43 protein-coding genes, 1 tRNA gene and 1 other RNA gene are annotated in these 49543 nt (G+C 29.8%); 6 read left to right on the top strand and 39 right to left on the bottom strand.

Annotated elements, in window-relative coordinates:
- The 15 genes from PNO30_RS01465 to PNO30_RS01395 form a co-directional block, all read right to left on the bottom strand.
- Nucleotides 1-5996: mucin-binding protein (locus PNO30_RS01465; RefSeq protein ID WP_271986890.1), on the bottom strand; the 5996-nt coding region annotated here is incomplete at its 3' end.
- A 475-nt stretch (nucleotides 5997-6471) separates the two neighbouring features.
- Nucleotides 6472-7554 carry a hypothetical protein gene (locus PNO30_RS01460; protein WP_271986889.1) on the bottom strand — a complete coding sequence of 361 codons (1083 nt, stop codon included), beginning with the start codon at nucleotides 7552-7554 and terminating at the stop codon, nucleotides 6472-6474.
- A gap of 11 nt (nucleotides 7555-7565) precedes the next feature.
- Nucleotides 7566-8732 (bottom strand): ATP-grasp domain-containing protein, encoded by a 1167-nt coding sequence (locus tag PNO30_RS01455; protein WP_271986888.1) that lies wholly within the window; start codon nucleotides 8730-8732, stop codon nucleotides 7566-7568.
- Between the two features lie 121 nt (nucleotides 8733-8853).
- Entirely contained in the window at nucleotides 8854-10164 is a 1311-nt protein-coding gene (locus tag PNO30_RS01450) for an isochorismatase family protein (protein ID WP_271986887.1), read from the bottom strand.
- A 225-nt stretch (nucleotides 10165-10389) separates the two neighbouring features.
- Nucleotides 10390-10620, bottom strand: a complete 231-nt coding sequence (locus PNO30_RS01445) for an acyl carrier protein (RefSeq protein ID WP_003144982.1) — start codon at nucleotides 10618-10620, stop codon at nucleotides 10390-10392.
- Nucleotides 10621-10625: 5 nt separating this feature from the next.
- Complete coding sequence (gene plsX / locus PNO30_RS01440; RefSeq protein WP_271986886.1) at nucleotides 10626-11612, bottom strand: phosphate acyltransferase PlsX; 987 nt, start codon at nucleotides 11610-11612, stop codon at nucleotides 10626-10628.
- Nucleotides 11605-12240, bottom strand: coding sequence for a class A sortase (locus PNO30_RS01435; RefSeq protein WP_271986885.1), 636 nt, complete (start codon nucleotides 12238-12240; stop codon nucleotides 11605-11607). Before PNO30_RS01435 ends, plsX begins: the two co-directional genes overlap by 8 nt.
- Before the next feature lie 9 nt (nucleotides 12241-12249).
- Nucleotides 12250-14259 carry an ATP-dependent DNA helicase RecG gene (recG, locus tag PNO30_RS01430; protein ID WP_271986884.1) on the bottom strand — a complete coding sequence of 670 codons (2010 nt, stop codon included), beginning with the start codon at nucleotides 14257-14259 and terminating at the stop codon, nucleotides 12250-12252.
- Nucleotides 14252-15124, bottom strand: a complete 873-nt coding sequence (gene sdaAA / locus PNO30_RS01425; protein ID WP_271986883.1) for an L-serine ammonia-lyase, iron-sulfur-dependent, subunit alpha — start codon at nucleotides 15122-15124, stop codon at nucleotides 14252-14254. Before sdaAA ends, recG begins: the two co-directional genes overlap by 8 nt.
- A gap of 11 nt (nucleotides 15125-15135) precedes the next feature.
- Entirely contained in the window at nucleotides 15136-15804 is a 669-nt protein-coding gene (gene sdaAB / locus PNO30_RS01420) for an L-serine ammonia-lyase, iron-sulfur-dependent subunit beta (protein ID WP_271986882.1), read from the bottom strand.
- 2 nt (nucleotides 15805-15806) lie between these two features.
- Entirely contained in the window at nucleotides 15807-17477 is a 1671-nt protein-coding gene (rnjA, locus tag PNO30_RS01415; RefSeq protein ID WP_172497835.1) for a ribonuclease J1, read from the bottom strand.
- Nucleotides 17470-17688, bottom strand: coding sequence for a DNA-dependent RNA polymerase subunit epsilon (locus PNO30_RS01410; RefSeq protein WP_003144942.1), 219 nt, complete (start codon nucleotides 17686-17688; stop codon nucleotides 17470-17472). The genes rnjA and PNO30_RS01410 overlap by 8 nt, the downstream gene beginning before the upstream one ends.
- Complete coding sequence (locus PNO30_RS01405; protein WP_271986881.1) at nucleotides 17688-19262, bottom strand: aminotransferase class V-fold PLP-dependent enzyme; 1575 nt, start codon at nucleotides 19260-19262, stop codon at nucleotides 17688-17690. The genes PNO30_RS01410 and PNO30_RS01405 overlap by 1 nt, the downstream gene beginning before the upstream one ends.
- Nucleotides 19263-19468: 206 nt before the next feature.
- Nucleotides 19469-20659 carry an NAD(P)/FAD-dependent oxidoreductase gene (locus PNO30_RS01400; protein ID WP_271986880.1) on the bottom strand — a complete coding sequence of 397 codons (1191 nt, stop codon included), beginning with the start codon at nucleotides 20657-20659 and terminating at the stop codon, nucleotides 19469-19471.
- A gap of 36 nt (nucleotides 20660-20695) precedes the next feature.
- The gene (locus tag PNO30_RS01395; RefSeq protein WP_271965750.1) at nucleotides 20696-21058 is read right to left on the bottom strand and encodes a HesB/IscA family protein; all 363 of its coding nucleotides are present in this window, start codon (nucleotides 21056-21058) and stop codon (nucleotides 20696-20698) included.
- A 492-nt stretch (nucleotides 21059-21550) separates the two neighbouring features.
- On the opposite strand from PNO30_RS01395, the gene PNO30_RS01390 reads away from it, so the two are divergent.
- Nucleotides 21551-21805, top strand: coding sequence for a NifU family protein (locus PNO30_RS01390; RefSeq protein WP_271986879.1), 255 nt, complete (start codon nucleotides 21551-21553; stop codon nucleotides 21803-21805).
- A 68-nt stretch (nucleotides 21806-21873) separates the two neighbouring features.
- Here PNO30_RS01390 and PNO30_RS01385 read toward each other — a convergent pair.
- From PNO30_RS01385 to ssrA, 17 genes are all read right to left on the bottom strand, one after another.
- Nucleotides 21874-21947, bottom strand: a tRNA-Arg gene (locus PNO30_RS01385).
- A 249-nt stretch (nucleotides 21948-22196) separates the two neighbouring features.
- Nucleotides 22197-22469, bottom strand: a complete 273-nt coding sequence (gene rpsO, locus PNO30_RS01380) for a 30S ribosomal protein S15 (protein WP_003146386.1) — start codon at nucleotides 22467-22469, stop codon at nucleotides 22197-22199.
- 155 nt (nucleotides 22470-22624) lie between these two features.
- A complete protein-coding gene (locus PNO30_RS01375; RefSeq protein WP_271986878.1) occupies nucleotides 22625-23542 on the bottom strand; it encodes a bifunctional riboflavin kinase/FAD synthetase in 918 nt (305 codons plus the stop codon).
- Nucleotides 23543-23552: 10 nt separating this feature from the next.
- Nucleotides 23553-24476 carry a tRNA pseudouridine(55) synthase TruB gene (gene truB / locus PNO30_RS01370; RefSeq protein ID WP_271965748.1) on the bottom strand — a complete coding sequence of 308 codons (924 nt, stop codon included), beginning with the start codon at nucleotides 24474-24476 and terminating at the stop codon, nucleotides 23553-23555.
- On the bottom strand, nucleotides 24476-24925 hold the full coding sequence (locus PNO30_RS01365; RefSeq protein WP_204644273.1) for a Fur family transcriptional regulator: 450 nt from the start codon (nucleotides 24923-24925) through the stop codon (nucleotides 24476-24478). Before PNO30_RS01365 ends, truB begins: the two co-directional genes overlap by 1 nt.
- 18 nt (nucleotides 24926-24943) lie before the next feature.
- Complete coding sequence (locus tag PNO30_RS01360) at nucleotides 24944-25819, bottom strand: deoxyribonuclease IV (RefSeq protein WP_271965747.1); 876 nt, start codon at nucleotides 25817-25819, stop codon at nucleotides 24944-24946.
- Nucleotides 25819-27150, bottom strand: a complete 1332-nt coding sequence (locus tag PNO30_RS01355) for a DEAD/DEAH box helicase (RefSeq protein WP_048803064.1) — start codon at nucleotides 27148-27150, stop codon at nucleotides 25819-25821. The genes PNO30_RS01360 and PNO30_RS01355 overlap by 1 nt, the downstream gene beginning before the upstream one ends.
- 260 nt (nucleotides 27151-27410) lie before the next feature.
- Nucleotides 27411-28049: a deoxyribose-phosphate aldolase gene (deoC, locus tag PNO30_RS01350; protein ID WP_271965091.1), complete on the bottom strand. Its 639-nt coding sequence runs from the start codon at nucleotides 28047-28049 to the stop codon at nucleotides 27411-27413.
- Between the two features lie 10 nt (nucleotides 28050-28059).
- Entirely contained in the window at nucleotides 28060-29364 is a 1305-nt protein-coding gene (locus PNO30_RS01345) for a thymidine phosphorylase (protein WP_271965089.1), read from the bottom strand.
- A 60-nt stretch (nucleotides 29365-29424) separates the two neighbouring features.
- Entirely contained in the window at nucleotides 29425-29973 is a 549-nt protein-coding gene (locus PNO30_RS01340) for a hypothetical protein (RefSeq protein ID WP_271986877.1), read from the bottom strand.
- Nucleotides 29974-29990: 17 nt separating this feature from the next.
- The gene (locus tag PNO30_RS01335) at nucleotides 29991-30323 is read right to left on the bottom strand and encodes a hypothetical protein (RefSeq protein WP_271965086.1); all 333 of its coding nucleotides are present in this window, start codon (nucleotides 30321-30323) and stop codon (nucleotides 29991-29993) included.
- The gene (locus PNO30_RS01330; RefSeq protein WP_271986876.1) at nucleotides 30320-30799 is read right to left on the bottom strand and encodes a crotonobetainyl-CoA--carnitine CoA-transferase; all 480 of its coding nucleotides are present in this window, start codon (nucleotides 30797-30799) and stop codon (nucleotides 30320-30322) included. The genes PNO30_RS01335 and PNO30_RS01330 overlap by 4 nt, the downstream gene beginning before the upstream one ends.
- Before the next feature lie 23 nt (nucleotides 30800-30822).
- Nucleotides 30823-31812, bottom strand: a complete 990-nt coding sequence (gene floA, locus PNO30_RS01325; RefSeq protein WP_271986875.1) for a flotillin-like protein FloA — start codon at nucleotides 31810-31812, stop codon at nucleotides 30823-30825.
- A 21-nt stretch (nucleotides 31813-31833) separates the two neighbouring features.
- Nucleotides 31834-32457: an NfeD family protein gene (locus PNO30_RS01320; RefSeq protein ID WP_271986874.1), complete on the bottom strand. Its 624-nt coding sequence runs from the start codon at nucleotides 32455-32457 to the stop codon at nucleotides 31834-31836.
- 6 nt (nucleotides 32458-32463) lie between these two features.
- A complete protein-coding gene (locus PNO30_RS01315) occupies nucleotides 32464-33183 on the bottom strand; it encodes an MBL fold metallo-hydrolase (protein ID WP_204644283.1) in 720 nt (239 codons plus the stop codon).
- Nucleotides 33184-33323: 140 nt separating this feature from the next.
- Nucleotides 33324-33569, bottom strand: coding sequence for a hypothetical protein (locus tag PNO30_RS01310; RefSeq protein WP_271965080.1), 246 nt, complete (start codon nucleotides 33567-33569; stop codon nucleotides 33324-33326).
- A 217-nt stretch (nucleotides 33570-33786) separates the two neighbouring features.
- Nucleotides 33787-34143, bottom strand: a transfer-messenger RNA (tmRNA) gene (gene ssrA / locus PNO30_RS01305).
- A 151-nt stretch (nucleotides 34144-34294) separates the two neighbouring features.
- On the opposite strand from ssrA, the gene PNO30_RS01300 reads away from it, so the two are divergent.
- Nucleotides 34295-35542 carry a replication-associated recombination protein A gene (locus PNO30_RS01300; protein ID WP_271986873.1) on the top strand — a complete coding sequence of 416 codons (1248 nt, stop codon included), beginning with the start codon at nucleotides 34295-34297 and terminating at the stop codon, nucleotides 35540-35542.
- A 44-nt stretch (nucleotides 35543-35586) separates the two neighbouring features.
- Here PNO30_RS01300 and murB read toward each other — a convergent pair whose 3' ends face one another.
- The 6 genes from murB to PNO30_RS01270 form a co-directional block, all read right to left on the bottom strand.
- Nucleotides 35587-36489 carry a UDP-N-acetylmuramate dehydrogenase gene (gene murB / locus PNO30_RS01295; RefSeq protein ID WP_271986872.1) on the bottom strand — a complete coding sequence of 301 codons (903 nt, stop codon included), beginning with the start codon at nucleotides 36487-36489 and terminating at the stop codon, nucleotides 35587-35589.
- Nucleotides 36482-37003: a GrpB family protein gene (locus tag PNO30_RS01290; RefSeq protein ID WP_271986871.1), complete on the bottom strand. Its 522-nt coding sequence runs from the start codon at nucleotides 37001-37003 to the stop codon at nucleotides 36482-36484. Before PNO30_RS01290 ends, murB begins: the two co-directional genes overlap by 8 nt.
- 134 nt (nucleotides 37004-37137) lie before the next feature.
- Nucleotides 37138-37701 (bottom strand): DNA-3-methyladenine glycosylase I, encoded by a 564-nt coding sequence (locus PNO30_RS01285; RefSeq protein ID WP_271986870.1) that lies wholly within the window; start codon nucleotides 37699-37701, stop codon nucleotides 37138-37140.
- The gene (gene mfd, locus PNO30_RS01280; protein WP_271986869.1) at nucleotides 37694-41245 is read right to left on the bottom strand and encodes a transcription-repair coupling factor; all 3552 of its coding nucleotides are present in this window, start codon (nucleotides 41243-41245) and stop codon (nucleotides 37694-37696) included. The genes PNO30_RS01285 and mfd overlap by 8 nt, the downstream gene beginning before the upstream one ends.
- Nucleotides 41246-41463: 218 nt before the next feature.
- Nucleotides 41464-42021 carry an aminoacyl-tRNA hydrolase gene (gene pth, locus PNO30_RS01275; protein ID WP_271986868.1) on the bottom strand — a complete coding sequence of 186 codons (558 nt, stop codon included), beginning with the start codon at nucleotides 42019-42021 and terminating at the stop codon, nucleotides 41464-41466.
- Between the two features lie 95 nt (nucleotides 42022-42116).
- On the bottom strand, nucleotides 42117-43067 hold the full coding sequence (locus PNO30_RS01270) for a ribose-phosphate diphosphokinase (RefSeq protein ID WP_003146418.1): 951 nt from the start codon (nucleotides 43065-43067) through the stop codon (nucleotides 42117-42119).
- A gap of 519 nt (nucleotides 43068-43586) precedes the next feature.
- On the opposite strand from PNO30_RS01270, the gene glyA reads away from it, so the two are divergent.
- The 4 genes from glyA (at nucleotide 43587) to PNO30_RS01250 (ending at nucleotide 48287) form a co-directional block, all read left to right on the top strand.
- A complete protein-coding gene (gene glyA, locus PNO30_RS01265; protein ID WP_271986867.1) occupies nucleotides 43587-44804 on the top strand; it encodes a serine hydroxymethyltransferase in 1218 nt (405 codons plus the stop codon).
- 188 nt (nucleotides 44805-44992) lie between these two features.
- On the top strand, nucleotides 44993-46351 hold the full coding sequence (gene guaD, locus PNO30_RS01260) for a guanine deaminase (RefSeq protein WP_271986866.1): 1359 nt from the start codon (nucleotides 44993-44995) through the stop codon (nucleotides 46349-46351).
- A gap of 36 nt (nucleotides 46352-46387) precedes the next feature.
- Complete coding sequence (locus PNO30_RS01255) at nucleotides 46388-47701, top strand: uracil-xanthine permease family protein (protein ID WP_271986865.1); 1314 nt, start codon at nucleotides 46388-46390, stop codon at nucleotides 47699-47701.
- A 115-nt stretch (nucleotides 47702-47816) separates the two neighbouring features.
- The gene (locus PNO30_RS01250; protein ID WP_048802077.1) at nucleotides 47817-48287 is read left to right on the top strand and encodes an S-ribosylhomocysteine lyase; all 471 of its coding nucleotides are present in this window, start codon (nucleotides 47817-47819) and stop codon (nucleotides 48285-48287) included.
- A 47-nt stretch (nucleotides 48288-48334) separates the two neighbouring features.
- Here PNO30_RS01250 and PNO30_RS01245 read toward each other — a convergent pair.
- Nucleotides 48335-49543: LPXTG cell wall anchor domain-containing protein (locus PNO30_RS01245; protein WP_271986864.1), on the bottom strand; the 1209-nt coding region annotated here is incomplete at its 5' end.

Genomic DNA, 49543 nt, shown 5'->3' with positions numbered 1-49543 from the left:
ATAGCAATTCCTTTTGTATAGTCTTCTGGTGTAAATGGTGTTGTTGTAACTGGTGTCTCTATTGGTTTCACCGGTGTTACATTTACTGGTACTTCTACTGTAACTACTTTTCCATTTGGTAATTCTACCGTTACTCTAACTGGATCTTTCTTACCTGGTGTTGTTAAATCTGGAATGTTTTCTACATTCGTAACTTTTCCACCTTTTGGTATTGTTATTCCTTTTGTATAATCTCCAGGTTCTAATGGTGTTGTTGTCACCGGTGTTTCTATTGGTTTAACAGGTGTTACATTTACTGGTACTTCTACTGTAACTACTTTTCCATTTGGTAAGGTAACTGTAACTTTAACAGGATTTTTCTCACCTGGTGTTGTTAAGTCTGGAATATTTTCTACATTCGTAACTTTCCCACCTTTTGGCACTTTAACATATTTAGCAATATCATCTTTAGTTATCGGTGTATTTGTTACTGGTGTTTCAATCGGTGTAGGTTTTGCTTCAACAACTTTAATTGTAGCAGGAACTTCTACCAATACTTTTCCATTTTTGTCTTTTACAACTACTGTTACTGGTTTATCTCCAATAGTTGTTGCATCAAATGGTTCGGTTTCGCCATCAGGAACTTTATATTCAAATGTAGAACCTTCTGGATAATCACCTGGAGTAATACTGTCTCTCGCTTGTGGTTTCTCAGTTGGATTTACCGGTACTAGTTGTTCTTTTCCTTCAACAACTTTTACTTTCGCTGGGACTTCTACTAGAGTATCGTCTCCATCTTTTGCTTCTACAATAACATCTTTTTCTCCAGGTGTTGTTGTATCTACCGGAGCTTTATATTTAAATGTTACTCCATCTGGATATTGTTCAGGATTAATACTCTTAGAAGCATCAGGTTGTTTATTATTTTTATCTACTGGTACATATTGAATTTTAGGCTCTACAACCATTATTTTGGCTGGTATTTTCGTAATAACCTTATCTCCAATTTTTGCTACTACTACGACATCTTTCTCTCCTGGTGTTGTTGTATCAACAGGAGTTTCATATGAGAATTCTGTATCTTTAGGGAATGCTTTAGGATCTATACTTCCCTCCACATTTGGTTGTTTTTTATCCTTATCAACAGGAACAAATTGTGGATAACTTTCTACAACACGTACTGTTGCAGGAACTTCTGCAATAGGATTCCCGGCTTTATCTTTTACAATTACATTTACTTTGTAATCTCCAGGTGTTGTTGTATCTATTGGTGTTTTTGGATCATATTCAAATGTTGATTCTTCTGGATATTCAGTTTTATCGATACTATTTTCTGGATTTGGTTGTTTATTGTTTTCATCAACCGGAACGATTTGAGGAACTCCCTCTACAACTGTCACAGGAACTTTAACAACGGTTGTTTTTTCTACTCCATCAACAGTATATTTAACTTTAACATTCACATCTGTATCATCTGATAAATCTGGATTTTCTACATTTTCATCAATACTTACATTCGTAACATTTGCTGGAAGTTTTCCTTTAAACTCACTGTCTTCGATTGATTCTTTTGCCTTAGCAAGAACTTTTTCTTTTGCTTTTTCTTTATCACTATCTTTAGCAACAATTATACCTTTCGGTGTTGGTTTTGGAAGAACTATTACTTTAACTTTTACTGGTTCTATTAAAGTTTCTCCATTTTGATCTGTGTAAGTCACTGGCACAGTGACTTCTTTCACACCTGGTTTAGCTGTAATATCTTTTGCTAAATCTTTAGGCTCACCTTTAGTTCCATTTTCACCAGGAGTAACAGCGTCAGTTATATCCTTAGCTGTAATTTCATCTCCTTCAAATACTACTTTAGATGTTGGAGTTGAACCAACTACATTAACAGGAACATCCACGTTAACAGAGACATCATCAATAACTTTTCCTGTAGCATTATCTCTATATTTAATTGTTACTGTTACTGGAGTTTGTTGACCGTTTTTATCAGTTTTTGGAGTGACGATAGCATCATCTGTTATGAATGGAGTTACACCTTTAGGAACATTTGTCAATCCATCTATTGCTTTTTTAACGCTTGCTCGGATCGCATCAATTAAAGTTTCATTTGGTGTTCCGTTTAAGACCGTAACCCCTTTTGGTGATGGTTTTGGTAGAACTTTCACAGTCACTTCAACCGATTCATCACGTTTAAATTGATTTGCTCCATAAGTTACTGTTACTGAAACTTTAATCTCTTGACCTGCTTTTCCTTCTGTCGAAATATTACTTACATCAGGATTAGTAACTTTACCGTCTTTACCAGGTGTTACAGCTTCTCCTATTTTTTCAGAAGATGGTTTATCACCTTCAACTACGTACACCGTTTTTGCAGTTGATACACGTGGTTTTACTTTAATCGTAAATTCTTGACTTATATTTCCATCCGTATCTTTTTTAGTATCAAATACTGGATCTTTATCAAACGGATTATCTACAATATCATACCCCATTGATTTCAGTACATCAATACGAGTTTGTACATCACTTTCAGGAATTATTTCACCTGTTTTACCAGTAAGCGTTAATGCATGCTCAGTTAATTCAGTTTCTGTTTGAGTTTTTGGGTCTACTGAAACAAATTTAACTTTTGCTTTTTGATCGTCTTTTTCATAAGTAATCTTGATATTTGCTTTTGGATCTGTAATTTTCGGTGGTTTATATCCTTGTTCTGGATTTGCAGGATTTACTGGTTCTAATGGTGTTCCATTTCCATCTTTCGGAGTATATCCATCTTTATGAGGAATAATTTGCGTAATTTCTCCTGTTTTCGTTGGATCGTTTGGATCATTAGGGAATGGAATTGGTTCTCCATCTTTACCACTTGTTGGATCAACTGGAATCCAGCTTCCAATCTTCGTATAAGTAACTTTTTCAGTTTCATCAGGAATCACTTTAGTATTTTTATCTGGAGTTGCTACTTCTTTAGCTGGAATTTCTTTTTTATCTGCAATATATCCAGGTAGAACACCTACCTCGACTTTATTCCATGATTTATTTGGACTTTCCCAATCAGTATAAGTTACTTCTTTAGTAACAAGATTAACGCTCGCTTTTCTTGTGAATGATACTTTCTGAATTGTATCGTCTTTCGCTTTTTCTTCAGCTTCTGTATCTGATTCTTTTTTCACATAAGAAATTACTCGTTTTGCTGATGTATTTAAATCGGATTCAGCCAGTCCCTCAGGCCATTTAAGCTCAGGAGTTTCTCCATTTGGATCTACTGGACTGTCTTTTTCATGAGGTGTTGATGAAGGTACTTCAACGATTCTAGGTTTTAGAACAATCTCAAAAGTTTGAGAAGGTTTAGAAACTCCTGCCACAGTATCCTCTTGATCATCAAAGTTAGGGTGAACTCCATTTATATTATATGAATCACTTTCTATTTCATATCCTTTTCCTTTAAGTTCTTTAATTTTATTAACAATCTCGTTACTATTCGGTAAAGATGTTCCAGGCTCTCCTGTTAATTCAACTGTAGTTGTACTTTTACCGTCAGTAGTTTTAACTACTACATTAGCTTTTTGATTTTTAGCTACATATTTGTATATAACTTCGATAGGATTTTCAGTTAGCGTTCCTGAAGAATTATTTGGTAAATCCGTTTTAACTAACTTATATACAACTCCATTTTCTGTAAATTCTTCATCTGGAGTTACTGAATAATTATTTCCAACAATATTTTCTAATTTTGCTGTTCCATCTTTTAAAACATTTTCTTTAATTACCGATGAAGTATCATTAGACTTAACATATTTTACAGTTACTTTACCATATTTGGCTTCATCATATGCTGCTACAATATTTGAAACAGCATCATATACTGTACCACTTGTCGATGTTCTATTGTAAGGACTATTTTTAGTCACATATTCTTTAAATATGTAATATTTGTTGTCTGCTCCTTTAATAATATATGGCGCAGTAGCTGTTGTTGTTTTTATGTTTCCATTTTGAGTTTCTACTTTCTTTGTAGTATTGTTAGTCTCTGTAGCTACATTTGCTTCTGTAAAATCTTTTTCTGGAGCACTAGTTGCAAATTTATCTACCTCTGCTGTTCCATCTTTAACGATAGATTTTGCTTTTAATATTGAATTATTATTCGCAGCATTAACATAACGCATCGCAACATTTCCAAGTTCTAAATAATCTGCTAACCATGTACCATTAGTATCGAATGTATTTTTTTTCGGATATATCCATTCAAATGTCATTGTTGGTGAAAACTGACCATTTAAGTTTCCTTCTTCACCATCTCTTGTAACAGTAATTTCTTCTTCTGTTGGACCAAATTTTTTAGTGTCACTGTGATAAAGTTTTAAAGTATCTTTCACTGGTTCACGTGATACACCTAACGCTGCCCAGTCCACTTTATATAATATTCCTTTACTAGCCTTACCTTTTACTATTTTAACCGTTACTTCATCTTCTGTTAAATTAGTCACTTGGAAGTAAACATCACCTCGAGGTTCTTTTAAAATAACTCCATTTTCATTAACTTTTGAGTTAGCAGTTGTAATGTTATTTTGGACATTTGCTTTAGCAGGATTAAAATTTCCAATTTTAGCAAATTTATTTAGATTCTTGTTTTTTAATTTAATTTTTATGGTTGTACCTGTATCATATTCATACTTGTTAGATGCGAGTCTGAACTCTTCATTGTGAGATAATAATTCTCCGTTTTCACTAATATCCATACTACCTGTAGTTGAAAGTACTGAAGGTGCATTACTTTCTTTATCAACTTCGATATTAGTTTTATTCATGATATATTTTTTCTCAACAACAGGTTGATCATTAACAAGAATCTTACTTGTCACTTCTTTGTCTTCACTGATTTGTGGATAACGTAAACTATAATTATTAATAGAACCTTTAAATGTTACATCAGTTAAACTCTCAATGGCTGAAGTGAATTCATAAATAAATTGTGTTTTAGTCCCTCTATTTTGAAAATGTCCTGCTTCTTTTTCTTCTAAAGATACAGAATCATCACGTTGTGCCCAAAAAGATGTTTTATTCTGTGTTCCATTTTTTCCATAACGCTGATTATATAACTCTTTTGTTTCCTTTAACTTTGCAAAAACTTTGCCGTCTTTACTTAATTCTTTAGGCAAGCTATCTCCATTTCCTAATTCTTCAAATGTAAGTGAAAATTTATCTCCTTGTTTATAAGCTCCATCCTTGAATTTTAAGTTATAAGTAATATTATTAACTCCACTAAAACTACCCATTCTAGGTTCTGTAGATATAGAACCACTTGCTGTAATTTTTCCTCCGTCAACTGCTACATCATTGTTAGTTTGAGTTTCGGGTGCTCTAAATCCACTTTCCCCTTTTCCTGGAATAACTTTTCCATTTCGAGGATCATTATTTTTATTTACTTTTTCCTCTTTTTTATCGGAAGTAGCTTTTTTCATACTTTCTAAAACGAAAGCTTTATTTTTTAGTTCTACCACTTTTCTATTTATCTCTTCTTGAGTAGTTGTTGAACTTTGTTCTAAAGATTTTGCTGAAGTTAATTCTAATTTTGCTTCTTCTATAGTAGATTTCGTTTTATCGCTAACATCGGCAGAATCTATAGCAGTCTGTAATCTATTAATAGAATTAACTAGTTCTGATTTATTAATTTGTTTATCAACCGTTGGTTGCATGGGTTGTGTTGTTTGATCTTTTTGTACTTGTTGTGTTGTTTTTTCAAGTGTTTCCTTTTTATCAGTACTATCTACTTTTGAATTAATCCCTACATTCTTCTCACTTGTGACGCTGTTAGTATTACCCTCTACCCTATTTACACTAACGTTAGAATTAGATTGTTGACTATCACTTGCAAATGCATTTGATCCTAAAAATGCGAATCCAGCCGCTATCAATACAGAAGCTGTACCAATCTTAAATTTTTTTATACCGTAGTAATTAATTTTTTCTTGTTTTTTTTGAATAATCATTTTCTTATTATTCTTACTGTACATTACTATTCCCTCCTAAATAAACAATAAAAAATATAATTCACCTTTAAAATAAATATAAAAATATTTTTAAAAACAATGATAATTATGTGATTATGAATATTAAACTATTACTTTATTTTATAATCACTTTAGTTAATTTTAACTATAAAATAAACTTGTGTCAATAGCTTTTTCTATATTTTAAGTAGGTTTAAGTTATAAAAATAACTGTTTTTTTCATAAGAAAATAGTTGTTTAATTTAACAAATAACATCTTTTTAAGAAAAATATCAATTTACATAATCTTAATATTTAAAACTGCCAATACTTTTTATTATAGCTTTTCTGATGTTTACATAATTTATTAATAAAATTATTATATATATAATTCAACTTTTTTCGAGAACGTTTACAGTTTTTCTTTTAACATACACCTTTTTTTCGTAAATTAAACAAAAAAATCAGTAGCATATTCATGCTACCGACAATTATATTATTAATTTAAAATTTTATTTTCTAAATAATCGCAGTATTTCATTTCTAGATTTTGAACATATAAATTAGGCGCTTTATTTTTTAATTTTCTAGCTTCTTCAATTAGGATCATAGCTTTTTCATCGTCTAATTTTACTCCCCATTCATATGTCGCGAGTATATTTTTTGTCTGTGGATTTTTTTGTTTAAACCTTGCTAATAAAGTTTTATCCTTCATAAGTTCTTCTAATAATTCATCTTCAGGATTAACCAAGCTTATTAATTTCACTAACAATGCCATAAGTTCAATTTTATAAACTGGTAATAAATCATCTCTTTCAATATATAGTTTTCTTGTTTCATTGTATAATGAATCAAATTCAAAGAAATATTCCAATCCTTCTAATTTAATAAATTCTAATGCATCAGTTAAATAATTAGTATTAGTTATTTCTAATGAATTTATCTTCTCTACTATTTCAGGTTTTTCTATTAATAAATTCTTACCAATACTTTGATAATATACGTATTCTAATTGTAAGTATAGAACAAATCTAGTAGTTTCATCTTTACTAGCATGATAAAAAGTCATTCCATCATTGAATCCCATCGGAATCAAGTTTAGAAAAGCTAATGCAAATCCTATTAAAGCAAATAATAATGTATAATAACTCGGTAGAATTAGCCAAAATACAATAGAAAACACTAGATTAAACGTTACTCCACCTAATAAATATAATTTATACTTAAATTTTCCTTCAATATATTCAGGGGCTCTCATTAGACACTGACCACCAGTTCCTGCCAGTCTTTCATATCTGATTTTAAATTTCCTATTCTCATCCTTTATAATTTTAAAATCAAATACTCTAAAGCTTATAAATTTATAGCCAGATAATAATCCAAATACTAAATGCCCTGCTTCATGGATTATAACATGTAGTATGAAAGCTATAACTCCCGTTATTAATAACAATATAATATTTGGTTTATCAACCCTCGAAAGTGAATCTCCTACAATCTTACCAACTGCATATCCTATTATTGCACCAACGATCATAATTCCTAATATTTGTAAAAGTCCGTTAATAATCTTACTCTTCATAAATTTTTCTCCTATTCATTTTTTTCATGAATATAAGTCATCATTTCGCTAATATTTTCAATATTTTCGTCTACTAAGATATACATCCACTCTCCCATAGCTGTTGCAAAAACCGCTGGTACTCTATCTATTAAGCGAATTTCTTTTGAGTATTTATTATAAATATCTTCATTAGAATATTTATAAGTATATTTATCACGTCTTGATAAAGCAATGCCATTATAGTTATTATTCACTTTTTTCGGTGAATTACCAACTACTACATCCGCATACATCTCAAATAAATCACATTCATAAGTATGATTATATAAATCAACTGTATATCCACCCGCTATTCGGTTATTATATTCTAAAGCGATATAATCGTTATTTGGCAATTTGAAGAACTCAATATGGAAAAATCTCTCTTTCATATCAAATTCCTTAACAATTTTCCTCCCATAATCTCTTAATTTAGGATCTATTTCTTTTGATATAATATTTCCATAATCAAGACTATCATTTAATAGATCTAATGTAGGTTTTGTGTAATAAAAACTAGTTTCAAAAACAACTTCTCCTCTTGAGTCAATTAGTCCGTCATACGTACAAAGAATTCCATTGTCTATATAACTTTCAATAAAGTATACAACCTCTTGAGTCCATTGTTTTTTAAAATTTTCTACATCTTTTTTTGATAAAAGTTTATATGTATTACTCGCTCCCACACCATTATCTGGTTTAGCTATTACTGGTAATTTTATCTCTTTAATTGCTTTTTCAAGTTCTTTAATATTCTTTACAGCACGTCCCTTAGCTACTGGAACATTAGCTTTAATAAATCTTTCTTTCATTTTCGATTTATATTTTGTAAAATCTAGTTTTTTCGGTTTCACACCAGTTATATTAAACTGTTCTCTAATTATTGAATCTAAAAATAACCAATGCTCATTATTAGACTCCACTCTATCTATAACTCCATGCTTATAGATTAAAAACGCTACACCTCTTAAAACTTCTTCATAATTTTCTAAATCATTTACTTTGTAATATTCAGTTAAAGCATCCTTTAAACCACTAGAAAGATTATCGTAACTTTCACTACCTATTCCTAATACTTTAACTCCTTTTTCTACTAACTTTCTTGCGAAATTTTCCTGAAAAGTTGGAAAATTTGGTGATACTAATAAATAATTCATAATAATCCCTTCTTTCCTAATTTTATCTACTAGTTTAACATAAAATCTACTTATTTTCTATTAAAAAACAAAAAAATACGAATTATTTTCATAATGTTTAGAAAATAATTCGTATTTGATTTTATTCTTTTACATTTACTGTTAAATTCTGTAGATATGTCTTAAATGTTGAATTTACTTCTTCACTCAATCCTTTTGTAGCATTTAAGTCAACCGTAATTTCAACTTTCTCATTATATGTTTGTGTCATAATAATATTACTTAGTACACAGATATTTGAAACTAAACCACAAAATTCTACTTCTTTATAGTCACTACGTGAGATATAATGTGCTAAATCAATACTACCAAAAGATGTTTTATTAAATACTCTTTTCGCATAACTTTCATAATTAGCAACATCTCCATATAAATTGTGACCTTCACTATCTATTATACAATGCTCAATCGGTAAATGTTTACCTTCACGAGTTGAAAGATAGTTTGTGTAATGTGTATCTTTTGTAAATATTACATCTTGACCAGCTTTCAAATATTCATCAATTTTATTTGCAATGACTTTATCAAGTTGATCAGCAGTTTCAAAACCTAATGCACCATCAACAAAATCTTTTTGATAATCAACAACTACAAGTAACTTCTCAGATGTATCATGTTTTAAAGTTACTCTTAGATATAGTAAAAATGCTACAAAGGCTAAAAATCCTAAGCAATAAAAGATTATAGCTGATTTAAATTTTGGATGAGCTCTTTCATCTAATACTACAAATTTCATTAATACAGCAGCCTCTACAATTAAAAGTACCACTATATATTTAATTCGTTTTTTAAAGAACACCGCAAAATCTTTTGCACCTAATTTTTTAAATATTAAGTAAATAAACAATGCAGCTATAGCTACAATAAACAACATTGTTCCATATTTATGTAATAATTTGAATGCATGTGGAGCACTAGGCCCTAATACATATCCTAGCGTAATAAACACTACTACCCAAAGGATACCTCCAACTGTTGAATATACATGGAATCTTTTAGCATTTATACGTGAAATACCAGAGAAATATCCAAGTATGTGTCTAACTCCTGGTAAAAAGTACGCAATTACTATTACTATGTTACCAAATCTATTAAAAAAATCAGCTGCTTTCGTCATTCTATATGGTGTAAGTCCAATATATGAACCATACTTATCAACTGCCCTAGTTCCTAACCTTCTCCCAACTTCATAAGAAAATTGCATACCTAAAACAGTTCCTAATGCACTTGCAACAATCATCCCTATATAACTTCCATGATTATTATATGCCATTATTCCAGCTACTACCATCATCGTTTCGCCTGGTAGAGGAAGAGCCGCAAACTCCAAGATAAGCGACACAAATAATATTATATATACATGTTCAGCCAATAGTTTAAATAACATTTCCATATATAAACTATTCTCCTTTTTATTTATTTTCTAATAAATTATATCATATTTTACTTTCACTTAAAAGCTAAAAAGGTAATTTCTATACGATATAAATAATATTGAAAATTATCTTATCATATAAAACTTACAACTAGTTTAAATATTTACTTTCGTACCTATAGTAAAACAATTTAATAAAAAACTAGAGTCATACTTAAAGTAAAACTCTAGCTCTTATTCATTTTATTTTCTTTCTTCAATTACTCTTACTAAATCTTTGATTTCTACAATGTTTTCTGCATCTTCATCTGAAAATTCAAAACCATATTTTTCTTCAATATCCATTACTACATCTGCAACATCAATTGAATCAGCATCTAGATCTTCGTTTAATCTTGATTCTAATGTAATTTTATCTGCATCAACTTTAATATATTTAGTAATAATTTCTTTTACTTCTTCGAAAATTGCCATTACTTTTATTCTCCTTTTTCCATCGTTTCTATCATTATATCATAAAGTTTTGTTTTGTGTATTTGTTTTGCTTGTTGAACTGCATAATATAGTGCATTTTCATCAGCAGAACCATGAACTTTTATACTTGGTTTCTTAATTCCTAGTAGGAATGCTCCACCATATTCACTATAATCAAATTTCTTTTTAAATTTCGTAATTCCACTTTTTACAAGTAATGCTGAAATTTTAGTTAAAATGCTTTCCATAAAGATTCCTTTAATCATAGAACCTAAAGTACTAGCAACACCTTCTATAGTTTTTAATAACACATTTCCAGCAAAACCATCTGCGATAACTATATCATATTTATGCTCAAGAATTTCTCTAGCTTCAATATTTCCTTTGAAGTTATTAATATCTTCTTTAAGTAACTTATGCGCTTCTTTATATACTTTGTTTCCTTTTGATTCTTCTACACCTACATTTAGTAATGCTACAGAGGGTGTTTCTATATTATAAATATATTTCATATATAATTGACCTAGTTTAGCATAATTTACTAAATCATCTGGTTTACCTTCTACATTAGCTCCTAAATCTGTAAGTAAAAACTTATGTTCGCTTTTTGTAGGTAATAGTGATGCTAATCCTGGTTTTGAAATTCCTTCGATGCGACCTAACATAAATAATGAACTTGCCATAAATGCACCTGTACTTCCTCCAGAAATCGCTACATCAATTATTCCTTCATTTAAATCAGATAACATTCTAATCATTGAGGCATCTTTTTTCTTTCTATGAACACGCGCCGCATCATCAGACATCAATACTTCTTCAGTACAAATATTCTTAACAATATTTTCTGTTTTAGTTATTTGTTTTAAGTTTTCTTCAAGTCCATAAACATAAAGTTCTACTTCTTCATCTTTATAACTATTTACAAAGTTAACAATTCTACTAGGTTCATCAACACCTAATATATCAATACCTATTTTCATAATATTATGCACTTTCTTCTCCTATTAATTTTGCTTCGACTACAAACCTACTTTCCCATACACCTGTTTGCGGATTGAAATTATCACATGTAAATAATTTTAATATCTTCGGTTCATTTTCATGTTGTTCTAAAATTTCAACTTGCGTTGGCACTACATCATAAAGTTTATTTACTTCATATGTGCGTAATTTATCTTTTGAAATAATTTGAATCTTAGCTCCAGTTTTGATTTTGTTTAAATTATTAAATCTTATACCCACACCTTGCACACTGTGACCTGCGATAACTACGTTTTGTGCATCTAAAGTTGATGGTTCTTGTGATGTTGCTACTCCATTAATTAAGTTGATTTCAGTGACATCTTGGAAAATTGGCTCTTCTATTTGTACACTATCAATTTTTAAAATTCCTAACATTGAATCAGTTAGTTTAATTTTTGATTCGTTATCTGTAAACATTTTTTGCCACCATGGTATGTCTACTTCACCTTTACCATTTTTATAAGCTGTTATTATCTTATCGTTAGCATTTCCTGTTAAATATTCTCTAATTTGATTTTTGAATATTAACACTACTGACGTACATAGCAATACTACAATAAGAATATTTAATATTGTATTTTTAAGTTTTTTATTCATTGAATCCTCCTAAATTATTGTCTCTTCTAATCCAACATACTGTAATAATCGTTCTTTATTATCGGTTACTTCAATAATTTTCACCGCTAATTTTTTAGCCAAATACATTAAATCTACGTCATTTATTAAATCTGCAACTTTAAAACTAGGAACACCACTTTGTTTCGTACCAAAGAAATCTCCTGGTCCTCGTTGTTTTAAGTCAAATTCTGCAATTTTAAATCCATCATTTTCTAAACACATTATATCAATTCGTTCACTCTTAGAGTCTGTCACTAAAATACAGTATGATTGATATTTACTTCTTCCTACTCGACCGCGAAGTTGGTGCAAAGTAGCAAGACCAAAGCGATGAGCATCTACTATTATCATAAATGTTGCATTAGGAACATTTACTCCAACTTCAATAACTGTTGTGGAGATTAATATATGTATTTCTTTATTTAAATATTTTTCAACAATTGCGTCTTTTTCCTTATTACTCATCTTACCATGAAGTATTGCAATTTTATAATCATCTGGTAGATAATTTTTAATATTTTCGTATGTTTCTTCAACATTTTGAAGATCCATTTTCTCAGATTCTTCAATTAATGGACAGACTACATAACCTTGTCTTCCATTATCAAGTTCCATTCGAATATTATCTAGCACCTTATAAAAACTCTTATTATTAGCTTTATAAGTCTGAACTTTTTTTCTACCTGCTGGTAACTCATCTATTGTTGAAACTTTAATATCAGTAATTAAAGTGATTGCTAAACTTCTTGGTATTGGTGTTGCTGTCATCATCAATGAATTAACAGCTTCACCTTTATTACTTAATAATTGACGTTGTCTTACTCCGAAACGATGTTGTTCGTCTGTAATTACATATTTTAAATTATTAAACTTTACATCTTCTTGAATTAAAGAATGAGTTCCAATTAATAATTCTATCTCACCTACTTCAAGTAGACTTAAAATAGTATTTCTTTCTTTCTTAGGTGTACTACTTGTTAAAAGCGCAACTGAAATATTTAAGTCTTTAAAAAACTCAAAGAATGTTTCAAAGTGTTGATTTGCTAGAATCTCTGTCGGTGCCATAATAGCTGTTTGATATCCTGCTTTTATTGTTGCATATAAAGTTGCCGCTGCAACTGCGGTTTTACCACTACCTACATCACCTTGTAACAATCTGTCCATTTTATAAGGTTCATTTAAATCCGTTACTATTTCATCAATAACTCTACTTTGTGCTCCTGTTAATGTAAAAGGTAAACTATCTTTAAATTCTTTAATATCTTTCTCATTCACACCTACAGAATATCTATTATCTTCAATTCTATTATTGATATTTTGAAGTTGCAATTTCAACTGATAATTAAACAACTCATGAAAAGCAAACATCTTTCTTGCCTTATCAAACTCTTCTGAATTTTTTGGGTAATGTAAAGTGTAAAGTATTCTTTCTAACTTCCAAATCCCTTTAAAATTTTCAGGAACCAAATCTAATATTACATTTTCACCATCTATCATTTTAAATGATTCTTCAACAAGTTTTATAAACTTTTTTTGTGTAATCCCTTGTTTCAGATGATAAAAAACTTCAATAGTATCACCTTTAGGTTTTTCTTCAGTTATATTGAAACTTACGCTAGAAGCAGTTATCGTATTATTAGTTGCATTATATGTACCTTTAACTACTACATCTCTACCTTCAACAAGATTTTTCTTCAAATAATGCTGATTAAAAAATACTATTTTAATACTTCCCGATGAAGTTGACAATGTAAAAAAAGATCTACTTCTTCTATTTCCATAAAACTGTGTACTTACTCTAGTTTCTACTTTTCCTGTAGTTATTACTTTCTCATTATCCTTTACAGAAGAAGAAAAATCAGTAGAACTAGATACTCTGTAAGGAATATTGTACAGAATATCACGAATTGTATATATTTCTAATTCATTTAAAGTCTGTAAATATTTCTTTCCAACACCTTTTATAGTTTCTACCGATTTTTCTAAAATATTAATCATTACCGAATAATAAACTCCTATATCTTTCTCCAGTTTTTGTGATTGCTAAACCACTCTTAGCAGTTTCTTTTAATGTAGTAGACATTTCAAGTCCTATCTTATACATTGCTTCTAACACTTCATCAGCTGGAATACGACTTTTTATTCCTGCTAGAGCTAAATCTGCTGCCATTAAAGCTGTAGAAGCTCCAGCCGCATTTCTTTTTACACAAGGTACCTCTACTAATCCTGCTACTGGATCACAAACAAGTCCTAACATATTTTTTAAAGCAATGGCAAATGCATGAGCACTCATCTCTGCATCTCCTCCCATGGCTTCTACTATAGCTGCCGCTGCCATTGCACTAGCCGAACCAATTTCAGCTTGACATCCACCTTCTGCTCCTGAACAAGAGGCATTATTAGCTACTACGAATCCAAAAGCTCCAGCTGTAAATAACATTCTTAACTGCGTTTCTTCATCAATATTGAATTTTTTCTTTAACGCATGAATACAACCTGGAAGTACTCCAGCCGATCCTGCTGTCGGAGTTGCACAAATTAATCCTAAAGATGCATTAACTTCGTTTGTTGCAATTGCTGCTGCAACTCCATTTAAAAAATCACTACCAGTAATTGATTTACCACTATTTATATACTCTTGTAATTTTTTAGCGTCTCCACCTGTTAGTCCTGTTTTTGAACTTACTCCAGCTAATCCTTCTTCAACAGCTTGCATCATAACAGCTAAATTTCTTTTCATCAATTTTTCTACTGCAGCACGAGTTACACCATTCACTTCAATTTCTTGTTCTATCATCAACTCAGAAACAGGTTTTTGTTCTAATTTTGATTTTTCTACGATTTCTTCTAAACTAGTAAACATTTCTGTACCCTCTACAATTTATCTGCAAATTTTACTTCATTAACAAATTCTAGCTCAGTTATTTTTTGAATGCTTTCTTCATTTAATTCCTCTAGAGACTCAACTACAAGTAAATTAGTTCCTTCTAAAATAGAACTAGAATATTTCTCACTTACTTTTTTATCACCAAATATTTCTTGAATTCTCAATGATAATTCTTTTTTATTTTTGTCATTAAACTTATAAAAAATGAAATAAGTTGGGAAGTCACCTGATAAATTCACATCGAATCCTAGCAGTTCAAATATAACCATCTTTCCTCCACCTATTGATTTCCCAATAAGATCGAGACTATGTCGACCAGCTTGAACTTCTATTTTTGCTGTATTTGGATGAATATGTTCAATTTCACTCTCTATGAATTCAAACTCCATTCCTGCTGCTTTTGCATCTTCCATACTAGTTCTTATACGCTTATCAGACGTATTATACCCTAATAATCCACCAATAAGAGCAATGTCTGTTCCGTGGCCTTTATAAGTTTCTTTGAACGAACCATATAATGTTATTTTTACATCTTCTGGTTGCATTCCAAAAATATATCTTGTAAATAGACCAATACGAACTGCTCCTGCCGTATGTGAACTTGACGGTCCTACCATTACCGGACCTATAATATCAAATACACTTCTGTATTTCATATTTACACCTCCAATATTGTTGGTAAAATAACAGGTTTCCTTCCTATTTCACTTTCTAAAAATTCCCCTAAAGATTCTAAAATTTGTTGTCTAACTTGATATACTCCGCACTCCTCATTAGATAGTACAGATAAAACAGCATCTTTAACAACTGCTTTAGATTGTCCGAATAATTCTGTTGATTCATTTACATTAACGAATCCACGACTTATTATATCAGGATTATTCATTAATTTTTTATTTTCAAAGTCAATTGCAATAGAAACTACGATAACACCTTCTTCTGAAAGTTCTTTTCTATCTTTAATTACAACACTTCCGATATCTCCAATTCCAAGTCCATCTACATAGACATCTGATGCATCAAACTTACCAGCAATTCTTGCACTATCGCTAGTTAATGCTAATACCTCACCATTTTCCATGATGAATGAGTTTTCTAGAGGAATATCACATTCTGCTGCTGTTTGAGCATGTATAACCTGCATTCTATACTCACCATGAATTGGCATAAAATATTTAGGTTTGATAAGTCTAAACATTAGTTTTTGTTCTTCTTTCGAACCGTGCCCAGATGTATGAACATTGTTAACACTAGAAGTGATAACATTTGCTCCAAGTTTTGATAATAAATCTATGTTTTTATTAATAGAAAGAGTATTCCCTGGAATTGCCGAACTAGCAAATATTACCGTATCCGTTGGCATTATTGTAATTTTCTTATGTGTTCCATTTGCTATTCTACTTAACGCTGCTAATTCTTCTCCTTGAGTACCAGTACATAAAATAAGTAATTTATTAGGATCTACTTGATTTAAGTACTTACTATTAACAAATGTTTCCTTAGGTGCTTTAATATACCCTAATTCTGTACCAATTTTAATAGCTTTTTCCATAGAGCGTCCGAATACAACAATCTTTCTTCCATGTTCGATACATGCTTCTACAACCTGTTTTACACGGTATACGTTTGATGCGAATGTTGCAAATATAACTCTATGTTTCTCTTTTCGAAGAATATTAGAAATAGTTTTACCTACTTCTTTTTCACTTTGAGTAAATTCTGTTCTTTCTGAGTTTGTTGAATCAGAAAGCAAACATAATACTCCTTTTTCTCCAATTGCTGCCATTTTGTGTAAATTTGATCCTTGCCCAACTGGAGTAAAGTCAAATTTAAAATCACCTGTATGAACAATATTCCCTTGTGGAGTATTTACAATGACTCCAAATGAATCTGGAATAGAGTGAGTTGTGTTATGGAATGATACTTTTAAATATTTAAAACTTAACACAGTATCTTCATCAATAACATTAAGCTCAGCTTTAGCCAGTAAGTTATGTTCTTCTAATTTTGATCTAATCAATCCAATTGCTAATGGTCCACCATATATTGGTAAATTAACTTTTCTTAGTAAGAATGGTAATCCACCAATGTGGTCTTCGTGACCATGAGTAATAATCAACGCTTTAATTTTATCAATATTTTTTTCAATATATGAGTAATCAGGTATTACATAGTCAATTCCCAGAATATTATCTCCAGGAAACTTAACTCCAGCGTCGATTATTATAATCTCGTCGCGGTATTGAATAGCGTAGGTGTTTTTACCAATTTCTCCTAAACCACCAATAGCAGCTACTCCTACTTCATTTTTTTTAATGATTTTATCCATTAACTTTCTCCACTTTAAAGTCTTCAGATTGTTTTTCAAACTCTAAATATGCTTCACTTAATTCTTGAACAAGTTCTACATTATAGTTTCTATCATCTAAATACTTTCTTACTGCTGGTACTCCATCAGCTTCTACATATAACACTTGTGTGTTTTCTCTTACTGGAATTTCCTTTGAATTTTCTTGGTAAAATACTTTAAATACTGCCATTAATAATCTCCTATCATTTCTTTTAATATATTTAATGTGTAATCTAATTCATTTTTTGTTGTGTTAATATTTATAAATGAAAACTGTATAATATTTCTCTCTTGAAGATATGAACTCTTATAATGAATGAAAATATTATTTATTGCAAGTGAGGCTCCAACGTTAAGTGAACTAATATTTTCAGGTAATTCTACAGTTACAATCACCGGTGAAACTTCTTTTTCTTTTATCTTCATTATTGGAAGACCTAATTCTTTAAGTCCTGCCTTCATATATGAATATTTTTCCTGAACCTTTTCATATCTTTCATCTGTTTTAAAGGCATCTAAAGCTGTATTTAGTGCTTCCATTAAAATAGATGGTTGAGTGAAAGGTATCGATGTCATTTTATTAGCATAATGTAAATCTAAGTATAACGGTGTGTTTTCTAGTGGAACTAATTCGCAATTAGTTCCTACAATTGCTAACCCAGCTACAGAACAAAAGGCTTTACCTGATGAACATGCTACATAATCAACATCTTTATAACTATATTTAATAGCACCTACTGCAGAAACTGCGTCAACTGCAAGTACTAAATTATTTTGTTTAACGATTTTTGTAATTTCTTCTAAATCATTCAATATTCCAACACTAGTTTCGTTATGAACTAAATAGACAAAATCATAATTTCCTGATTTTAATTTTCCAGCTACAACTTCTAAGTCAAAACTTTCTCCAAAACCTACAGAATAACAATCGATATTTAAGCCGTGACGTTTTGTTTCACGAACTAATCTATTTCCGAATTCACCATTTGCTAAAACAAGACCATTATTAAGACCTCTACCTTTCAATTGCGCCATTATAGCTTCATTAGCTAATGTAGCTGATCCATGTAATATAGTCGCTGTTTCTACATCTAAAATTCTCTCTATTTTTGAAAGTGTATTTTTAGTTAGACTTACAAACTCATTACTTCTATGTGAATACAATTGCTTAGATAATTTATCTATTACATCTTGAGATAAATCTACAGGTCCTGGTAAAAAGTTAATTCTTTGAGCTTTTGCCATTCTATCAAGAACCTTATTTTCACTCTTAAGTGAAAGATACATCGGCATATATTCAGCATCTTTAGTTCCTACGTTCTCATGGAATTTTGTAAAACCTAAATGCTTGTAAAGTTTCTCTTGTCTAGTTGTGCCTGAAATAAACACAATATCATAGGCATTCTGAATAATATAATTAAATGTTCTTTGCAATAATTCTGTAAAAACTTTAGTTTTTCTATATTTTTCTTTTATTGATAATAGTCTTATTTCTACAGGTTTTTTATAACTGCCTTTGTAATATTTATCTATATCATTAAGCTTTAAATCTAAAGAAAACGGGCGTTGATCTGATAATGCAATCATACCAACTACATCGTTTTTCTTTTTGGCTATTATATATATGTTTTTATCATGAAATTTATCTTTTAATTTTTTAGTTTCATTTTTTTCATGTTGAGGGATTTCTTCGACAAATGTTTCATAGTTCAACTTGAAAATTTGTTCATATTCTTCCGCTGTATTTGCTATTTTATATATCATAATTTTTCCCCATAACTTTATTTGGTTAAATTTTCTCTACACTATATCTTACCATAATTACAACTTTTTTTCAAATTAACATGGCTAAAAATACTATAATTTAAAAAATATTAATACTAAATTTACATTATTTTTTTTATTACATTCAAAAATAAAAAGACCCAAAATTAATTGGGCCTACATAAATAATTTTTATTAAAATCGTATTAAAAAATACGTTGGTTTTTAAGTGCAGTAACGAAGTCTGTTAATTCATAAATTGCTTTAGCTTCGATAATTTTTTTAAGTTTAGCTGCTTTGAATCCTTTAGCCTTTTTACCACCCATAACATCTGCGATACCATCTTTGTGACCTAATGAACATACAACACCACGGTTAATGTATTTAAAGTCTCCAACTTGTTTTCTACTAATTCTAGCTCCTACATATGCTCCCATTTGATTAGCGATTTGAGCTGTTGTTGGGTAAGGTCTTTCTTGACCAGTTTCAATAAATGCAGCACAGTCACCTACGATGTAAATCTCATCGTGTCCAGGAACTGTTAATTGTTGTGTAGTCACAAGACGACCACGTTTAGCAAGTTCTGGGAATGTTTCATCCATAAGTTTGTTACCACGAACTCCGGCTGTCCACACTAGTGTAGAAGCATATAAATCTTTTCTTTCTCCATCAACTTCGATAGTAAAGCTATCTTTAGTAGCACCTTTAATACCAGCACCTAAGATAATTTCGATTCCATTGTCTTCTAAGTATTTTCTTGCGTAGTCACTGTACTCTTTAGTAAACATTGGTAATAATGTTGGAGCAGCATCTAATCCGTAAATTTTAACTAATTTTTCATCAATTCCGTATTTAGAGCATAATTCTTTTTTACGGTGAACTAATTCCCCTAAGAATTCCATACCTGCTAATCCAGTTCCACCTACGATAACTGAAATATCTTTTACATCTTTTTCTTCGCTTGTAGCATATTTTCTGAAGTTGTCTTCTAATGTAGCAGCAATTTTTTCTGCAGCATTAACATTTGCGATTGGTAATGCATTTTCAGCCATACCTTCAATTCCAAATGTTTCAGGTTGGAATCCTAATCCAACAACTAGTACATCATAGTCAAGTTCATGTTTTTTAGTTAGCACTAATTTTTTCTCAACATCAATTTTAATTACTTCGTCTTGAACAAATTCTACACCTGGTGATACTAAATCTTTAATATCAATACAAATATCTTTTGCTGGGATGTTCCCTGCAGAAACTTCGTGTAAGTTTACTGTATCATAGTGATAAGAATTTTTGTTTACTAAAGTAACTTTTACCTCTCCAGCTTTAGCAGCTTTTTTTAATCCTTTTAAAGTCGTAAGTCCTGCATAACCAGCACCTAAAATAACTACGTTTTTCATAGTATCCATTTCTCCTTTTATATGTTATTTTGTATTTTAACAACAGCAGCAGCCGTTTCCACAGCAACCGCCATCTTCATCATCATAAATTTCAATCATATTTGGATTGTGTAGTGTAAACTCACTACCATATTCATCTTGAACGTAATCTATTTCAAGACCTTTCAAAAGAAGCTCATCTTCTTCATTAACAAGAACTTTAAGATCTCCAAAGTTAAGAACTTTATCACCGTCTTCTAATTCGTCCTTAATATCAATAGCGTAATGCATTTGTGTCCCTTCTAAAGCGATAGAAATTTTCAAGTAACTATCACGTTTATCAGCATCAAATAACATTTCTTGGAATTTACCAACCGCTACATCTGTTATCAAAATTAATTGATTATCTGTATTAGCCATAAAATGTTTCCCTCTTTATTTTTTATTTTCTATTTAATATTATAACCGTTTTTCTAATAAAATAACAGTATATTGCTTATATTTTATAAAATAATTTGTGAATATTTTATGAATTTTTTAAAAACGTTTAAATTTGCATGATATTGTTTTATTAGTATTGTTACTTATACTATTCTAAAGGCTTCTATTAATATTAATCTCTAATCTTTATAACATTAAGATGATTTACATCTGTAGACATTTTTAAAAAATTATTTTGATTTAACTTCATACTTAAATATTTATTTTTTCGTTTATTTTCTTTTTAATTTTAGTATATAGTCTATCTATAAAGGATTCTTCTACATCCTATTTAATAAAACTTTATCTTTATTTAATATTTATATGTAAACTGTTTTAAATTACTTGCAATATCAAATATTTATGTCTTCTTACTTTATTGACTTTTCTTTTACCGAACAGTATAATATTTTATAGAGAGGTGGATTCGTTTTGAATAAAGAGTATTATGAAACTGTTGATAAAATTAAATTTGAGTTAGAAAAAATACGCCCTAAACTTATTAAAGATGGTGGAAATATAGAATTTATTAATTTTAAAAATGGAATTTTAAAAATTAGATTTTTAGGTGAATGTGCACATTGCGAACTATCACACATTACATTAAAATATGCAATTGAAAAAACAATTGTTGAAAAAATACCAGAAGTTAATAAAGTAATAGAAGTGAAATTGAGCGTTGTTTAGACGTTCTTTTTTTATTTTCATTAACTATAAAAATAAAAAAAGAGTAGATTTTCATCTACTCTAAGTGACGTCCCAGAAGGGATTCGAACCCCTGACCGACGGCTTAGAAGGCCGTTGCTCTATCCTGCTGAGCTACTGAGACATATTTAATAATTACCTCTCTCTGAAGTACTTTAATAGTATATCAATTTTTCAATATTATGTCAATACTTTTTTCGATATAAATATAAATATTTTTTATAATTGTGATTTTCTAAGAATATTACGTGGTATAAGCATAATTAAAAATATATCAAAAATATAAGAAAAAATATCGCTACTCTTTCGTTACATTTATAGAAAAAGGAAAGCCGAAGTGTCTCAAACGGCTTTCCTATAAACTTTTTAAAAATTATCTTCTTAATCCTAGAGCTTTAATTAATTCACGGTATCTTTGGATATCTTTTTTAATTAAGTAGTCTAGTAAGTGACGACGACGGAAAACTTTTTTTAGTAATCCACGACGACCTGCGTGATCTTTTTTGTGAGTGTTTAAGTGCTCAGTTAAAGCATCTATTTCTGCAGTTAATACTGCGATTTGTACTTCTGGAGAACCAGTATCTGATTCATGAGTACGGAATTTAGCGATAATTTCTTGTTTTCTTTCTTGACTAATTGCTGCCATTGCAATTTCCTCCATATAATTATATTTTTGCGACCTTAATCCTAGTGTAGAACCTGGAGGGTTTCTATACCACGAATAAGGAACATAAGTAATTGTACACTATTTTTTGTAATAATTCAAGTGATAACATCTAAAATCAATATATAAATATGATTTTAATAATCTTTTTCTTCACAAGTTTTTTTGTCTAATTTTAGCTGTTCTCTCAAGTGATTAAAACTCTCAAATTTTTGTTCTTTTCTTAAAAATTCATAGAAGAAAATTTCTATTTTTTCATCATAAATATCTTTATCAAAATCTAAGATATGTGTTTCAATAAATTTCTTATTTTTTCCAGATGAAACTGTTGGATTATAACCTATATTAGTAATTGATTTATAAATCTCACCATGAACTTTTATTTTCGTAATATAAACCCCGTTAGTTTCTGGTAAAAGATACTTTTCTGATAATTGAAGGTTGGCAGTTGGAAAATTAATAGTTCTTCCTAGCTGTCTTCCCTTTACTACAAGACCAGAAATTGAATAATATCTTCCTGAATATTCTCTATACTTTTTGAACTCTCCATCTCGAACAAATTTCTTTAGTACTGTCGTAGATATTTTTTCTCCTTCAATCATTTGCTCTTCTTGAACATTAATATCTATTCCATTTTCACTTATTAAATCTGGTGTCCCCAATCCTTTATTTCCAAATCTGTAATCGAATCCGCAAAATACCTTATCTACATTTAACTCTTTTAAAATAAATTCTATAAAATCTTCTGCAGATAAATTTTGTAATTTTTCATTAAATTCTAAATAATAAACTTCATCAACACCTAAACTCTCTAATAACTCATTTTTTTTATTTATTGGTGTCAATAACTCCTCACTCGTTTTTCCAAAATATTCTTTTGGGCTCTTATCAAGCGTTATAACAATCGACTTATAATCTCCAATAGCTGCACCTACTGCTCCGCAGATAATCTTCTGATGAGCATTATGAATACCATCAAAAAAACCTAAAGCAGCTACTCTTCTCACATTATCTTTTTTTATTTCACTAATATCTGAAATATTAAATATTTCCATCTTCATCTACCTACTCTATTATTTTTGGAAATGTAGTTTTTACAGATAACAATTCATCATCTTTATCTTTCAAATGATATATTGCTATCGCTTCATTTTCATAAGTAAAAACTATTCCATCTGTAAAATCATGATCCGGAAATTGATTTCTTCTAAATCTCAAACCGTTCATTACTTGTTTTGCTCTAAATTTTGGTATTTCTACAAATTTGTATTCTTCTAGAGCATATTCTTTCCTTAGAAGTTTTTCTTCTAAGGTTTCATCTTTTAGATGTTGTTCTACCTCAGAGAGCGTTAAACAATTATCTAATGTTATTTCACCACTTCTAGTTCTAGTTAATTTACTCATGGTACTTGGTAAATTTAGTTTTTCACCTATACTAGTAGCAATTGTTCTGACATAGGTTCCTTTTCCACAATTTATATCTATAGAAAAATAAAACTTATCATCTTTATAATATTCACTATTTTCTATAAATGAAATGTTATAAATATTTACTTTCCTAGTTGGAATTTCTACATCAAATTGGCCACGTCTAGCATACTCATATAATTTTCTACCATTGACTTTAATAGCTGAATATATAGGTGGCTTTTGCTCTATTTCACCAATCATAGATTTAAGAATTTCTTTAATTTTATCTACGCTAATGTCAGTAACTTTACATTCTTCAACAACTTCTCCCGTAAGATCTTCAGTCGTAGTTTTAATTCCCAAACATACTTCTGCTCTATAACTTTTACCTAAATCCATTGCATAATCACTAACTTTAGTCGCTCCTCCTAATAAGAGAAGCAACACTCCATCTACCTCAGGATCTAATGTACCAGAATGACCTATTTTTTTCATTTGAAGAATTCTTCTAGCTCTGAATACAACATCATGACTAGTAATTCCACGTTCTTTATAAATTGGTAAAATACCTTCAAACATTATTTTTTATCCTCTTTTTTCAAACAATCTGGGCATAAACCATAAACCTCAAATTTATGACCATCTATTCGATAGCCTTTCAATTCTTCAATTTCTAAATCATCACATACGTGTACATGTATTATTTTTGCTTTTCCACATTTTAAGCATATATGATGGTGATGGTGATGATCTGTTTCCAAACACCCAATTTTAAAATATTTTTCCCCTTTAATTTCTGTAGTTTCCAAAATACCTATTTCTTCATAAGTACTTAGATTTCTATAAATAGTATCAAAACTTAGTCCAGGATACATTTTACCTACTGTTTCAGATACATATTTTGCATTAATATATCTATCTTCTTTTACTAAAAGTTCAACCATAGCTTTTCTTTTATCAGTATATTTATACCCTTTTTCCTTTAGAAGTTTCATTATTCTATCAACTTTTTCTTCTGATATTTTCATAAGTACCTCCTACATAGTCTATTTTTTAAAGTCCACAAACGTCTTGTTTCTTAACATTTCAATTTCATCTTTATAAGGTGCAATGTCTTTCTTTTCTCCATACCAAGGAGTCTCTAAAATTTTAGGAATATTTGCAAATTCATCTAAATGAACAATTCTATTTATCGTATCGAATCCAATTCCACCGTATCCGATATTTTCATGACGATCTTTATGTGCACCTAATGTATTTTTACTATCATTAATATGAAGCACTTGAATCCTATCTAATCCCACTATTTTATCAAATTCAGTAAGAACACCATCTAAATCATTAACAATATCGTATCCACCTTCAAATACATGACAAGTATCAAAAGTTACTGTTAATTTTTCGTTTAAAGTAACTCCATCAATAATTTGTGCAATTTCATCAAAAGTTCTTCCACATTCACTACCTTTACCAGCCATAACTTCCAAGGCAATATTAGGTTTCATATCTTTTGTTAGCACCTCGTTTAAACCTTTAACGATACTTGCTATCCCAACATCAGCACCTGCTTTGACGTGTGATCCTGGGTGAAGAACAATATTCTTAGCACCAATTTTTTCAGTTCTTTCAATTTCTAATCTTAAGAAATCAACTGCAAGCTGATAGATTTCTGGTTTTACTGTATTTGCTAAATTAATAATATAAGGTGCATGCACTACTATATCACTAATATTTTTTTCTTTCATTAATTTATGCGCTTCTTCGATTCTCAATTCTTCAATAGGTTTTCTTCTTGTATTTTGAGGAGCACCTGTATAAATCATAAATGTATCACTATTATAACTAGCCGCTTCTTTTACAGAGCCTAGCATCATTTCTTTTCCTGACATTGATACATGAGATCCAATTTTCAAGTTCTTCATTACTTACCTCTGTTTGCTTTGTTACTACGTTTAGCAAATTTTCTTCTTTCTTTTTGTTTAAGTTTATCCATTTTATATTTATATTTTTTCTTATAACCTGGTTTAACTTTTTTAGAAACTTTTACTTTTGATTTCAGTTTCTCAGTTAAGTTATGGTCAGCTACGACTTTCTTTCTACTTTGACGTTTGTTTCTGTCTTTAGCTTCAACAAACTCACCATTTCTAATATCTTGGTGATTAAATTCAATACCACGTTTTTCTAAATCTTGTAATTTTTCTTCATCTTTATTATTATAAATTGTAATACAGTCACCGCTTAATCCAGCACGCCCTGTACGCCCTGCTCTGTGGATAAAGAAGTCTAAGTCATTAGGAATATTGTAGTTAATTACATGACTTACTCCTTCAATATCAATCCCACGACTCATTAAATCACTAGCTACAACATAGGTGAAATCTAGATTATTAATTCTTCTTTGCATTTGCTTACGTTCACGTGGTGTTAAATCTCCGTGAAGTACTCCTACATTTAATCCTTTAGAAATTAAATAGCTACTTACTTCCTCTACCTCAGTTTTCTTATTAGCAAAGATAAGAGCTAAATAAGGATTAATAACTGTAGTGATTTCATGTAATTTTTCTAATCGAGATGAACTCTTTTCTGGTATTAAAATATATTCAATTTTACCGAATTTAGCGTTATCAACTTCGATATATTGAGCATTTTTTAAATATTTCTTCAAGAAGTGATTCATTTGAGTTGGAATAGTTGCTGAGAATACTAGAAATTGACAGTTTTCTGCTGCTCTTTTAGAAATTTTATCAACATCTTCCATGAATCCTAAATCGATCATCATATCACATTCATCGATTACAAGACTTTCTACTTCTTTAATTGCTAAAGCACTCGCTCTATCTAACTCTAATACACGTGTTGGTGTACCAATAATAATATGTGGCGCATTAGATACTCTCTCTATATCTCTATTTAAATCTTGACCACCAATACATAATGTTATTTTAATATCTTCTTCAGAAAAACTAGCAATATGTAATGCCATATCATATAGTTGTCTTGACAGTTCTCTAGTTGGAGCTAAAATAATACTTTGTGTTTTTTTCTTAGCTACATCTAATTTGCTAAAAATTGGTAGTAAGAAAGAATGACTTTTTCCACTTCCTGTTTGTGATTTAGCTACTATGTTTTTTCCTTTTAAAACTGGTGAAAATACTCTCTCTTGAATTTTTGTAGGATTATCAAACCCTAAATCTATTACTGCCTTATTTACAAATTCATTAAATTTATATTGTTCAAATGACTTTGGTAACATTTAAAATCTCCTTTATGATTTTTCTATCTAAATATATGGGAGTTTTCCCCATCTTCAATTTCACACATGAAATGATTGAAAATAACTTTTTATATTTCACGTTATAATAAACCACCCTTTATTATACTATAAATACATAGATTTAGCTATAAAAAACACCGTATTATTGCCTATTATTCGTTTTCTATATATATTTTCCTCCTGAAAATAAAAAAGTAATTCAGAAAATATTTTACAATCTTCTGAACTACTTAATAATATTATTTTACTATCTCAATTCCTGAGCTTGTTCCTAACCTTTCAGCTCCTAAATCAACATATTTTTGAGCAGTTTCTTTATCTCTAACTCCACCACTCGCCTTAACTTTAGCATTATCTCCGACTACAGATTTCATTAATTTTACATCTTCATAAGTTGCACCACCAGTTCCAAATCCTGTTGATGTTTTTACAAAATCAGCTTTGGCAACTAGTGACAATTCACAAGCTTTAACTTTTTCTTCATCAGTTAAATAACATGTTTCGATAATAACTTTCAAGACATTATTACCAATCGCTTCTTTAATTAGTCGAATTTCATTCTCTACGTAATCAAACTCACCATCTTTTAATTTTGCAACATTAATAACCATATCTATTTCACTTGCACCGTTTTCGATTGCTTCTTTTGCTTCAAAAACTTTTGATGTTGTTGTCATTGCTCCTAATGGAAATCCAACAACTGCCGCTACTTTAACATCAGTACCTTGTAAAAGATGTTTAGCATCCGCAACGTAACAACCATTAACACAAACACTATAAAATTCATGTTCAATAGCTTCTTCACATAACTTTTGGACATCGGCACTACTTGCCGTAGCTTTTAAAATTGTATGATCAATATATTTATTTAATCCCATTTTTTTACCTCTATTCTATTATTTCTAATATATTTTTAATATTTTCTATTTTTTCATTTCCGATAACATAAGCATCTAATAACATATTTTTACTAGATTCTACATTCTTATCATCATTGTAATAAATTTCAGCGATAAGATCACCTTTTTCTACCTTATCTCCTACTTTTTTCTTAAGCTCTATTCCTACAGCATGATCTACTTCATCTTCTTTTGTCGCACGACCTGCTCCTATTACCATAGCTGCTTTACCTACTTCTTCGGCTTTAATTTTAGTAACATATCCATCTTCATGCGCAAATACTTCTAATACTGATTTCGGTGTTGGTAATAACTCATAATTATTCACGACTTCACCGTCTCCACCACTAAGTTCTATAAACTGTTTTAATAAGTCTAACGCACTACCATTATTAATAACTTCATCTATTTTTTCACTAGCTTCTTCGAATGTCTTCACTTCGCCTTTATGTTTTAACGCTAAATAAACAATTTCATATACAACTTCCTTAAGATCACTTGACCAATTTCCTTTTAAAGCCTCTATACCTTCAATTATTTCATTAGCATTACCAATATTATAACCTAATGGTTCTTCCATGTTAGTTAGTACTGCTATCGTTTTTCTTCCAACACTATTACCGATTTCTACCATTCGACGTGACAGTTCCCTAGCATCTTCAATAGTTTTCATGAAGGCACCATCACCAACTTTAACATCAAGAATAATTAAATCTGATTGAATAGCTAATTTTTTACTCATAATACTACTAGCGATTAATGGAATACTATCAACTGTTGCAGTAACATCACGTAAGGCATATATTTTTTTATCTAATGGAACAATATTATCACTATACCCCATTAATCCAACTCCAGTTTTACTAGCAACTTCTACTAATTCCTCTTTTGTTGTACTAAATTTAAAGTTTCTAATAGACTCAAATTTATCTATTGTCCCTCCTGTATGACCTAGACCTTTACCTGAAAGTTTAGTTGTAGCCATTCCTACAGCTGATAGAATTGGTCCTAATACAACTGTTACTTTGTCTCCAACACCTCCAGTAGAGTGTTTATCAACTAAATAGTGGTCTAAATCATCAAAGAAAATAGTATCCCCCGAATCTCTCATTGTTAATGTAAAGTTTGTAAGCTCATCTTTAGTCATATTATTAAAATATACCGACATTAAAAATGAACTCATCTGATAATCCGGAACTTTACCCGAAAGATATCCGTCCAGTAAAAACTCTATTTCAGCTTTAGTTAGCTCATTATTTTTTTTCTTTTTATCTATGATATCAACAACTCTCATAGCTAATCTCCTTATTTATTGATTTAATTAAAATAAACTTTACAGTATTAGTTAATTCGTCTAGAAATCATTACAATAAAAATTTGTCATACCATACTTTTCATTTTCTATATATATGTTATTAGAGATTTCTAATATCTGCAAACTTTTCTTATCTTTCAATATTTTATATAATTCTTTTTGATCTTTTTTACTATATACTATTTTATCACGAATCAAATACATTTTGTAGCCTAATAATATTAATGTATAATTTTTGTACTTAAACAACATACAAAATAATAGATAAAAGATAAATACAAGTATAGCTATTTTAAAAATTAATTGTACTTTTTGATTTATAATTAAGAATGTAATAATTATCATCAAAACTAAATAATAGTAATCTATTCCTCTTTGTTTAAAGATTTCTTTCTTGCTGCAAACGAATATATTTGTAGGTTTACTACCATTTTGAATTATTAGAGAGAATATAGAAATTATTATTAATATTGTAGTTAATAAAAGATCGTCCAAATCTTGTTTTACAAAGGTATAAATAAGTAAAACAAAATAAAGAGGCATAAATGAATAGATACAATAACTAATATAGTTAAATGATTTTTTCATCTTATACCTCCTATTTATTATCTTTTACTCTTCGGTTTAGACAGAATCTCTGAAAAAATTATATCATTAACAACTTTTTCTTTATCAAAAGTTAAAGAATTTGAAAATATTTCTTTTTCTCTATCTACTATAACTCTTTGTTTTTTCTCAAAAGATTTACGAGTTAGAGTTTGCTGATTTATTACGGGATTTTCTTTTTGCTGTTGACTTTTAGACGTGGTATTTTTTACCTTTGTCTTCCTTTTCTTAGCTTTCTTACCAGGATTTTCTTTAGTTTTATTATTTTCTCTTACTTTATCAATAATAAATGAAACTAATAGAAAGATTAACGGGATATATAAACTACTCATCTTCCCCTCCTAGAATTCTTATTAAGATACTCGTTAGCAATCAATCCACGAACTATATTTTCTTGTGTAAACTCTAATTTTTTTGAATTATCTTGAACAACATTAGTATTATCGAAATTTCTTTGCATTGAAAATTTATTTTTACCTCTATTATAATTTTCATTATAATATTGTTGATATTTATTTATAGAGGGACTATCTACTTGTTGTTCATAAATATCTTCTTCATACACTTGCTGATCACTTAATGAACTTTGTCTATTTCTTAAAGCATTAGAGTCTTTATCAGCAGCTTCTTTAATTCTTTTCATCTCTTCGACAGCTTTTAAAGCCTGTGCTCGAGCATTGTCTAATTCCATTTGTTTTGAATTATCTAAATTTTTTCTGTATCTTTTACTGTCAGAAGCAAAAACAATTATGAAAATAGCAAAAATTATGATAAATGTTATTGGTGCTGCGAAAATTAAAAATGACATTTCACATCCTCCTTTTTATCTAATTATTTACCCGCTCCTGTTTCAGGTTGTGACATACGTTTAATTGAATCTCTCATACCTGTATCAGCTTCTAGATTTTTATAATTCATATAATCCATAATACCTAGATTACCTTGTTGGAAAGCTTTAGCCATAGCAAGTGGTAGTTCTGCTTCTGCTTCTACTACTTTTGCACGCATCTCTTGAATTCTAGCTTTCATTTCCTGTTCAGCTGCAACTGCCATCGCACGACGTTGTTCGGCTTTAGCTTGTGCAATGTTTTTGTCAGCAATAGCTTGCTCGGTTTGTAAGTTTGCTCCGATATTTTGACCGATATCAACATCCAAAATATCAATCGATAAGATTTCAAATGCAGTACCTGCATCTAAACCTTTGTCTAAGATTGTTTTAGAAATACGATCAGGATTTTCTAAAACTACAGTGTGTGACTCTGAAGAACCGATTGTTGAAACGATACCTTCACCTACACGGGCGATAACTGTTTCTTCTCCAGCTCCCCCTACTAAACGTTCAATGTTTGCACGAACAGTGATTCTAGCTTTCGCTTTAACTTCGATACCGTTAATTGCAACCCCAGCGATATATGGAGTTTCAATAACTTTCGGATTAACACTCATTTGAACTGCTTGAAGAACATCACGTCCTGCTAAGTCAATAGCTGCACAACGTTCAAAAGTTAAACTTACAATATTAGCTCTGTGAGCTGCAATTAGAGCATTAATTACTCTATCCACATTCCCCCCTGCTAAATAGTGACTTTCCAATTGATTAATAGTAACAGCTAACCCTGCTTTGTGAGCTTTAATCATTGGATTTATTACTCTACTTGGTATAACACGTCTTAATCTCATACCAACAAGTGTGAAGATACTTACCTTAACGCCTGCGGCAATCGCACTAATCCAAAGACCAAGTGGAAAGAAAGTAAAGAATATCGATAGTACAATAAGTACTACTATGACGATAATACCTGAGAAAATTAATTCTGGCATAATACTACCTCCTTAAAATATTTATATTTTTTTAACTACTATACGCATTCCTTCAACACGTATAATTTCAATTTCATTACCTTTTTCTATAAAGTCTCCATCAGTAACTACATCCAATTTTTCATCGCCAAATACAGCGACTCCTGCCGGACGTAAATCTGTATATGCTCGAAGTTTCTTACCTATAAGTTCTAATCTACTTTCACTTGCTACATAGCCATCTTCTGTTGAGATAGCATCAGTTAATACAAGTCTATCTAGAAAAACCAACTTTTTATGAAAAATACTCCTATTTACATAATACAGCATAACTGCAAGTATTAGAGAAACTATTAAGATAAATGCAATATAATATGTTGATTTATTTACATAAATTATTGCATATACTACGGTAATGATACCTACAGTGCCCACTATTCCTCCTGGGACAAACATTTCAAGTCCTATTAAACAAAGTCCACCAATGAATAGCAATAGAACAAAAATACTAAGTCCTGAAGAATAGGAATGTAAGGCAATGTATGTCGCTAAACTGACTATTGACAATATTCCAAATAGATTAAATTTTCTTGAGAATAATTGCTGACAGAAAGTTAATGACATAGTAATTAAAAGAATCCAATCGAGAGACATCATTAAATTCATATGTAATCACCTCATTTTTGTATATTCTTTTTCAAGATAATCTAACAATTCCTCTCTCGTAAATATATTACCATGACCAGGAACAGCATATTCAAAATCAAGAATTGTTATTCTATCTATATAATCACGGAGCTTCTGCTTATTATATGCCATCGGTTTAGTATAATAGTTTTTAGCATGACTATCTCCTAAAAACAATAGTTTTTCCTCTGGAATATAAATTAAAAATGCATCATTAGAATGTGAGTTATCATTATATATACAATTTATTTTAACTCCACCAAGATTCAAATTGAAATCAGCCATTTTTGGCATATCTGGTATTCTAATTTTTATTTCATTATTTTCATAAACTCTTTTTATTACATCCGCACTATATTTTATTTCAGTTCCATCTTTTACCCTTTGGTAAAGACTCTCATCATCCCACTTAAGTTGCGATAACTCAATTAAAGAGTCTCTAGCTCTATCTGTAGAGATTACTGGAATATCTAGATAGGCCGCTCCAAAGCTATGATCCCAGTGATGATGGGTCAATATTACATAACTTGGCATCGGCAGGTCATTTTCCTTTAATTCCTTTAGAAAATTCTCAACTTGTGTAGGTCCATTTCCAGAATCTAACATTACAGAAAAATATTCACCTTTTAAATAACCAAGTGTCGGTTCTAAATACATATATCGTTGTTTTGTATAATAAAATCTATCTGAAAATTTAATTAGCATCCTTTTTACTTCCTTTTGATTATAGTTACATTATAGCATACCTAATAACTATTTACAAACCAACATTACTAAATAAACAGCTGCAACTAAAACCTTTACAAATTCTAGTTGCAGCTGTTTTTTAAAAAAAAATTTTTTTACTAAAATAGAGCTAATCCAACGAGATACAAATAATAGAAAATAAACCCTATTCCTACTATTAATGCTATTATATACAATAACCAAGTTACCAAGTAAAATGTATATCCTAGTGCTTTAACGATATTAGTCAATCCTAACCATAAATGTCTACCTATCGCCAAAAGAATAGAAATTACTCCGCCTTCATAAACTTCATCTTGATTATCTAAATTAGTAAATTTAAACATTGTTAATAATTTCATCATAATCATCTCCCCCTTTGATAAATTATTTATTACTCTTCAATAATATTATAGCACATTTATCAAGCGGTTACAATTAGATTTTTGTAATAAAATTTGTCGAATTAACATATTATTAAGATATACAAAAAAGAGACTCATAAATCTTTATTTTAAAGATTTCAAGTCTCTTTGACACAGTTTCTAACTGCGTATTTTTTATTTGAGATTAATCTCAATATAATGGAGATGGCGGGATTTGAACCCGCGTCCAAAAATACCTCCCCTTAGCTTCTACATGTTTAGTTTACCTATTGAATTTAATTCTCCACTTAAGCCGATAAACAGGCAATGAAAAACGAGTTTGATTAATCTCTTATTTTTTTCTACAAACGGAAGAAAAAAATCGTAGACTGCTAAAAATGAACCGATTAGCTTTGTCACAGTCAAACAAAGTAATCAGCCTTTAGCTTATTAAGCTGCTAAAGCGTAATTTGTTTTTTCGCCAGTTATATTTAACTGATGTGTTGTTAAAGGAGACAACCCTCCTACATGCCACCAAGAAGACTAGCATCCCTGTCGAATCCTAAACATCCCCTTATTGTGATTATTATATTTTATCATAAAATCAAGATTATGTAAAATTTTATTATTTTTTATATACAACGACACTTCCAATTAACTTTCTAACAACAACTATATCAATTATGATATAATTAATATTAAGAAATAAAAACTAAGGAGGTACCATGGAAACACTTATCAATAAATTACGACCTAATAAAATCAGTGATATTATTGGTCAACATCATTTAATTGGAGATGGAAAAGTTCTCACTAAGATAGTAGAAAACAAAAAAATGTTCTCATTTATTTTATATGGTCCCCCTGGAACAGGAAAAACTTCAATCGCTAATGCTTTAGCTAATGAACTAGACTATAAATTTAAAATATTAAATGCTGTAAATTGTACTAAGAAGGATTTGACTACAGTAATAGAAGAATCTAAAAGGTTTAAAAAAGTAATATTACTACTTGATGAATTTCATAGATTAACTAAACCTATGCAAGATATTCTACTCCCTGAAATAGAATTCGATAATATATACGTTATTGGATGCACAACAAATAACCCGTATCATACTGTAAATCCTGCGATTAGATCACGTTTAATTATTTTTGAATTACAACAAGTTTCAAACGATGATATTTATGAATATCTTAAAAAAATATCAAATAATAAAGAAATATTTCCTAAAGAGTTGAATATAGAAGATGATGTATTTAAAACAATTGCTTTAAACTCTTCGGGTGATTTGAGATTCTCTTTAAACACTTTTGAAATTTTATATAATTTATCAAATGAAAGTGAAATCATCACAAAAGAGAAACTATTGAACTTATCTCTAGGAAAATTCAAAGCCTATGATAAAGATGGTGATGCTTTTTATGATATTATTAGTGCTTTTCAAAAGTCTATACGTGGAAGTGATGTTGATGCTTCACTATACTACTTAGCACTACTGATAGATAGTGGTGACTTAGACACTATATATAGAAGAATGAGTGTTATAGCTTACGAAGATATCGGTCTAGCAAATCCAAATATCGGGCCTTTTGTTCATGCTGCTATTGAAAGTGCGAAGATGCTTGGATTACCCGAAGCTAGAATACCATTAGCCAACGCTGTTATTCAACTAGCTCTTTCATTAAAATCTAATAGTGCTTATATGGCAATTGACAATGCACTACATGAAACAAAGACAAATCCAAAATTTATTATTCCTGATCACCTTAGAGATGCACATTATTATGGTGCTGATAAACTTAATCGTGGTGTTGGTTATCAATATCCACATAGCCACCCTACAGGCTATATTAAGCAACAATATCTCCCTGATAACTTAGTAGGAAGATCATTTTATACACCAAAAACTAATAATAAAAATGAACAAAATCTTGCACAATATAAAAAATTTATAGATAATGTGAAATAAAAAGAAAAGTAGTAACTCAAATAAATTCGAGTTACTACTTTTTCTTATTCACCTAATATTTTAACTTCACACTCAAGTTCAACACCTGAATCTTCTAAAACTTTTTTCTGAACTTCTTTTATTAAGTTTTTATAATCTTCACAAGTTGCTGAATCTATATTAACCATAAATCCGGCATGTTTTTTTGAAACTTGCGCTCCACCTACAGTTAATCCTTGTAATCCAGCATCTTGGATTAATTTTCCTGCGAAATATCCTTCTGGTCGTTTAAACACAGAACCGCATGAAGGGTATTCTAAAGGTTGTTTATCTGAGCGCAGTTTATTTAATTCTTCTACTTTAGAGATAATTTCTTCTTTATTTCCTTTTTTCATTTGGAAATAAACTCTAGAAATAATTTCTTTAGTTTCTTGAATTACAGAATGTCTATATGAAAATTCCATCTGTTCATTTGTGTATATTTTCTTTTCCCCAGCTTTAGTGAAAACTTCAACTTTTTGAACAACTTCCTTCATCTCACCGCCATATGCCCCAGCATTCATGAAGATTGCTCCACCAACACTTCCTGGAATACCACATGAAAATTCAAGATTAGTTAAGCTATTTTCAATACAAAAGTCTGTAAGTTCTTTTAACGTTAATCCCGCATAACAAGAAATAACATCACCATCTAATAATTCAATCTTGTTCATATCACTAGTTATAGCTACTATTCCTGCTATACCATTATCTGATATTAACACATTTGAACCATTTCCTAAAATAGTCAGTTCTATGTTATTTTCGTTGCTATATTTAATAACATTTTGTAAATCTTGTTCATTTGTTAATTTTACTAAAACTTCTGCGTTCCCACCTGTCTTTGTAAAACTATATTTTCTTAGAGGTTCATTATATAGTACTTCACTATTTTGAACAATCTCCTCAATATTTTTTATTTTAATCATTATTTTCAATCCTTTTTAACATATCATTTATAAATATTACTTTTTTCGCTGAATAATCTTTAAACGAAAGTTCTTTATTATTATTTTTAAATGAATTATATTCATTTTTTAAAACTTCATCATTAAAAATTTCTTTAATTTTTATAAAATCTTTATGTATTTCTGTATCACGTTGTACAACGTTTAATACAACATCATAGCTCATTGTTAGATAATCGATAATTCTAGCATATTTTATTACACCTTTTGTACCATTATGAGCTATTCTATGATAACTGATATTATTTAGTCTTTTTTCATCGAATGTTGTTATCTCATGTAAGTTTTCTACAACAACAAGTATATCAACAATCTTTTCTCCTAATACCTGTGTATTACTCGTAGCTCCAATATGTAAAAACTCACATTTAGGCATTTTAGGAATTTCTTGTATCTTTTTTATCTCATCTAAAAATGTTTCAACAAACATTTTATTATCTGCTATTTCTTCAATTTTAATAGTTCTCTTATCCATTTATAAAATCCAATCTTAAAATTAAACATACTTATATATTATAGACTGTATTTCTTATAAAGTAAAGTTATATCTAAATTTGAACAATTCCCTTATTTATATTACTTTCCATAATGCCAATTTAATAACATTTCTTAGCAACATTCTTTATAGCAAAAACATCCTTTTTCATGATCATTTATCATTCCAATAGCCTGCATATAACTATAAATTATCGTACTTCCTACAAAACTAAATCCTCTTTTTTTCAAATCTTTACTTATTCTAGTAGATAACTCCGATTCACTTGCTGCATCTTTGTAGCTTTCTAATTTATTGTTGATTTTTTTATAATCTGTAAATCCCCAGATATACTTATCAAAACTTCCAAATTCTTTTTGAACCTTAAGAAATACTATAGCATTTTTTCTAACAGAATATATTTTCAATTTATTTCTAATTATACTAGCGTCTTGTCTTAACGATTCTAAGTATTCGTCGGTATAATTAGCACAGATATTATAATCAAAATTATCAAAAGCACGTTTGAAATTTTCTCGTTTCTTAAGTATTATCGACCAACTTAAACCAGCTTGCATTCCTTCTAGTATTAGATATTCAAATAACATTTGATCATTATGAGTTTCTCTCCCCCATTCATTATCATGATATTCAATATCTAATGGTCCTATTGCCCAAGGGCATCTATTTTTATTCATCATTCTTCTCCAAATTATTATATACTAAGGCTAACATTTCTCTAATTCGTCTAATGTTATATCTTTCTTTTTTATCTATTTCAAGGAAGAATCCATCTTTTGCAATGATACGTGTGTCCTTATGCCGCGTTAAAGCTGTAAATAATTCTTTTCCTTTAAGACTGTTCATAATGTCTTTATCAAAAGTTACAACTACTTTATTGGCTAACTCTTTAATGCTAGTCACCATAGTATTTTTCGCCATAACTTTCAGATAACATATATCTATTAAGTTATTAACTTCTTCTCCAAAATCAGAGAATCTATCAATTAGATCCTCTACAATACTATCAATCTCTTCATCACTAACTACATTATTTAATCTCTTATAGAAATCTATTTTATCTGCATCACTAGTAATATACTCTTTTGGAATAAATGCATCAACGTTAAGTTTAATTTCTAGATCATCTGTCTTGACTTCAAAAATATCTTTCTTAATTTTCGGAGTAGCTTCTTTAATTATATTTTCATAGTAACTAACATCTTGTGTTCGATCTTGTTCTAATAACGGTTCTAAAATTCCTTTTTTCTCTTGAATTTCTTGTTCTAACATTTGAGAATACAATGTATAACCTACTGAATCAATGAAACCATGTTGTCTTCCGCCGAGTACATCTCCAGCCCCTCTAATAGATAAGTCCTGCATAGCGATTTTAAAACCACTACCTAAAGAAGTAAAGTTCTTGATCGCCGATAACCTTTTCTCTGAGTTCTCAGTTAATGACTTAAACGGTTCGTACATTAAGTATGCATAGGCTTCTCTACTACTACGACCTACTCGTCCACGAAGTTGATACAATTGACTTAATCCAAAGCGATCGGCATCTTCAACTATTAATGTATTTACATTAGAGATATCAATACCTGTCTCAATAATTGTCGTCGATATTAGCATATCATATTTTCTATCTATAACGTCAGACATAATATTTTCAAGTTCTCTTTGACTCATTCTACCATGTGCATACGCTATGTTTATATCAGGCAATAATCGTTTTAGCTCTAGATATTTTTCATCAATAGTTTCTACTCTATTATAAACATAAAACACCTGCCCTCCACGATTAATTTCATTCATAACCGCTTCTTTTATAACCATTTTATTTTGAGCTGTCACAAAAGTTTGGATTGGTTGACGTTCTCTTGGAGGTGTCTCAATCACCGATAAATCCCTAATACCTATTAAACTCATATGTAATGTTCTAGGAATTGGAGTTGCACTAAGGGTAAGAACATCTACTGTATTTTTAAGATGTTTTATTTTTTCTTTATGTTTAACTCCAAAACGTTGTTCTTCATCAATTATTAATAAACCTAAATCTTTGTATTTAAATTTGTCATTTAATAGCTTATGAGTTCCAACAATAATATCTATTTTACCTTCTTCAAGTTTTTTACAAATTTCAGTAATATCTTTTGCGGATTTAAATCTACTCACTACTTCTATATTTACTGGGAAATTCGCAAATCTACTCACAAAATTATCGTAGTGTTGTTCAGCAAGAAGAGTCGTTGGTACTAATACCGCCACTTGCTTATTATCAGTAACTGCTTTAAATGCAACCCTCATCGCTACCTCTGTTTTACCGAAACCAACATCTCCACATAGAAGTCTATCCATCGGACGTTGTTTTTCCATATCCCTTTTAATTTCTTCTGTAGCTTTCACCTGGTCATCCGTTGGTGTATATGAAAAATCAGCTTCAAATTCAGACTGCATACTTCCATCTAAGCTATACGCATACCCAGAACTTAATTCACGTTTAATATATAACTTGATAAGATCTTCAGATATATCCTCAATTTCTTTTCGGACTCTACTTTTAGTTTTCTGCCAATTTTTTGTTCCTAGTTTATTTAATGCTGGTTTTCTATTATCAGTAGACGCGGTATATTTTTGGATATAGTTCATATTATTTATGTCCACATAAATAATATCACCACCATCGTAGATAATTTTCAAGAAGTCTTTGTATACTCCACCAACTTCAACATTCTCTATCCCTTCGTATAACCCTATCCCATGACTAACATGAACGATATAATCACCAACATTTAGTTCTTGGTAATTTCTAATTTTTTCTGAGTTAGTATATTTAAATTTTACTCGACGTTTTTTTCTCTCTTCTTCAGTAAAAAGTTCGCGTGGGGTAAGTAAAAATATTTTATTCTTTCTATCCTCTAATCCTTTTAGATGATACTTATTCACATCGATAAAGATTTTCCCTTCTTTAACACCATAATAAATATCATCATAGAAATAATTATCGAATAGTACCTTTTCTACATAATCTTTTTGTTTTTGAGTGTTTAATGAAATAATTACCTTATAATTATCCGTTAATTTTTCACGTATTTCCTTAGCTAAATATTCTTCACTTGAATAATAAGCCAAATCAATTATATCTAAATTGTAGTTTTTTTCTATAATCTTATCATTGAGTTTTAAGGTAGATAAATAGAATTTTCTTACATCTAAGTTTTGAATTTTTTCAAAAGCTACATTATCTATTACATCTTGATATATATAATTTCTATTCATCTCTTGAAGACTTGTTAAAAAGTATTCTCTTAGTCCTTCTATTTTCTCTAAGATTTTATGATAATTGTCATAGAAAACTATAATATCATCTGTTAAATAGTCGGCAATACTATATGTATTTTCATAAACTAAATTTGAAAAACTTTCTAAATCACTAAAATCGCCAGTTGCTTTATAAATTTCAATTTTTTCTTGAAGATAGGTACTAATTTCTTGGTAATTTTCTTCTTCTCTTAATTTGTTATCATTTAACTTAGTAAGTATTCTCTCAACAACTACATCTTTTTCTTCAGATGTAAGGAAAAAATCACTTGTAGGATAAATAACAGCACTATCTATTTTTTCTAACGATCTTTGTGTAATTTCATCAAAAGTTCTCATACTATCAAGCTCATCATCAAAAAAATCTAACCTAATAGGTTTCTCACTTAAAGGGCTGAAGATATCAACTATACTCCCCCTTTTTGAAAACTCTCCTACCACATCGACAGTTTCAACACGACGATACCCCATATTAACTAGTTTTTTCTGTAATTCATCAAAACTAATAACAGTATCTTCATTAATCTCAAAGCTATTATTTTTAAAATCACTAGGATTTTTTACAGTTCTGTAAATTGATTCAATCGGTACAATTATAATACTTTGAATATTATGTACAAGATTTTCAAGAACTTTAATAGAATTTTGTACCAAGTCATTACTTTTAGAAGTATGGCGTTTTAATATATCAATTTCTGGATAAATATATGTTTCACCTTCGAAATCATTTAGAATAGCGAACAATTCTTCAGCTTCTGCTTTACTTTGTGATAACACTACAATTGTCTTGCCACTATTTTTATATTCGTTATATATTTCTAAAGCACGTGTTGTTAAATTTTGTCCATATACACCTATATTTTTATTCTTTTTTTCAAATTGTAAATTAACAATTTCCAAAAGACTATCTTTTATCATATACGCTCCTTTCTACAACAAATAGCAGCAAAAAGGGAGTGACTGAAAAATCACGATTTTAGAAAAATCGATTTTATCGAGACTCCACAAAGGTTATTAGATATCTAACATACTTTTATAAGGAATATTTAGATATCTATAGTCCACTTCACCTATAAATTACATATAAACTTTTAAAATTTAGGACTTCTGGGATGCACCTTTTGCTGCAATTGTTTTTAATTATATTTATTCATTAGATCTACGAAACTCATTTTTGAGAAATCTTCAATACAGTTTACACTCTTAGAATAGATTTTTTCAATTTCATTCATTTCGTCTTTTGAGAATCTTCCTAAGACATAATCAACTACTTTCATTGGCGGTATTGGTCTATCTATTCCAATTTTTAATCTATTGAATTTCTCTGTTCCTAAGTGGCTAATAATACTCTTAATTCCATTATGACCACCACTACTTCCCTTAGCTTTTAATTTAAAGTTTGCAGTTTTTGTATCTAAATCGTCATAAATTATTAATATATCTTCAATATCAATTTCAAAATAATCGTAAAACTTACCTACTGCTTCTCCTGAAAGATTCATATACGTTGTTGGCTTTACTAATAAATATTTAATTCCATTGTGATATGCTATAGCATATTCGGCGTTAAATTTCGTTTTATCAAAACTTACATTCCAAGATTTAGCTAGTTCATCAAGCACCATAAATCCAATATTATGTCTTGTATTTTCATACTGTTTACCTGGATTACCTAATCCAACTATTAATTTCATAAATTATCCTCACTTTTATTTTTTACTATCGAATATACGACTTAAAGAAGGCAACGGACACCGCTGCCTTCTTTAAAAATTAATTTAATTAATGATTATTCAAAAAGAACACTTACAGGTTCGTTATTGTGAATTTTGTAAATAGCTTTAGCAATTAAATCACCTACACATAACGGTACCATTTTATCTAATTTTTTCTCTTCTGGTATATCAATTGTGTTAGCATATACTAACTCTTTAATTGGAGAATTTTCAATTCTATCTAATGCTTGTCCACTTAATACAGCATGCGAGCAACTTGCATATACTTCTTTTGCTCCTCTATCTTTAAGTGCTTGAGCTCCTAAAGTAATTGTTCCCGCTGTATCGATAATATCATCAATAAGAATACATGTTTTTCCTTCAATGTTACCTACAATATTCATAACTTCAGCAACATTTGGTTTTGGTCTTCTCTTATCGATAATTGCGATTGGCGTATTTAATGCATCTGCTAATTTTCTAGCACGTGTTACACCACCGTGGTCTGGTGATACAACAACAACTTCTTCCATATCTGGAAGTTTTTCTTTGAAATATTTTGCAATAATTGGTACACACATAAGGTGATCAACCGGAATATCAAAGAATCCTTGAATTTGAAGTGCGTGAAGATCTAATGCAATTACACGATCTGCTCCTGCTACTTCTAATAAGTTAGCTACTAATTTAGCTGTGATTGGTTCACGACTTCTTGCTTTTCTGTCTTGACGTGCATATCCATAATAAGGGATTACAACGTTAATAGTGTCCACTGATGCACGTTTAAGCGCATCTATCATAATTAATAAAGTCATCAAATTGTCATTTACAGGACCACTAGTTGATTGAAGTACGAAAACTTCACTACCACGTACACTTTCCTCTATATTAATTGAAACCTCTCCGTCACTAAATTTCTTTACACTACATTTGCTTAATTCTACTCCTAGTGACTTCGCTACTTGTTTTGCTAATGGAATATTAGCATTTAATGAAAACAGCTTTAATGGTTTATCTACAAGCATATTAAATTTTTCTCCTTAAAATTTGGTTCGATAGTAATACAGATGTATTCCGTTAATTATTATAGCATAAATATTTGATAATTTCTACTGTTATCAAGTATAGACCAATTAAAATTCACTAATTTTTTTACTATTTATATTTATTCTTCTTTCTATAGAACTATATTATTATATATTTTATACATATCTCCTTTCAATCTTACAAATAATTCATAATCTGTACTAGTGATTTTAAATTTTTTACTTATTTTACATTTAATGTTCGTATTTTCATATCATTAATTAAATTTTTTAATAATTTTGACTATTTTTTTTATTTTTTAGTTTATTTATTTTTAATACTATGCTATTATTATAAGACAATGAATAACAACTAATTTATAAATATTTATTTTTTAAACTAGTACTATTTTTGTGAGTTAACATAGTTTCTAATATACATACATTTATTTATAAGTTTATATTTATAAAAATATAAATTCCAGTTATTCTAAAAAATATAAAAAAAGGAGATTCATTATGGATAAAATTTTTGAATTAATTGAAAAAGAACAACATAGACAAGATACTAATATTGAGCTTATTGCTAGTGAAAACTTTGTTTCTAAAGATATCCTAAAAGCTACAGGAAGTATTCTAACTAACAAATATGCTGAAGGATATCCTGGAAAAAGGTATTATGACGGATGTGAAGTTATTGATGAAATTGAAAGTCTTGCTATAGATAGATTAAAAGAACTTTACGATGCTAAATTCGTAAATGTTCAAGCACACTCAGGATCAAGTGCAAATATTGCTGTATACTTATCTCTTCTTACACCTGGGGATACTGTTTTAGGAATGAGCATGGATGCAGGTGGGCACTTAACTCACGGTAGTAAAGTTAACTTCTCTGGAAAATTATTCAATTCAGTTTCATACGGTGTAACAAAAGATACTCACCTTATTGATTATGACGAAGTACTACGTATCGCAAAAGAACATAAACCAAAAATGATTATTGCTGGTTCAAGTGCATATTCTCGTATTATTGACTTTGCAAAATTTAGAGAAATTGCTGATGAAGTTGGCGCTTATTTAATGGTAGATATGGCTCATATAGCTGGACTTGTAGCAGCAGGATTACACCCTAATCCAATACCATATGCTGATGTCGTTACATCTACTACACATAAAACATTAAGGGGACCTCGTGGAGGTATTATCCTTACTAATAACGAGAAAATTGCTGTTAAAATTAATAAGATGATTTTCCCTGGAGCTCAAGGTGGTCCACTAGAACACGTTGTTGCAGCAAAAGCAATTTGTTTTGCTGAAGCACTTAAACCAGAATTTAAAGTATACCAACAACAAGTTGTAAAAAACATGAAGGTTATGGTTGAAGCGTTTAAAGCTAACAATATTCCTGTAGTTTCTAACGGTAGTGATAATCACCTGTGTCTAATCGATACATATTCTACTTATAACGTAACGGGACATGATGCTAGTGATTTATTAAGTAGAGCTAAAATCACTTGTAATAAAAATGGTATTCCATTTGATACATTACCTCCAATGAAAACTAGTGGCCTTCGTTTAGGGGCTGCGGCAATGACTACTAAAGGATATGTAGAAGAAGATTTTGTTGAAATTACAAATATTATTTGTGATTTACTAAAAAATGGAGAAAGCTACTTAGAAAAAGCTCAAGAAAGAGTGGCTATACTAGTTTCTAAAGAAAGAAAAGAATTTAGATAACAATATGATATAATAAATTTTGAAACGACGAAGGAAACATTCTTCGTCGTTTTTTACGAACTTTCATTTTTATAGAAGTTATTTATTGTTCGTTATTTAGAAAATAAGTTTTAATAATTTAATTTTTTTATTGACATCGTTCGTTTTATATGTTATATTTATAAAAATTCTTTAGGAGAAACAAAAATATGAAAACCAAAAAATTTATTAAAGCATCTTTTTTTCATAGCCCAAAGTATGGAGAAATTGAATTTCTGGAACAAGCTGTACTTTTAGTTTCTGAAAATGGAATTATTTCTGAAATTATTAATAAAGAAGATGAAAATTATCAACAAATTTTAAATCAATACTCACATGAAAGTAACTTTTTTGATTTTAAAGATAAAGTTCTTTTACCTGGTTTTATCGATTTGCACATCCATGCTCCTCAATGGCCGCAAGCTGGCCTTGCACTGGATGATGAATTAAGCTATTGGTTAAATAATTTCACGTTTCCTTTAGAATCGAAATATAAAGATATCAATTATGCTAGAGAAGTGTATACCGATTTGGTCAAAACATTATTAGCGAATGGTACTACTTCTGCAATGTATTTTGGAACTATTCATAATGAAGCTACTTTGGAATTAGCAAAAATCTGTGCTAACTCTGGTCAAAGAGGCTTCGTAGGAAAAGTCGTTATGGATGATAAAAATATGAATCCTGACTTTTACCGTGATAATAGTACAAAAGAAGCGATTGAAAATACTGAAAAGTTTATTAATGATGTACATAATCTTTCAAAAGATGTTCCTCAAGGTGTATATCCAGTTATTACTCCTCGTTTTGTTCCAAGTTGTACAGATGCTGCTCTTTTAGAGTTAGGAAAATTAGCAAAGAAATATAACTGCTATATACAAAGTCATTGTAGTGAAAGTGATTGGGAGCATAATTATGTTTTTGAACGTTTTGGAAAAAGAGATACCGAAGTTTTAGATCAATTTGGTCTATTAACTGATAAATCAATAATGGCTCACGGTAACTTCGTGAATTCTGACGATGTAAAGATCTTTAATCATAGAAAATCTTCAGTTTGCCATTGTCCAATCTCAAATTCTTATTTCGCAAATGCAGTATTACCTGTTAATAAACTAAAAAAAGAAGGCTTAAACATCTGCTTAGGCACTGATATTTCTGGAGGATTCTCCCCTAGTCTTTATGACAACATAAAACATACAGTCATGGTTAGTAGGATGTTAAATGACGGGGTTGACAATAGCCTGGATGCTAATAATCGCGGTACTCAAGATTCGAAAGTGAGTGTATTTGAAGCATTCTACCTTGCTACTACAGGTGGTGGTGAAGCATTAAAATTACCACTTGGGCTTTTTAAAGAAGGTTATATTTGCGATTTCCAAGTAATTGATATCAATACACCTAACAATAAACTTCCTAATTATCTAGATAATGAAGAAAATAAACATCTTCTTCAAAAGATATTATATCTTTCTACTTCAGAAAATATCCGTGAAGTTTGGGTTCAAGGTAAACAAATTCTTAAAAAATAGTAAAATTAAATTTAACATAAGGAGAAAAAAGTTTTTATGTCAAAAAATAAAAATCATTTAACAATAGGAGTTGAAGAAAATATTCCATTTTCACAATCCCTAATTTTAGGTTTACAACACGTTTTAGCTATGGACGTTTATGTACCACCTTTTATATTAGCAACAGCAATTGCACTATCACCTGGTGATGCTACAGGATTAATTCAATCTACTTTCTTAGGAGCTGGTATTGCTTCATTAATTCAAGTTTTATTCTACTTAAAACTACCTGTATGTCAAGGTCCATCATTTATTCCCCTAGGTGCTATTATTGGTATCTATATGGGAACTAAAAACCTTGGTACTGTTCTAGGTGCTAGTATTGTAGGTGCTATTTTAGTTATCTTACTTGGATATTCTGGCATTTATAAATATATAGTAAAAAATTACATACCATCTATCGTTAGTGGAACAATAATTATGATCGTAGGATTAACTTTACTTCCTTCAGCATTTGTAAGTAATATCTACATTGAAGGTAACGGTCTTACTATGAAACATAATGTATTATTAGCTTTTATTACAGCAGCTTCATTAATACTATTTTCTACATTAGGAAATTATGTTAATAAATTCAAAAGAATTTTCCAAATTTCTTCAGTAATTATAGCCTTAGCTATCGGAACATTTTCTGCATATTTAATGGGAGGTTTTAATACTCAAGGAATTAAAGATGCTAGCTTTTTCTCAATGCCAAAACTATTATTTTTAGACTATAGCATACACTTTGAAATTTCAGCTATTATAACAATGATTATTATCTACATGGTACTTTTAGCTGAAACAACAGGAACTTGGTATGCTGTAAGTTCAGTTATTAATGAACCTTTAAGCGATACTCAAGTTAACAAAGGTGTAATCGGAGAAGGAATCGGATGTTTAGCAGCTGCTTTAGTTGGTGCAACTCCTGTTACTGGATACTCTACTAATGCTGGTATTATTTCTATCACTGGTGTAGCTAGTAGAAAAGTATTCGTTATGGCTTCATTCTGGTTTATCGGATTATCATTCTTAGGTAAACTTTCTGCAGTTATTAATTCAATACCTTCTGCTGTAATCGGAGGTGTGTTCTCTGTAGTATGTATCATAATCTTATTAAATGGATTTAGAGTTGTTAAAGATTTAGACTTCTCTGAAAGAGAATTATACATTATCGGAGTACCTTTAATGTTTACAATTGGATTATTATTTATTCCAGCAGAATTAAAAGCTAGCGCTCCACAATTACTTCAATACTTAATAGGTTCTCCTATTGCAGTTGGGGCAATTGTAGCAATTATTATGAATAAACTTATCCCGTTGAAAAAATAAAACATAAAACTGATGTTCCCATGAGCATCAGTTTTTATTCTTATTTATTTTATATTTTTTAAAAATATAGTATAATTATAACTGCTAATAAAATTAAAGAAATGGAGAAATATAGATGACTGAAAAGAAAATGAATGTTGAAAGTTTCAACCTAGATCATACTAAAGTTGTTGCACCTTATATTAGATTAGTTGGGGTTTATTCTGGAGATAATGGGGACAAAATTTATAAATATGATATTAGATTCTGTCAACCAAACAAGGAACACTTAGAAATGCCAAACCTTCACTCTTTAGAACATTTAATCGCTGAATTAATCAGAAATCACCTTGATAATGTATTAGATTTCGGACCTATGGGATGTCAAACAGGATTCTACTTATCAGTAATTAACAATGACAGCTACGAAGAAGTTGAAGAAGCTCTAGCAAAAACATTAGAAGATGTTCTTGTTGCTACTGAAGTACCAGCATGTAATGAAGTACAATGTGGTTGGGCTGCATCTCACTCTTTAGAAGGTGCTCAAATGGAAGCTAAAAAATTCTTAGAAAAACGCTCTGAATGGAAAAACGTTTTTAGTAAATAATATAAAAAAATCAAACTGATATTTTTTACCAGTTTGATTTTTATTTATTATCTGTTATATTTTCTAATACCTAAAACTCCTATAATTAAGCCTAACCCAGTTGCAATAGGAATTGTGTTTGAAGAATCTTCTCCGGTTTTTGGAAGGATAGAATTTTGTGTGAAATTATTATTTAAAGATTCAAGCTTTTCAACTTTAATACTACCACTAGAAGTTTCTTGGTTATTTCTTACATTATATTTTTCCTCAACAACCTGTATTACCTCTTTTGGTTTTGAATTTAAGTCTTTACTAAATGTAGTTATATTTTCTTGCTCATTTATTTTATTTGTAGTGCTCATCTCTTTCTTAACATCTAATGAAATTTCTCTTGGTTTATCCTTTTCTGATATTGGTTCAGTTTTACTAAAATCAACAATTGCAAATAAACTAAAATGATTTATATTAAACTGAACTATTCCATTTTTGACTTCTGATGGAATTAATGTTAGACTTCCATTTTTCTCAACATGATAAATCTTTATCTCACTACTTTCATTTTCTAATAAAGCTATACGAACTATTCTGTCATTTTCAAGTTGTACTTCATTATTATCTTTAGATAATTTTAAATCTAATACCCTAATTTTATCTTTTTCTACAGATAGTTTCCTACTAATCATTTTTATTTGATTGCTATTTTCAATTTTTTTAACATTCAATGATATATTATTGATATTAGATAACAACTCGACTTCCACACCAAGTTTTGAACTTTTTAGTAATTCAAGAGTGGCTTTAGGATTCTCCTCTTGTACTAGTGGCTCGCCTTTTTTTGATGCAACTGATGATTCTACAATAGGAGCTTTAGGATCAACTACTTGTTTAGATGGAGCGACAAGTTCTGGCAAAGCTGATTGTACTTCAGGTTCACCTTTAGCTTCGTGGAATTCAGGAAGTTCAGGTTGAACAAGAGCATCACCTTTTTCTGCATGAAATTCAGGTAACTCAGGTTGAACTAACGATTCGCCTTTTTTACTTATCACTAATTCTGGGTTCTCCTCTTGTACTAATGGTTCACCTTTCTCACTTATTACTAGTTCTGGTTTCTCCTCTTGCACTAGTGGTTCGCCTTTCTCACTTATTACTAGTTCTGGTTTCTCCTCTTGTACTACTGGTTCGCCTTTCTCACTTATTACTAGTTCTGGTTTCTCCTCTTGTACTAGTGGCTCACCTTTCTCACTTATTACTAGTTCTGGTTTCTCCTCTTGTACTAG

The sequence above is a fragment of the Gemella haemolysans genome (genome assembly GCF_028308085.1).
GTDB classification, from domain to species: Bacteria; Bacillota; Bacilli; order Staphylococcales; family Gemellaceae; genus Gemella; species Gemella haemolysans_D.
Note: the sequence above shows the minus strand (reverse complement) of the source record. Positions and strands in the feature narration are given on the sequence as shown.

Bases quoted from the DNA above. Each gene is read 5' to 3' on its own strand.
- PNO30_RS01460 (WP_271986889.1), bottom strand. From the start codon at position 7,554: ATGAAGAGTAAGATTATTAACGGACTTTTACAAATATTAGGAATTATG.
- PNO30_RS01455 (WP_271986888.1), bottom strand. From the start codon at position 8,732: ATGAATTATTTATTAGTATCACCAAATTTTCCAACTTTTCAGGAAAAT.
- PNO30_RS01450 (WP_271986887.1), bottom strand. From the start codon at position 10,164: ATGGAAATGTTATTTAAACTATTGGCTGAACATGTATATATAATATTA.
- PNO30_RS01445 (WP_003144982.1), bottom strand. From the start codon at position 10,620: ATGGCAATTTTCGAAGAAGTAAAAGAAATTATTACTAAATATATTAAA.
- PNO30_RS01435 (WP_271986885.1), bottom strand. From the start codon at position 12,240: ATGAATAAAAAACTTAAAAATACAATATTAAATATTCTTATTGTAGTA.
- recG (WP_271986884.1), bottom strand. From the start codon at position 14,259: ATGATTAATATTTTAGAAAAATCGGTAGAAACTATAAAAGGTGTTGGA.
- sdaAA (WP_271986883.1), bottom strand. From the start codon at position 15,124: ATGTTTACTAGTTTAGAAGAAATCGTAGAAAAATCAAAATTAGAACAA.
- sdaAB (WP_271986882.1), bottom strand. From the start codon at position 15,804: ATGAAATACAGAAGTGTATTTGATATTATAGGTCCGGTAATGGTAGGA.
- rnjA (WP_172497835.1), bottom strand. From the start codon at position 17,477: ATGGATAAAATCATTAAAAAAAATGAAGTAGGAGTAGCTGCTATTGGT.
- PNO30_RS01410 (WP_003144942.1), bottom strand. From the start codon at position 17,688: ATGGCAGTATTTAAAGTATTTTACCAAGAAAATTCAAAGGAAATTCCA.
- PNO30_RS01405 (WP_271986881.1), bottom strand. From the start codon at position 19,262: ATGATATATAAAATAGCAAATACAGCGGAAGAATATGAACAAATTTTC.
- PNO30_RS01400 (WP_271986880.1), bottom strand. From the start codon at position 20,659: ATGAAAAACGTAGTTATTTTAGGTGCTGGTTATGCAGGACTTACGACT.
- PNO30_RS01395 (WP_271965750.1), bottom strand. From the start codon at position 21,058: ATGGCTAATACAGATAATCAATTAATTTTGATAACAGATGTAGCGGTT.
- rpsO (WP_003146386.1), bottom strand. From the start codon at position 22,469: ATGGCAGCAATTAGTCAAGAAAGAAAACAAGAAATTATCGCTAAATTC.
- PNO30_RS01375 (WP_271986878.1), bottom strand. From the start codon at position 23,542: ATGGAAATATTTAATATTTCAGATATTAGTGAAATAAAAAAAGATAAT.
- truB (WP_271965748.1), bottom strand. From the start codon at position 24,476: ATGTTTGAAGGTATTTTACCAATTTATAAAGAACGTGGAATTACTAGT.
- PNO30_RS01365 (WP_204644273.1), bottom strand. From the start codon at position 24,925: ATGAAAATATCAGAAGAAAAAGTTGATAGAATAATGAAACTTCTAAAG.
- PNO30_RS01360 (WP_271965747.1), bottom strand. From the start codon at position 25,819: ATGAAGAACTTGAAAATTGGATCTCATGTATCAATGTCAGGAAAAGAA.
- PNO30_RS01355 (WP_048803064.1), bottom strand. From the start codon at position 27,150: ATGTTACCAAAGTCATTTGAACAATATAAATTTAATGAATTTGTAAAT.
- deoC (WP_271965091.1), bottom strand. From the start codon at position 28,049: ATGGGATTAAATAAATATATTGATCATACAATTTTAAAAGCTACGGCA.
- PNO30_RS01345 (WP_271965089.1), bottom strand. From the start codon at position 29,364: ATGAGAGTTGTTGATATCATAGATAAAAAGAAAAAAAATAATGAGCTA.
- PNO30_RS01340 (WP_271986877.1), bottom strand. From the start codon at position 29,973: ATGAAAAAATCATTTAACTATATTAGTTATTGTATCTATTCATTTATG.
- PNO30_RS01335 (WP_271965086.1), bottom strand. From the start codon at position 30,323: ATGAGTAGTTTATATATCCCGTTAATCTTTCTATTAGTTTCATTTATT.
- PNO30_RS01330 (WP_271986876.1), bottom strand. From the start codon at position 30,799: ATGTCATTTTTAATTTTCGCAGCACCAATAACATTTATCATAATTTTT.
- floA (WP_271986875.1), bottom strand. From the start codon at position 31,812: ATGCCAGAATTAATTTTCTCAGGTATTATCGTCATAGTAGTACTTATT.
- PNO30_RS01320 (WP_271986874.1), bottom strand. From the start codon at position 32,457: ATGAATTTAATGATGTCTCTCGATTGGATTCTTTTAATTACTATGTCA.
- PNO30_RS01315 (WP_204644283.1), bottom strand. From the start codon at position 33,183: ATGCTAATTAAATTTTCAGATAGATTTTATTATACAAAACAACGATAT.
- PNO30_RS01310 (WP_271965080.1), bottom strand. From the start codon at position 33,569: ATGATGAAATTATTAACAATGTTTAAATTTACTAATTTAGATAATCAA.
- PNO30_RS01300 (WP_271986873.1), top strand. From the start codon at position 34,295: ATGGAAACACTTATCAATAAATTACGACCTAATAAAATCAGTGATATT.
- murB (WP_271986872.1), bottom strand. From the start codon at position 36,489: ATGATTAAAATAAAAAATATTGAGGAGATTGTTCAAAATAGTGAAGTA.
- PNO30_RS01290 (WP_271986871.1), bottom strand. From the start codon at position 37,003: ATGGATAAGAGAACTATTAAAATTGAAGAAATAGCAGATAATAAAATG.
- PNO30_RS01285 (WP_271986870.1), bottom strand. From the start codon at position 37,701: ATGAATAAAAATAGATGCCCTTGGGCAATAGGACCATTAGATATTGAA.
- mfd (WP_271986869.1), bottom strand. From the start codon at position 41,245: ATGATAAAAGATAGTCTTTTGGAAATTGTTAATTTACAATTTGAAAAA.
- pth (WP_271986868.1), bottom strand. From the start codon at position 42,021: ATGAAATTAATAGTTGGATTAGGTAATCCAGGTAAACAGTATGAAAAT.
- PNO30_RS01270 (WP_003146418.1), bottom strand. From the start codon at position 43,067: ATGCTTGTAGATAAACCATTAAAGCTGTTTTCATTAAATGCTAATATT.
- glyA (WP_271986867.1), top strand. From the start codon at position 43,587: ATGGATAAAATTTTTGAATTAATTGAAAAAGAACAACATAGACAAGAT.
- guaD (WP_271986866.1), top strand. From the start codon at position 44,993: ATGAAAACCAAAAAATTTATTAAAGCATCTTTTTTTCATAGCCCAAAG.
- PNO30_RS01255 (WP_271986865.1), top strand. From the start codon at position 46,388: ATGTCAAAAAATAAAAATCATTTAACAATAGGAGTTGAAGAAAATATT.
- PNO30_RS01250 (WP_048802077.1), top strand. From the start codon at position 47,817: ATGACTGAAAAGAAAATGAATGTTGAAAGTTTCAACCTAGATCATACT.